The 55,639-nt window shown below is 70.6% G+C and carries 54 protein-coding genes (1 of these 54 cut by a window edge); 20 read left to right on the plus strand and 34 right to left on the minus strand.

Annotation, left to right across the window (positions count from 1 at the left end):
• The first annotated feature begins 142 nt into the window (after positions 1–142).
• Positions 143–1,351: a 4-hydroxybenzoate 3-monooxygenase gene (locus tag CHF16_RS32775; RefSeq protein WP_089330050.1), complete on the plus strand. Its 1,209-nt coding sequence runs from the start codon at positions 143–145 to the stop codon at positions 1,349–1,351.
• Positions 1,352–1,410: 59 nt separating this feature from the next.
• Here CHF16_RS32775 and CHF16_RS32780 read toward each other — a convergent pair whose 3' ends face one another.
• Positions 1,411–2,397, minus strand: coding sequence for an ABC transporter substrate-binding protein (locus CHF16_RS32780; protein ID WP_218826959.1), 987 nt, complete (start codon positions 2,395–2,397; stop codon positions 1,411–1,413).
• Positions 2,398–2,516: 119 nt separating this feature from the next.
• Here CHF16_RS32780 and CHF16_RS32785 point away from each other — a divergent pair, with 119 nt between their 5' ends.
• A complete protein-coding gene (locus CHF16_RS32785) occupies positions 2,517–4,139 on the plus strand; it encodes an amidohydrolase (protein WP_089330051.1) in 1,623 nt (540 codons plus the stop codon).
• Positions 4,140–4,228: 89 nt separating this feature from the next.
• On the opposite strand, the gene CHF16_RS32790 is transcribed toward CHF16_RS32785, so the two are convergent.
• Positions 4,229–4,933 carry a FadR/GntR family transcriptional regulator gene (locus CHF16_RS32790; protein WP_089330052.1) on the minus strand — a complete coding sequence of 235 codons (705 nt, stop codon included), beginning with the start codon at positions 4,931–4,933 and terminating at the stop codon, positions 4,229–4,231.
• 253 nt (positions 4,934–5,186) lie between these two features.
• On the opposite strand from CHF16_RS32790, the gene CHF16_RS32795 reads away from it, so the two are divergent.
• The 3 genes from CHF16_RS32795 to CHF16_RS32805 are packed head-to-tail and all read left to right on the plus strand — an operon-like array spanning position 5,187 to position 7,605.
• Entirely contained in the window at positions 5,187–6,026 is an 840-nt protein-coding gene (locus CHF16_RS32795) for an ABC transporter permease (protein WP_245869642.1), read from the plus strand.
• Positions 6,023–6,793 carry an ABC transporter permease gene (locus CHF16_RS32800; RefSeq protein WP_089330053.1) on the plus strand — a complete coding sequence of 257 codons (771 nt, stop codon included), beginning with the start codon at positions 6,023–6,025 and terminating at the stop codon, positions 6,791–6,793. The genes CHF16_RS32795 and CHF16_RS32800 overlap by 4 nt, the downstream gene beginning before the upstream one ends.
• Complete coding sequence (locus CHF16_RS32805; RefSeq protein WP_245869643.1) at positions 6,793–7,605, plus strand: ABC transporter ATP-binding protein; 813 nt, start codon at positions 6,793–6,795, stop codon at positions 7,603–7,605. The genes CHF16_RS32800 and CHF16_RS32805 overlap by 1 nt, the downstream gene beginning before the upstream one ends.
• A 36-nt stretch (positions 7,606–7,641) precedes the next feature.
• Here the strand turns inward: CHF16_RS32805 and CHF16_RS32810 are convergent, their stop codons facing one another.
• The 4 genes from CHF16_RS32810 to CHF16_RS32825 are packed head-to-tail and all read right to left on the minus strand — an operon-like array spanning position 7,642 to position 12,633.
• Positions 7,642–8,841 (minus strand): hypothetical protein, encoded by a 1,200-nt coding sequence (locus CHF16_RS32810; protein WP_089330054.1) that lies wholly within the window; start codon positions 8,839–8,841, stop codon positions 7,642–7,644.
• Positions 8,838–11,126 (minus strand): xanthine dehydrogenase family protein molybdopterin-binding subunit, encoded by a 2,289-nt coding sequence (locus tag CHF16_RS32815; RefSeq protein ID WP_089330055.1) that lies wholly within the window; start codon positions 11,124–11,126, stop codon positions 8,838–8,840. Before CHF16_RS32815 ends, CHF16_RS32810 begins: the two co-directional genes overlap by 4 nt.
• Positions 11,123–12,115, minus strand: coding sequence for an FAD binding domain-containing protein (locus tag CHF16_RS32820; RefSeq protein WP_089330056.1), 993 nt, complete (start codon positions 12,113–12,115; stop codon positions 11,123–11,125). Before CHF16_RS32820 ends, CHF16_RS32815 begins: the two co-directional genes overlap by 4 nt.
• Complete coding sequence (locus CHF16_RS32825; protein WP_089330057.1) at positions 12,112–12,633, minus strand: (2Fe-2S)-binding protein; 522 nt, start codon at positions 12,631–12,633, stop codon at positions 12,112–12,114. Before CHF16_RS32825 ends, CHF16_RS32820 begins: the two co-directional genes overlap by 4 nt.
• A 119-nt stretch (positions 12,634–12,752) precedes the next feature.
• Here CHF16_RS32825 and CHF16_RS32830 point away from each other — a divergent pair, with 119 nt between their 5' ends.
• The 3 genes from CHF16_RS32830 (at position 12,753) to CHF16_RS32840 (ending at position 16,086) form a co-directional block, all read left to right on the plus strand.
• Positions 12,753–14,804, plus strand: coding sequence for a SpoIIE family protein phosphatase (locus CHF16_RS32830; RefSeq protein ID WP_089330058.1), 2,052 nt, complete (start codon positions 12,753–12,755; stop codon positions 14,802–14,804).
• An 80-nt stretch (positions 14,805–14,884) separates the two neighbouring features.
• Positions 14,885–15,739, plus strand: a complete 855-nt coding sequence (locus CHF16_RS32835) for a sigma-70 family RNA polymerase sigma factor (protein WP_089330059.1) — start codon at positions 14,885–14,887, stop codon at positions 15,737–15,739.
• Positions 15,736–16,086: a DoxX family protein gene (locus CHF16_RS32840; protein ID WP_089330060.1), complete on the plus strand. Its 351-nt coding sequence runs from the start codon at positions 15,736–15,738 to the stop codon at positions 16,084–16,086. Before CHF16_RS32835 ends, CHF16_RS32840 begins: the two co-directional genes overlap by 4 nt.
• Here CHF16_RS32840 and CHF16_RS32845 read toward each other — a convergent pair.
• The 3 genes from CHF16_RS32845 to CHF16_RS32855 form a co-directional block, all read right to left on the minus strand.
• Entirely contained in the window at positions 16,060–17,061 is a 1,002-nt protein-coding gene (locus CHF16_RS32845) for an NAD(P)-dependent alcohol dehydrogenase (protein WP_089330061.1), read from the minus strand. The two genes, CHF16_RS32840 and CHF16_RS32845, sit on opposite strands and share 27 nt — an antisense overlap.
• 142 nt (positions 17,062–17,203) lie before the next feature.
• The gene (locus tag CHF16_RS32850) at positions 17,204–17,899 is read right to left on the minus strand and encodes a TetR/AcrR family transcriptional regulator C-terminal domain-containing protein (RefSeq protein ID WP_089330062.1); all 696 of its coding nucleotides are present in this window, start codon (positions 17,897–17,899) and stop codon (positions 17,204–17,206) included.
• Positions 17,900–18,016: 117 nt separating this feature from the next.
• Entirely contained in the window at positions 18,017–18,298 is a 282-nt protein-coding gene (locus tag CHF16_RS32855; RefSeq protein WP_089330063.1) for a hypothetical protein, read from the minus strand.
• A gap of 213 nt (positions 18,299–18,511) precedes the next feature.
• Between CHF16_RS32855 and CHF16_RS40605 the strand changes: the two genes are divergently transcribed.
• Positions 18,512–22,384, plus strand: a complete 3,873-nt coding sequence (locus tag CHF16_RS40605) for an NACHT domain-containing protein (RefSeq protein ID WP_179271817.1) — start codon at positions 18,512–18,514, stop codon at positions 22,382–22,384.
• Between the two features lie 6 nt (positions 22,385–22,390).
• Here the strand turns inward: CHF16_RS40605 and CHF16_RS32865 are convergent, their stop codons facing one another.
• Entirely contained in the window at positions 22,391–23,287 is an 897-nt protein-coding gene (locus tag CHF16_RS32865; RefSeq protein ID WP_089330065.1) for a class I SAM-dependent methyltransferase, read from the minus strand.
• Positions 23,288–23,304: 17 nt separating this feature from the next.
• Positions 23,305–24,510 carry an MFS transporter gene (locus tag CHF16_RS32870; RefSeq protein ID WP_089330066.1) on the minus strand — a complete coding sequence of 402 codons (1,206 nt, stop codon included), beginning with the start codon at positions 24,508–24,510 and terminating at the stop codon, positions 23,305–23,307.
• 83 nt (positions 24,511–24,593) lie between these two features.
• Here CHF16_RS32870 and CHF16_RS32875 point away from each other — a divergent pair, with 83 nt between their 5' ends.
• Positions 24,594–25,070, plus strand: coding sequence for a winged helix-turn-helix transcriptional regulator (locus CHF16_RS32875; RefSeq protein ID WP_089330067.1), 477 nt, complete (start codon positions 24,594–24,596; stop codon positions 25,068–25,070).
• 10 nt (positions 25,071–25,080) lie between these two features.
• On the opposite strand, the gene sigJ is transcribed toward CHF16_RS32875, so the two are convergent.
• A complete protein-coding gene (gene sigJ, locus CHF16_RS32880) occupies positions 25,081–25,992 on the minus strand; it encodes an RNA polymerase sigma factor SigJ (RefSeq protein WP_089330068.1) in 912 nt (303 codons plus the stop codon).
• A gap of 160 nt (positions 25,993–26,152) precedes the next feature.
• Here sigJ and CHF16_RS32885 point away from each other — a divergent pair, with 160 nt between their 5' ends.
• Together CHF16_RS32885 and CHF16_RS32890 are read left to right on the plus strand one after the other, a co-directional pair.
• Positions 26,153–26,782 carry an LUD domain-containing protein gene (locus CHF16_RS32885; RefSeq protein ID WP_089330069.1) on the plus strand — a complete coding sequence of 210 codons (630 nt, stop codon included), beginning with the start codon at positions 26,153–26,155 and terminating at the stop codon, positions 26,780–26,782.
• A gap of 173 nt (positions 26,783–26,955) precedes the next feature.
• Positions 26,956–27,534, plus strand: coding sequence for a dihydrofolate reductase family protein (locus CHF16_RS32890; protein WP_089330070.1), 579 nt, complete (start codon positions 26,956–26,958; stop codon positions 27,532–27,534).
• On the opposite strand, the gene CHF16_RS32895 is transcribed toward CHF16_RS32890, so the two are convergent.
• From CHF16_RS32895 to CHF16_RS32930, 8 genes are all read right to left on the minus strand, one after another.
• Positions 27,516–28,226, minus strand: a complete 711-nt coding sequence (locus tag CHF16_RS32895; RefSeq protein ID WP_089330071.1) for a helix-turn-helix domain-containing protein — start codon at positions 28,224–28,226, stop codon at positions 27,516–27,518. The two genes, CHF16_RS32890 and CHF16_RS32895, sit on opposite strands and share 19 nt — an antisense overlap.
• Before the next feature lie 3 nt (positions 28,227–28,229).
• Complete coding sequence (locus CHF16_RS32900) at positions 28,230–28,700, minus strand: VOC family protein (RefSeq protein WP_089330072.1); 471 nt, start codon at positions 28,698–28,700, stop codon at positions 28,230–28,232.
• Positions 28,701–28,758: 58 nt separating this feature from the next.
• Positions 28,759–29,352 carry an ASCH domain-containing protein gene (locus tag CHF16_RS32905; protein ID WP_089330073.1) on the minus strand — a complete coding sequence of 198 codons (594 nt, stop codon included), beginning with the start codon at positions 29,350–29,352 and terminating at the stop codon, positions 28,759–28,761.
• A gap of 35 nt (positions 29,353–29,387) precedes the next feature.
• Entirely contained in the window at positions 29,388–30,029 is a 642-nt protein-coding gene (locus CHF16_RS32910) for an SIMPL domain-containing protein (protein ID WP_089330074.1), read from the minus strand.
• 70 nt (positions 30,030–30,099) lie between these two features.
• Entirely contained in the window at positions 30,100–32,208 is a 2,109-nt protein-coding gene (locus tag CHF16_RS32915; protein WP_089330075.1) for a hypothetical protein, read from the minus strand.
• 162 nt (positions 32,209–32,370) lie between these two features.
• Entirely contained in the window at positions 32,371–33,066 is a 696-nt protein-coding gene (locus tag CHF16_RS32920; protein ID WP_218826960.1) for a YqeB family protein, read from the minus strand.
• Between the two features lie 2 nt (positions 33,067–33,068).
• The gene (locus CHF16_RS32925; RefSeq protein WP_143228208.1) at positions 33,069–34,100 is read right to left on the minus strand and encodes a hypothetical protein; all 1,032 of its coding nucleotides are present in this window, start codon (positions 34,098–34,100) and stop codon (positions 33,069–33,071) included.
• 188 nt (positions 34,101–34,288) lie between these two features.
• Positions 34,289–35,716: an endo-1,4-beta-xylanase gene (locus CHF16_RS32930; protein WP_089330077.1), complete on the minus strand. Its 1,428-nt coding sequence runs from the start codon at positions 35,714–35,716 to the stop codon at positions 34,289–34,291.
• Positions 35,717–36,126: 410 nt separating this feature from the next.
• Here CHF16_RS32930 and CHF16_RS32935 point away from each other — a divergent pair, with 410 nt between their 5' ends.
• Positions 36,127–37,527: a non-reducing end alpha-L-arabinofuranosidase family hydrolase gene (locus CHF16_RS32935; RefSeq protein WP_245869651.1), complete on the plus strand. Its 1,401-nt coding sequence runs from the start codon at positions 36,127–36,129 to the stop codon at positions 37,525–37,527.
• A gap of 138 nt (positions 37,528–37,665) precedes the next feature.
• Here CHF16_RS32935 and CHF16_RS32940 read toward each other — a convergent pair whose 3' ends face one another.
• From CHF16_RS32940 to CHF16_RS32950, 3 genes are all read right to left on the minus strand, one after another.
• Positions 37,666–38,313 carry a class I SAM-dependent DNA methyltransferase gene (locus CHF16_RS32940; protein ID WP_089330079.1) on the minus strand — a complete coding sequence of 216 codons (648 nt, stop codon included), beginning with the start codon at positions 38,311–38,313 and terminating at the stop codon, positions 37,666–37,668.
• Between the two features lie 36 nt (positions 38,314–38,349).
• On the minus strand, positions 38,350–40,716 hold the full coding sequence (locus tag CHF16_RS32945) for a protein kinase domain-containing protein (protein ID WP_089330080.1): 2,367 nt from the start codon (positions 40,714–40,716) through the stop codon (positions 38,350–38,352).
• A 96-nt stretch (positions 40,717–40,812) separates the two neighbouring features.
• Positions 40,813–41,382 carry a TetR/AcrR family transcriptional regulator gene (locus tag CHF16_RS32950; RefSeq protein WP_089330081.1) on the minus strand — a complete coding sequence of 190 codons (570 nt, stop codon included), beginning with the start codon at positions 41,380–41,382 and terminating at the stop codon, positions 40,813–40,815.
• A gap of 105 nt (positions 41,383–41,487) precedes the next feature.
• Here CHF16_RS32950 and CHF16_RS32955 point away from each other — a divergent pair, with 105 nt between their 5' ends.
• Positions 41,488–42,084, plus strand: a complete 597-nt coding sequence (locus CHF16_RS32955) for a dihydrofolate reductase family protein (RefSeq protein ID WP_089330082.1) — start codon at positions 41,488–41,490, stop codon at positions 42,082–42,084.
• A 227-nt stretch (positions 42,085–42,311) separates the two neighbouring features.
• On the opposite strand, the gene CHF16_RS32960 is transcribed toward CHF16_RS32955, so the two are convergent.
• The 3 genes from CHF16_RS32960 to CHF16_RS32970 form a co-directional block, all read right to left on the minus strand.
• Positions 42,312–43,202 carry a methyltransferase domain-containing protein gene (locus tag CHF16_RS32960; protein ID WP_245869645.1) on the minus strand — a complete coding sequence of 297 codons (891 nt, stop codon included), beginning with the start codon at positions 43,200–43,202 and terminating at the stop codon, positions 42,312–42,314.
• 131 nt (positions 43,203–43,333) lie between these two features.
• Positions 43,334–43,558 (minus strand): helix-turn-helix domain-containing protein, encoded by a 225-nt coding sequence (locus CHF16_RS32965; protein ID WP_089330083.1) that lies wholly within the window; start codon positions 43,556–43,558, stop codon positions 43,334–43,336.
• On the minus strand, positions 43,558–44,172 hold the full coding sequence (locus CHF16_RS32970) for a DUF2975 domain-containing protein (protein WP_218826961.1): 615 nt from the start codon (positions 44,170–44,172) through the stop codon (positions 43,558–43,560). Before CHF16_RS32970 ends, CHF16_RS32965 begins: the two co-directional genes overlap by 1 nt.
• Before the next feature lie 148 nt (positions 44,173–44,320).
• On the opposite strand from CHF16_RS32970, the gene CHF16_RS32975 reads away from it, so the two are divergent.
• Positions 44,321–45,583: an SMI1/KNR4 family protein gene (locus CHF16_RS32975; protein ID WP_143228209.1), complete on the plus strand. Its 1,263-nt coding sequence runs from the start codon at positions 44,321–44,323 to the stop codon at positions 45,581–45,583.
• An 86-nt stretch (positions 45,584–45,669) separates the two neighbouring features.
• Here the strand turns inward: CHF16_RS32975 and thiL are convergent, their stop codons facing one another.
• Positions 45,670–46,734, minus strand: coding sequence for a thiamine-phosphate kinase (thiL, locus tag CHF16_RS32980; protein WP_089330119.1), 1,065 nt, complete (start codon positions 46,732–46,734; stop codon positions 45,670–45,672).
• 41 nt (positions 46,735–46,775) lie between these two features.
• Positions 46,776–47,447, minus strand: coding sequence for an HIT family protein (locus CHF16_RS39820; RefSeq protein WP_143228210.1), 672 nt, complete (start codon positions 47,445–47,447; stop codon positions 46,776–46,778).
• A 157-nt stretch (positions 47,448–47,604) separates the two neighbouring features.
• On the opposite strand from CHF16_RS39820, the gene CHF16_RS32990 reads away from it, so the two are divergent.
• Together CHF16_RS32990 and CHF16_RS32995 are read left to right on the plus strand one after the other, a co-directional pair.
• The gene (locus CHF16_RS32990) at positions 47,605–48,372 is read left to right on the plus strand and encodes a hypothetical protein (protein ID WP_089330087.1); all 768 of its coding nucleotides are present in this window, start codon (positions 47,605–47,607) and stop codon (positions 48,370–48,372) included.
• Positions 48,365–48,994: a class I SAM-dependent methyltransferase gene (locus CHF16_RS32995; RefSeq protein ID WP_179271818.1), complete on the plus strand. Its 630-nt coding sequence runs from the start codon at positions 48,365–48,367 to the stop codon at positions 48,992–48,994. The genes CHF16_RS32990 and CHF16_RS32995 overlap by 8 nt, the downstream gene beginning before the upstream one ends.
• A 6-nt stretch (positions 48,995–49,000) precedes the next feature.
• Here CHF16_RS32995 and CHF16_RS33000 read toward each other — a convergent pair whose 3' ends face one another.
• From CHF16_RS33000 to CHF16_RS33015, 4 genes are all read right to left on the minus strand, one after another.
• Positions 49,001–49,510, minus strand: coding sequence for an HIT family protein (locus CHF16_RS33000; protein WP_089330089.1), 510 nt, complete (start codon positions 49,508–49,510; stop codon positions 49,001–49,003).
• 742 nt (positions 49,511–50,252) lie between these two features.
• The gene (locus tag CHF16_RS33005; protein WP_089330090.1) at positions 50,253–50,441 is read right to left on the minus strand and encodes a DUF397 domain-containing protein; all 189 of its coding nucleotides are present in this window, start codon (positions 50,439–50,441) and stop codon (positions 50,253–50,255) included.
• Positions 50,442–50,567: 126 nt separating this feature from the next.
• Positions 50,568–50,762: a DUF397 domain-containing protein gene (locus tag CHF16_RS33010; protein ID WP_089330091.1), complete on the minus strand. Its 195-nt coding sequence runs from the start codon at positions 50,760–50,762 to the stop codon at positions 50,568–50,570.
• Positions 50,753–51,553 (minus strand): helix-turn-helix domain-containing protein, encoded by an 801-nt coding sequence (locus tag CHF16_RS33015; protein WP_089330092.1) that lies wholly within the window; start codon positions 51,551–51,553, stop codon positions 50,753–50,755. The genes CHF16_RS33010 and CHF16_RS33015 overlap by 10 nt, the downstream gene beginning before the upstream one ends.
• Positions 51,554–51,688: 135 nt before the next feature.
• On the opposite strand from CHF16_RS33015, the gene CHF16_RS33020 reads away from it, so the two are divergent.
• From CHF16_RS33020 to CHF16_RS33030, 3 genes are all read left to right on the plus strand, one after another.
• Positions 51,689–52,087 carry an ATP-binding protein gene (locus CHF16_RS33020; RefSeq protein ID WP_089330093.1) on the plus strand — a complete coding sequence of 133 codons (399 nt, stop codon included), beginning with the start codon at positions 51,689–51,691 and terminating at the stop codon, positions 52,085–52,087.
• Positions 52,088–52,854: 767 nt separating this feature from the next.
• Complete coding sequence (locus tag CHF16_RS33025; protein WP_143228211.1) at positions 52,855–53,340, plus strand: hypothetical protein; 486 nt, start codon at positions 52,855–52,857, stop codon at positions 53,338–53,340.
• 281 nt (positions 53,341–53,621) lie between these two features.
• A complete protein-coding gene (locus CHF16_RS33030) occupies positions 53,622–54,245 on the plus strand; it encodes a class F sortase (RefSeq protein ID WP_245869648.1) in 624 nt (207 codons plus the stop codon).
• 152 nt (positions 54,246–54,397) lie between these two features.
• Here the strand turns inward: CHF16_RS33030 and CHF16_RS33035 are convergent, their stop codons facing one another.
• Together CHF16_RS33035 and CHF16_RS33040 are read right to left on the minus strand one after the other, a co-directional pair.
• Complete coding sequence (locus tag CHF16_RS33035; RefSeq protein ID WP_089330096.1) at positions 54,398–55,279, minus strand: alpha/beta hydrolase; 882 nt, start codon at positions 55,277–55,279, stop codon at positions 54,398–54,400.
• A 26-nt stretch (positions 55,280–55,305) separates the two neighbouring features.
• A protein-coding gene (locus CHF16_RS33040; protein ID WP_089330097.1) for an MBL fold metallo-hydrolase crosses the window boundary here: on the minus strand, positions 55,306–55,639 show its 3' end. It continues 488 nt past the right edge of the window; only the last 334 of its 822 coding nucleotides appear in the window; its start codon lies beyond the right edge, outside the window — the gene reads right to left on this strand; the stop codon is at positions 55,306–55,308.

Genomic DNA, 55,639 nt, shown 5'->3' on the forward strand with positions numbered 1-55,639 from the left:
CCACCGACCCGGTCGGCGAGGCCTACCAGCGCTTCTTCGACGACGTGGAGGCCCGCACCTGCAAGAGCTGCGGCGAAGTGCTCCAGCCCTACTGAACCCCCCATCGGTTACCGAAGGTGACCGGCCGCAGAGAGAGTCCACCATGGAACGAACACAGGTCGCCATCATCGGAGCCGGCCCGGCCGGCCTCCTCCTCGGGCGGATGCTGGAACTCGCCGGGGTCGACGCGGTGATCCTGGAGCACCGGACCCGCGCCTACGTCGAGGGCCGGATCCGGGCGGGCATGCTGGAGCACCGCACCGCGCTGCTCCTGGACGAGCTGGGCCTGGCGGAGCGCATGCACCGGGAGGCCGCCGTCCACCACCGGTTCGAGATGCGCTTCGACCGGCAGCGGTACCAGATCCCGATGGCCGAGCTGACCGGCGGCTGCACCGCCGTCATGTACAGCCAGCAGGAGATCGTCCGTGACGCGATCGAGGCGCGCGTCGCCTCGGGCCTCCCGCTGGAGTTCGACGTCGACGACGTCCGGCTCGAAGGCGTCGACACCGCCGAGCCGAAGGTCCGCTACCGCGCGGCCGACGGCAGCGAGCACGTGCTGGCCTGCGACTACATCGCGGGCTGCGACGGCTTCCACGGGGTGTCCCGCGCGTCGGTCCCGGAGGGCGTGCTGACCTCCTACGAGCACGTCTACCCGTTCGCCTGGCTCGGCGTGCTGGCGGACGTCCCGCCGTCCACCTTCGAGCTGATCTACGCCTGCCACGAGCGCGGCTTCGCGCTGCACAGCATGCGGTCGAGCGAGATCAGCCGCTTCTACCTCCAGGTGAAGCCGGACGAGGACCTCGCCGCCTGGCCCGAGGAGCGGATCTGGAGCGAGCTGCGGACCCGGCTCGGCACCGACGACGGCTGGACGCTGTCGGAGGGCGCCGTCACGAAGAAGGGCATCACCGCGATGCGCAGCTTCGTGGTGGAGCCGATGCAGTACGGGCGGCTGTTCCTGGCCGGGGACGCCGCGCACATCGTCCCGCCGACCGCTGCGAAGGGCCTCAACCTCGCCGCGGCGGACGTCCGGCTGCTCGCCGACGCGCTGTGCACCTGGTACGAGTCCGGTGACCGCGCGGCGCTCGACCGCTACTCCGACGACGCGCTCCGCGGGGTGTGGCGCGCGCAGCAGTTCTCCCGCTCCATGACGTCGCTGCTGCACCACGACCCGAGCAGCCCGATGGAGTGGCGGCTCCAGCACGCCGAGCTGAAGCACGTCTGCACGTCCGAGTCGGCGATGAGGAACTTCTGCGAGAACTACGTGGGGTACCCGGCGGTCGGACGGATCCACCGGCTCGACCCCGCCCGCTGAAGCTCCCCAAAGGAAGGTGGGCCGGATCCGACGGATCCGGCCCACCTTGTTCGCTTCGGTCAGGACTTCGGTTCCTGGATGAGGTCGTCCAGAGTGACGGGCTTCTGGATGAGCTTGTACTTCTCGGTGAGGCGGACCAGCTCCTCCAGCGAGTCGCGCTGGAAGGAGGCCGGCCAGTCGACCATGTTGATCTTCCCCGCCTGGTCCGCGGGGATCTTCGCGTAGGTCGTGATGACCTTGCGCGCCTCGTCGGGGTGCGCGTTGGCGTACTCCAGGGACTGGCGCACCGCCGCGTCGAACCGCCGCACCACGTCCGGGTTGCTCTTGGCGTAGGCGGTCGACGTGAAGTACGAGGCCACCGCCAGGTTCGGGTGGGTCTCGGCGTAGTTGTTCAGGACGGGCCGGGCGCCGCGCTCCAGCAGCGAGGTCACGAACGGCTCGCACTCCCAGGCCGCGTCGATGCGGCCCGACTCGACCGCGGTGACCATGTCGGGGAAGCCGAGCTCGGTGAACTTCACCGAGCCCGGGTCGACGCCCTTCTTCTCCAGCGCCGCGCGGACCGTCACGTCGCCGATGTTGTTGAGCGTGTTGACCGCGAGGGTCTTGCCGGCCAGGCCCTTGGCGTCCCGGATCGGGCTCTTCGCCGGGACCAGCACCTGGCACGCCTCGTTCTTGCCCGGGGCGATGCCGACGCCCGGCGTGATCGCCTGCAGCGGCACGCCCTTGCTCTTGGCGATGATCAGCGACACGTTGTTCGAGAAGCCGAACTGGTTGCTGTTGCTGACGACGGCCGGGACGATCGCCGCCCCGCCCGCGGCGAGCTGCGGCTCGACCTTGAGCTTCTGCGCGCTGAAGAAGCCCTTCTGCACGCCGAGGTACAGCGGCGCGACGTCCGTGATCGGGATCAGGCCCACCTTCACCGTGGTCACGCCGTCGGCGTCGCTCTCGCCCGCCGAGGTGCCCCCCGAGCCGCACCCGGCGGCCAAGCCCGCCGCGAGCGCCGCGGAGACCACCAGGAGCCCGTGCCGTCGGATCTTTCTCATCATGGCTCACTCCTTGAGTGGAGCGGCGTCTGCCGCCACTTAAACCCGAACGATTATCATCAATATGCTCCGTGGGTCAACGGTGTCTGCCGAGGCCGACCGCCTGATAACGTACAATCGTTATGAGGAATCTTGAGGGTGACTACATCGTCCGGGCCCGCGGGGTGCTCACCATGGACGCGGCCCGGCCGCGCGGTGAGGCGCTCGCGGTCCGCGGCGCGCGCGTCGTCGCCGCGGGCTCCTTCGACGAGGCGCGCGCGGCCCTCGGTGAGCACGCGCCGGTCCTGGACCTGGGCGACGCGACCGTCCTGCCGGGGCTGATCGACACGCACATGCACCTGCTGTGGACGGGCATGGCGGACGTCCTGCTCGACCTGGAGGGCGAGCGCAGCATCGAGGGCATCCTGCGCGCGACGCGCGCCTGGGCCGACGCCCACCCCGGCGCGCCGTGGGTCGTCTCGGCCGACGGCTGGGAGGTCGAGGACGTCGCCGAGCGGCGCCTGCCGACCCGCGACGAGCTGGACCGCGCCTGCCCCGACCGCCCGGTGCTGATCCTGCGCTGCGGCCACCAGGGCGCGGCGAACTCGGCCGCGCTGGCCGCGGCCGGCCTCACCGACGGCACCCCCGACCCGCCCGGCGGCCGCCTCGGCCGGGACGCCGGCGGGCGGCTCACCGGCGAGCTGGTCGAGCCGCCGGCGATCGAGCTGGTCCGGCGGCACGTGCCGGCGCAGGACGACCGGTCCCGCCGCGCCGCGGTCGCCGCCGCGGCGGAGCGCGCCCTGGCCGCCGGGCTGACCTCGGTGATCGAGCCGGGGCTGCGCCCCGAGGAACTCGCCACCTACCAGGGGATGCGCGCGGACGGCGAGCTGCCGCTGCGGGTGACCGCGATGCCGCTCCAGCTTGCCGGCGCCTCCGTCGAGGACGAGGTCGCGCGGCTGTCCGGCCTCGGGGTGGGTTCAGGCTTCGGCGACGACATGCTGCGCCTCGGCCCGGTGAAGGTGTTCCTGGACGGCGGCGGCTCGCTCGGCACGGCCTACCTGCGGGAGCCCTGGCCGGGCCGGTGCGGCGACCACGGGCAGCTCCTGCTCGACCCCGGCTCGATGCGGGAGCTGGCGTCCGGGCTGGTGGCGCACGGCTGGGCCCTGGGCGTGCACGCCGTCGGCGGCGGGGCGCTCGACCTGCTGTTCGACGTGCTCGACCACGCCGACCGGGTGGCGCCGGTGAAGCCGCTGCGCTGCCAGGCCATCCACGCCTACCTGACGCCGTCGGAGCGCAACATGGCCGACGCCCGCCGCCTCGGCGTGGTCGTCGCGACCCAGCCGACGATGCAGGAGCAGTTCGCCGACCGCCTCATCGCCCAGCTCGGCGCCGACGCCGCGGCGGCGGCCACCCCGCTGGCCACCTGGCAGCGGGCGGGCGTCCGGCTGGCCGGCGGCTCGGACTCGCCGGTCACCCCGTTCCAGCCGCTGCGCGGGATCTGGCAGGCGGTGACCCGCCACCACCCGCCGACCGGCGGGCCTCTCGGCCCGGACGAGCGGCTCGACGTGGCGGCGGCCCTGCGGATGTACACGGCCGACGCCGCCTACGCCGCGTTCAACGACCACGCGGTGGGCGTGCTGCGTCCCGGCATGCGCGCCGACTGGGTCGCGCTGGGCGCCGACCCCACCGAGTGCCCGCCCGGCGATCTGCGCGACATCCCGGTCCTGGCCACGGCGGTCGACGGCCGGATCCGCCACCGGGCCTAGTGGAGTCCCATCACTTGCGGCGTGTCGCCCCTATGGCCGCGTCCGAAGGGGCGACATGCCGCAAGCGGACGCGGCCGGGCCGCCGCGGGTCAGCTGACGACCGAGGTCGGCGGGCTGTGGCGGCGCACCGCGCGGCGCACCCGCGCGGGGTCCTGCGACTCGACGGCGTCGACGAGGGCGACGTGGGTGCGGAAGGTCCTGCCGGCGGTGAACAGGTCGTCGGAGCTGACGTGCTCGATCTCATTCTCGATCATGTCGAGCATCGTGGTGTAGATGACGCGCAGCACCAGGTTGGGGGTGATCTCGGCGATCCGCCGGTGCACGGCCCAGTTGGCGCGCAGGAACGCGGCGGCGTCGGTGCGCTGCTCGTCCATGCGGGCCAGCAGCTCGCGGAGGTCGGCGAGGTCCTCCTCGGTGCGGTGGGCGGCGGCGTCCATGAGGATCGGCTCCTCCAGCGCGTCGCGCACCGCCAGGCAGTTCGCGCTGGTGTCGCCGTTCTCGCGCAGCTCCAGGATCAGGTGGTTGATGCGCACGTGGCTCGGCGTGCGCAGGGTGAACAGGCCGCCTCCGGGCCCCGGCTTCGCCGACACGACCCCGCGCGTCTCCAGCAGCCGGACGGCCTCGTTGACGGTCCCGACCGCGACGCCGTACTCCTGGCGCACGTCCTCCTTGGTGCCGAGCCTGCTGCCGTCGGGCAGCGCGGAATCGATGATCTTGCGCTCGATCTCCCGCGCGATGGCCTCGGCGCGCGACAGTCGCCACTCGGTGCGGTCGGTGTGGTCGGGACGACTCATCGGGTTGCTCTCCAGATCGTCGGTCGGATAGCGGCCGGTCAGCGGGATGGCGGGGCGGGAACGGCCCTACCTTGACAGATAATCATCATGCTTAATACCGTCATTATAGGGCTGAAGGAAGCCCCGTGGTGGCCACCCCCCGCCACCCGATCGTTCGCGGTGTCCCGACGTGCCCGACGTCCCCCGCGTGTGGCCAGGGTCGGCCGTTCCGCCGGTGCGGACGCGGCAAGGCCGTATCCGGAAGGAGCTTCCGTTGACCTCGACCACGTCGGAGTCAGTCGTTCCCGGCAGGAGGCGGCGGCGGTTCGCCCGCTCGCCGAGGTTCACCGACGGGCTGCTCGGCGCGGCGGGGCTCGCCGCGACGCTGGCCGTCCTCGAACTGTCCACGATCGCCGGGCTGCTGCCGGAACGGACGTTCCCGCGCATCACCAGCGACCTCGGTGAACTCGCCGGCCTGGCCGGCGGCTCCGAGCTGTGGACCGCGATCGGCCGCACCCTGCAGGGGTGGGCGATCAGCTTCGCGATCGCCGTGGTGGTCGCGGTGCTGCTCGGCGTCGCCATCGGCTCCAGCAGCCTGCTGCGGGCGGCGACCAACGCGGTCATCGAGTTCCTGCGCCCGATCCCGTCGGTCGCGCTGATCCCGCTCGTCGTCCTCGTCCTCGGCACCGGCCTGCAGAGCAAGGTCTTCCTGGCCGCGTTCGCCGCGGCCTGGCCGGTCCTCATCGCCACCATCTACGGCATGCGGGACGTCGAGCCGGTCGCCCTGGAGACGGCCCGGGCGTTCCGGGCCCGCCCGCACGACCGGCTGCTGTCGGTGGTGCTGCCGAGCGCGGTGCCCTACATCGCCACCGGGCTGCGCGTGGCGTCGACCACCGCGCTGATCCTCTGCGTCACCGCCGAGCTGGTGATCGGGTCGCCCGGCCTGGGCCAGTCGATCACCGTGGCGCAGGCGGGCGGCCAGTACAGGCTGATGTACGCGCTGATCATCGCGACGGGGCTGCTCGGGGTCCTGCTCAATCTCGTGTTCGTCGCGCTGGAGAGGCGGCTGCTGCGGTGGCACCCGTCGCAGCGCGCCAAGGAGGTCGTCCAGTGAGCCGCCGCGCAGTGCTCCTCGGCGTGCAGATCGCCGCGCCCGTCCTCGTGCTGCTCGGCTGGGCGGTGTGGTCGGCCGGCAGCGCCAACATCTTCTACCCGCCCCTGACCACGATCCTCTCGGTGTTCCGCGAGACGTGGCTGTTCGACCGGGTCGGCTCCGACGTCGTCCCGAGCCTGACCAACATGTTCTCCGGGTTCGCGCTGTCGATCGTCATCGGCGTGCCGCTCGGCGTCCTCATCGGGCTCGTGCGCAAGCTCGGCACCGCGCTGGCGCCGGTCGTCGAGTTCGTCCGGGCGATCCCGCCGCCCGCGCTGATCCCGTTCGGCATCGTCGTGCTCGGTGTCGGGACGTCGATGAAGGTGTTCATCATCCTGATGGTCAGCCTGTTTCCGATCCTGATGCACACCATCGACGGGGTGCGCGGGGTCGACCCCGGTCTGCTGGACAGCGCGCGCGCCTACCGCGTCCCCCGCCGCGACCGGCTGCTGCGGGTGGTGCTGCCGGCCGCGGCGCCGCAGATCTTCGCCGGGGCACGGGTCGCGCTGTCGCTCTCCCTGATCCTCATGGTGATCAGCGAGATGGTCGCGAGCACCCGCGGGATCGGCTACTTCATCCTCGAGGCCCAGCGCACCTTCGCCATCCCCGAGATGTGGTCCGGGATGGTGCTGCTCGGGATCCTCGGCTACCTGTTCAATCTCGCCTTCGGCGTCATCGAGCGCCGCGCGCTGCGCTGGCACCACGGGGCACGAAAAGGAGCGTCTTGATGAGCAACGAAGCGCCGATGCTCGAGGTCGAGGGCCTCGGCAAGGTCTACGGCGGCGGCGACCAGGCGGTGCACGCGATCGACGAGATCAGCTTCACCGTCGCGCGCAGCGAGTTCGTGTGCGTCGTCGGCCCGTCCGGCTGCGGCAAGACGACGCTGCTGCGCTGCCTGTCCGGGCTGATGCCCGCCACGACCGGCGTGGTGCGGGTCGAGGGCGAGCCGATCGACCGCACCCCGGAGGACATGGCGATCGTCTTCCAGGACTACAGCAGGTCGCTGTTCCCGTGGATGTCGGTGGAGGAGAACGTCGCCTTCCCGCTGCGGCGCAAGCGGCTGGACCGCAAGAAGCGGCAGACGCTGATCAGCGAGTCGCTCGCGGCCGTCGGCCTGGCCGACGCCGGCCGCCGGTACCCGTGGCAGCTGTCGGGCGGCATGCAGCAGCGCGTGGCGATCGCGCGCGCCCTGGCGTACGAGCCGCAGATCCTGCTGATGGACGAGCCGTTCGCCTCGCTGGACGCGCAGACCCGCGCCGACCTGGAGGACCTCACCCTCAAGCTCCGCCACGAGTACGGCGTGACCGTGGTGTTCGTGACGCACGACATCGACGAGGCGGTCTACCTGGCCGACCGGGTCATCGCGCTGACCCCGCGTCCCACCCGGGTCCGGGGGATCGTCGACGTCGACCTGCCGCGTCCGCGCGACCAGCTCAGCACGAAGGAGCTGCCGGAGTTCGCGCGGCTGCGCGGGCGCGTCTACCGGGAGGTGCGCCAGCTCGGCGACCCGGAGACCGCGGCCGCCGCCCCCAACGCCTAGGACGGTGTCCGAGGGGGGCGGCGGGGGCGGTGCCCTTCACTCCTCGGGGTCGCCCGCCGGGGTGAAGGGCCAGCGCCGGCCGATGCCGACGTGCAAGATGACGCCGACGCTGAGGAAGCTCAGCGCGGCGGTGGTGACCCAGTCGTCCGCGGTGGCCCGCGTCCAGGCGACGGTCCCGGCGTAGGCGTACAGCGCGCGGTCGATGGCGAACGCGACCAGGGCGCTGAGCACGAGGGTGAGGACGCGTCCCGGCACGGTCGGCAGCCGGGACGCGGGCCAGCCGTCGAACAGCATGGCGGTGATCAGCACGCCGGTGATCACGCAGCCGCAGGCGGCGCCGATCGCCGCGGGCCGCCAGCCGGCCGCTTCGCGCAGCAGCACGTAGGTGACCGCACCGAGCGCGATGACCAGGACGTTCCCGGCGAGCAGGCGCGGTGCCCGGCGGGCGATGGCGTGGACGGGCCAGCCGCGCAGCCCGATGAACACCACCGTCTGCCAGACCCCCACCGCGACGAGCGCCGCGCCGAAGTCGGGCGCGGGGACCGGGCCGCCGGGGTCGCGCAATCCGGCGGCGGACCGTTCGGCGGCGGGCACGGCCTCGTGGTTCACCAGCAGGAAGTAGGCGGCGGCCCCGATCGCCCAGGACAGCGCGAGCGCCGCGAGGCCCGAGGGCAGCCGGCTCAGCCGGTTCAGCGGCCACCGCTCGGAGACCAGCGTCAGCTGGAGCGTGGCGGTGAAGACCGCGGCGGCCAGCGGAAGCGTCGCCGGGAACGTGGCCGGCGCCCCGCCGCCCGGGTCGGCCTGGAAGACCCCGCGGAGGTCGGAGCGTTCGACCACGGCCTGCCCGGCGATCGTCAGCACCACCGCGAACGCGGCGACCAGGACGGTGTCGATCACGCCGGTCCAGGGGGTGGGCAGCCGCGAGCCGGGCCAGTCATTCCACCAGAACGCCACCATCGCGACGGCGGGCAGCGCGAACAGGGCCAGCGGGCCGAGGACCAGCAGCGACGTCCGGGTGTCGCCGGTTCCGAACGCCAGGACCGCGAACGCGGCCACGGTCAGCACGGTCCCGCCGAGCCCCGCCCAGGGCTGCGCGCTGAACCGCCCGCGCCGCGCCTCCACCGGCGGCGCGGCGCGGAGGCGGGGCGGCGTCGTCAGCGTCGGCCGGTCGGGGAGCGGTTCCGTGCTGCAGCAGACCAGCTCGGCCGCCCGCGCCCGGCCGGGGCGCGCCGTCATGCCGGGTGCGGGGCGACCGCCAGGCCGTTGAGGAGGTGCTCTGCGGTGATCGGACGCTCCCGGACGCGGACGCCGGTCGCGTGGAAGACGGCGTTGGCGACCGCGGCACCCGAGCCGACCTGGCCGATCTCGCCGACCCCCTTGACGCCGAGCGGGCCGGTGACCGGGTCGTCCACCTCGATCAGCGCGATGTCGACGTCGGGCGCGTCGGCGTTGACCGGCACCAGGTAGTCGCCGAGGCTCGCGTTGGCCCACCGGCCGAGTCCGGTGTCCATGTGGGTGCCTTCGAGCAGGGCCTGGCTCATCCCCCAGAGCATCCCGCCCATGAGCTGGCTGCGCGCCGTCAGCGGGTTGAGGACGCGGCCCGGCGCGAACGCGGCGGTCATGCGCCGCACCCGGACCAGCCCGAAGTCGGCGTCGACCGCCACCTCGGCGAACTGGGCGCCGAACGTCAGCAGCCCGTACGGGGTGTCCAGCGGCGGCGGGTCCCAGCTTCCGATGGCCTCGGCGTCGTTCATGAGGTGCCGGCCCATGAGGTCCTGGTACGTCTCGGAGGCACGGTAGGTCTCGGAGGCACGGTACGTCTCGGAGGCGCCGTCCGCGGACATGCGCCCGTCCTCGACGGTGACCGTGCCGGGGTTCACGCCGTGCAGCGGCGAGTCCGGGTCGGAGACAGCCGCGGCGATCATCTTGTCGCGGACGGCGACGGCGGCGTTGTGCACGGCGGCGCTGACCATCATCGCGCCGTTGGAGCCCACCGGCGACCCGGCGGTCGGCATGTCGGTGTCGCCGTACTCCAGCCGCACGTCCCCGAGGCCGATCCCGAGCCCGTCGGCGGCGACCTGGGTCAGGACGGTCGTCATCCCGGTGCCGAACTCCTGCGCGGCGGTCGACACCACGGCGGTGCCGTCGGAGTACAGGCGGGCGCGGGCGCGCTGGGTGCGCATGAAGAACGCCACCGGGTACGCGGCGGTGGCCATGCCGGTACCGATCAGCCACTCGCCCTCGCGGCGGACGCCGGGCGCCGGGTCGCGATCGCCCCAGCCGAACCGCTCCGCACCGCGCCGCAGGCAGGCGGCCAGCCCGCCGCTGGACCACGGGTTGCCGGTGTTCGGGTCGACCTCGGAGGCGTTGCGCAGCCGCAGCTCGACCGGGTCGATCCCGAGCTCGTAGGCGAGCTCGTCCAGCGCGCATTCGAGGCTGAACATCCCGGCGGACTCGCCGGGCCCGCGGGTGAAGGTCGGCGTCATCGTGTTGCCGCGCACCAGCCGGTGGACGCCCTCGAACGCGGGGCTGGCGTACACCTGGGACGACGCGCCGAACGCGGGCTCGGCCCAGTCGTCGAACGGCGAGGTGACGGAGACCTTGTGGTGCCGGATCGCGGTGAGCGTCCCGTCGCGGCGCGCGCCGAGCACGATGCGCTGCTCCTGGTCCTCCCGGTGCCCGCAGGAGGTGAACATCTGCTCGCGCGTGACCGTGAGCCGGACCGGCCGCCGGACGTGCCGGGCGGCCAGCGCGGCGAGGGTCACGTGCGGCCAGACCATCGCCTTGGACCCGAACGCGCCGCCCACGAACCGGGTCAGCACCCGGATCTTCGACGGCGACATGCCGAGCAGCGCGGCGACGGTGAGCTGCACCGCCTTGATCCCCTGGCACGAGTCGTACAGGGTCAGCCGGTCGTCCTCCCAGACCGCGGTGGTGGTCAGGGGCTCCAGCGCGTTGTGGTGGTTGGCGGCGAAGCGGTACACCGTGTCGACCTGGACCTCCGCCGCCGCGAGCGCCTCCTCGACGTCGCCGCGCCGCAGTTGCGCCGGCATGAAGCCGCCGAAGATCTTCTCGGGTTCGTAGGCGTCGTCGCGGCCCTGCTCGATGACGGTGACGGACGGAGCCTCCTCGTACTCGACCCCTACCAGGGACGCCGCGTACTGCGCCTGCTCCCACTCGTCCGCCACGACGATCGCGACCGGCTGGCCCGCGTAGTGGACGGTGTCGTCCTGCATGGGGAAGAACGTCTCGCCGGGCGCCGGGCCGCCCATCAGGGACGGCACGAGCGGCACATGGGCGACCTTCGGCATGTCGTGCCTGGTCAGCACGGCGACGACCCCGGGGGCCCGCTCCGCCTCCGCCGTGTCGACCGCGGTGACCCGCCCGGCGGCCACCCCCGCGCCGACGATCCGCGCGTGCGCGAGGCCGGGCAGCGCGACCTCCCCCGAGTAGCGGGCCGCGCCGGTGACCTTCTCCCGGCCGTCGACCCGGGGGACCTCCCGTCCGATGGCTCCGCTCATCGGCCCTCCCCGTCCACGAGTCCCGTCAGCGCCCGGACGATCGTCCGGCGCACCAGTTCGACCTTGAAGGCGTTCTGCGGCCGCGGCCGCGCGGCCGCCAGCTCCCGCGCGGCGGCCTCGGCGAACGCGTCCGGCGTCGCCGGGCCGCCGAGCAGGCTCCGTTCGGCGGCCCGCGCCCGCCACGGCTTGGTCGCGACCCCGCCGAGCGCCAGCCGCACCTCGGCGACGGCGCCGTCCCGGACGTCCAGCGCCGCCGCGACCGAGGCCAGCGCGAACTCGTAGGACGCCCGGTCGCGGACCTTCAGGTACACCGACCGCCGGGCCGCCGGGACCGCGGGCACCTCGATCGCCGTGATCAGCTCCCCGTGCTCCAGCGGCCGCTCGCGATGCGGGGTGTCGCCGGGGAGCAGGAAGAAGTCGTCGATCGGGATGCCCCGCTCGCCGCCCGGCCCCCGCGTGCGGACGACCGCGTCGAGGGCGACGAGCGCCACCGCGACGTCGGACGGGTGCGTGGCGATGCACATGTCGCTGGTGCCGAGCACCGCGTGCCCGCGATGGAAGCCGTCGATGGCCGAGCATCCGGTGCCGGGCTCCCGCTTGTTGCAGGGCGAGACCGCGTCGCGGTAGTAGCCGCACCGCACCCGCTGGCACAGGTTGCCGCCCATCGAGGCCATGTTCCGCAGCTGCGCGGACGCGCCCAGGAGAAGCGCCTGCGCGACGAGCGGGAACCTGTCCACGACCCCGGCCGCTCGGGCGACGTCGCTCATGCGCGCGAGCGCGCCGATGCGCAGACCGCCGTCGGGAAGGTCCTCCACCCCGTTCAGGGGCAGGTCGTTGATGTCGACGAGGAGGTCCGGCTGCAAGACGTTCTGGCGCACGAGGTCGATCTCGGTGGTGCCGCCCGCGAGGAAGGCGCCGCTCGGATGGGAGCCGACGACCGCGATCGCCGCTTCGACGCCGTCCACCCGCGCGTAGTCGAACGCCCTCACCGTCCCGCCCCGCCCGTCGCGTCGCGGACGTCGCGGATCGCGGCCCGGATGTTCGGGTAGGCGGTGCACCGGCAGATGTTGCCGCTCATCCACTCGGCGATCTCGTCGTCGTCGGAGGCGTGGCCCTCCTCCAGCAGCGCGACCGCCGACATGATCTGCCCCGGCGTGCAGTAGCCGCACTGGAAGGCGTCGCGGGCGATGAACGCCTCCTGCATCGGGTGCAACCGGTCGCCGTCCGCCAGGCCCTCGATGGTGGTGACCTCGCGTCCCTCGCAAGAGACCGCGAGCGTGAGGCAGGCCAGCACGCGGCGTCCGTCCACCCACACCGTGCAGGCGCCGCACGTGCCCTGGTCGCACCCCTTCTTCGAGCCGGTCAGCCCGAGATGCTCGCGCAGCGCGTCCAGCAGGCTCACCCGGGGTTCGATCCGCACGCGCCTCTCCCGGCCGTTGACGGCCAGGACGACCTCGCGCGCCTCCGGGGCGCGTTCCAGCGGCCGGGCCTCGACGTCCATCGCCATCGGAACTCCTTGAAGATCAGATGTCGCTCACTCTCCGTATCGGGGCACTGCCCACAAAGGGACGGTTCTTCACCTCCCATGAGGATCCGACCTGCGCGAAGGACGAACGGGGGCACACGATGACCACGACCGGCGGCACTGACGGTGAGGGGCGGGGGAGCGAGCGACCGGCGGCGGTCGTCATGCTCGCCGCCGACGGGACGGTGACCGGCTGGACGAGCGCCGCGCGGGAACTGCTCGGCCACGGCGCGGCCGACCTCGGCCGCGGCGAGGTGCGCCTGCTCCCGCCGCACGGCCCGGACACCGGACCGCCGGGCTGGCCGGACGGTGCGCGGCGGCAGTCGTCGGGACTGCTGGAGGTGCGGCGCGGCGACGGCGGCACGCTCGTCGTGCACGCCTCCACGGTGCGGCTGGACGGCGCGGGGGACGGCGCGGGGGACGGCGCGGGGGACGAGCCGTCCTGGCTGGTCTGGATGAGGTCGACGGCGGAGGGGGTCGACCACATGCCCTCGATGCTCGAACCGCTCATGCGCACGCCGATCGCCCTGCTGATCTGGGACCGCGACCTGCGGTGCGTCTGGGCGAACACGGCCGCCGAGCGGCTGCAGCCCGCCTTCCCGCACTACCGGGTCGGCCGCCGGCTCACCGACCCGCCGCCCGGCATCGACACGCGGGCGGCGGCGGACACGATCCGCAGGGTGCTCGCCGACGGCGTCCCGCTGTTCGACCAGGAGGTGCACCGGACCTCGCCCGACGGCCGCGAGGACATCACCCTGTCGATCTCCCATTTCCGGCTCGACGCCCTGGACGGCCGGCCGCTCGGCGTGTGCTCGGTCGCGCTGGACATCAGCCGCAGCCGGGCGCGCCGGCGCCTCGCCGTGCTGCGCGAGGCCAGCATCCGCATCGGCACGACCCTCGACGTGCAGCGGACCGCGCAGGAGATGGCGGACCTGGCCGTGCCGGACCTCGCCGACTACGTGACCGTCGACCTGGCCGAGTCCGTGCTACCGGGCACCGAGCCGCTGGAGCGCCTGGACGCGTCGGAGACCAGCATCCCGGTGTTCCGCCGGGCGGGCGTGGCGTCGATCCACGAAGGCGTCCCCGAGTCGATGTGGCCGATCGGTGAGCCGGTGTACGTGCCGCCGTCCTCGCCGTTCACCCGCGTCCTGGAGACGGGCCGCTCCCATTTCGAACCGGTGCTGGACACCTCGCCCGGCGGCTGGCTCGACGTCGACCCGGACCGCGCACGGGTCATCGCCGAGACCGCGATGCACACGCTGATCGTGGTCCCGCTGAAGGCGCGCGGCGACATCCTGGGCGTCTCGGTGTTCGTCCGCACCGACAACCGGACGCCGTTCACCCGCGACGACCTGGTCCTCGCCGAGGAACTGGCCGCGCGGGCCGCGCTGAGCCTGGACAACGCGCGCCAGTATACCCGCGAGCACACCGCCGCCCTCGCGCTGCAGCGCAGCCTGCTGCCGCGCGGCCTGACCGGCGGCGGCGCCGTCGACGTCGCCTCCCGCTACCTGCCGTCGGACGCGCACGCCGGCGTCGGCGGCGACTGGTTCGACGCGATCCCGCTGGACGGCGGGCGGGTGGCCCTGGTCGTCGGGGACGTGACCGGCCACGGCATCAACGCGGCGGCGACGATGGGGCGGCTGCGCACCGCCGTCCGCACCCTTGCCTACCTGGACCTCGCGCCCCACCGGGTGCTCACCCAGCTGGACCGGCTGGTCGTCCGGCAGGCCGAGGAGGAGCGCACACCCTACGACCCGGCGGGCGCCACCTGCGTCTACGCCGTGTACGACCCTGCCTCGGGGTACTGCACCTTCGCCGCCGCCGGGCACCCGCCGCCCGCGATCCTCCATCCGGACGGCGAAATCGCCTTCCCGCGCGCGCCCAGCGGCCTGCCGATCGGGCTGGGGGTCGGCGGCTACGAGCCGCTCACCCTCGACCTCACCGAAGGCAGCCTCATCGCCCTCTACACCGACGGCCTGATCGAGACCCGCGACGCCGACATCGAGTCGGGCATCGACCGGCTGGGCGCGGCGCTGTCCGAGGCGCGGCCGCCCCTGGACGACTTCTGCACCACCGTCATCCGGCTCATGACCAGGGGCAGGCGGACCGAGGACGACATCGCCCTCCTCGTCGCGCGGACCCGCCGCACGTAGCCGGGGTGAGTCACCTTCGGGGCCGCTGCCGCGTCTGGTGTGTAGAGACGAAGGGTGTGCAGAGACGAAGGGGAGCGGGCGTGAGCACCGACCAGGCAGCGGCCTTCGACCGCGAACGACCGCATCTGCTCGCGGTGGCGTTCCGCATCCTCGGGTCGGACGCCGACGCCCAGGACGTCGTGCAGGACGCATGGACGAGATACGTCCGCGCCGATCCCGCCGAGATCCGGAACACGCAGGCGTGGCTGACCACCGTGGTGACCCGCCTGTGCCTGGACGTCCTGCGCCGCTCCCGCGAGACCCCCCGATCCCCCGAGGAACTCCCGGCCGGGGCCGCCGGCGAGGACCCGGAGGACGTCGCGCTGCTCGCCGCCGAGCTGACCGCCGCCTTCACGGTGGTGGTGGAGGAGCTGACGCCTCCGCAGCGCGTCGCGCTCATCCTCCACGACGTGTTCGGCGCGCCCTTCGAGGAGATCGCCCACATCCTGGACACGACTCCGGGCTCGGCGAAGAAGCTCGCCAGCCGCGCCCGGGGACGCGTCCGCCGCACCGGATGGCCGGACGCGGAGTCCCGCGAGGCCGACCGCGTGGTCACCGCCTTCATGAAGGCGGCCCGGCAGGGCGACATCGACGGGCTGGTCGAGGTCCTGCACCCCGACGTGGTCAGGACGGCCGACCCGCAGGTGCTGCGCCCCGGCGCCCCGCAGCGGGTGGAGGGGATCACGGCCGTGGTCGAGGAGACCCGCCTGATGCGTCCCGCCGCACTGCGCGCGCGCCTCGCACGCATCGACGGGCGTCCCGGCATCGCCGTCGGCCCGGGGGACCCGCGCGCCGTCCTCGTCTTCCACATCGCCGGCGGCCTCATCGTCCGCTACGACGTCGTCGCCGACCCCCGGCGGCTGGCGCTGCTCCACATCGAGGAAGACCGACCATGACCACCGTCTACATCACCGTCACGCTCATCACCGCCGCGATCAACGCCGCGATCGCCGTCGCCGACCTGGCGAAGGCACGGTTCGTCCTCGCCAACTCGGCCGAGGTCGGGGTGCCGCACTCGATGCTGCCCCTCCTCGCCGCGCTCAAGGGCGCCGGTGCCGCCGGGCTCGTCCTCGGCCTGCTCGGCCTGCACGTCATCGGCGTCGCCGCGGCCACCGGCCTCGTCGCGTTCTTCGTCATCGCGGTCGCGGCGCACGTCCGGGCGAAGGTCTTCTACAACATCGCCTTCCCCGGCGCCTTCCTGGCGCTGGCCGCCGCCTCACTGACCCTGGCGGTCGCCGACTGAGACGGCGACCTTCCCCCGGGCGTGGCCGCGCTCGATGTACCGCAGCGCCTCGGGGACCTCGGCGAACGGATAGGTCCGGTCGATGACGGGCGCGACCTTCCCGTCCTCGATGAGCCCCGCCAGGAACTCCAGGTCGGCCGAGTTGGGCTTCCAGGTGACGTTGGCGATGCGCTGGCCGACGAAGGGCGAGAGCAGGGTGCCTCGGAGCCCGAGCGCGGCGGGGCCGAGCAGCCTGCCGCGCGCCGAGGCGATGCCACCCACGATCACCAGCGTGCCGCCCGGGACCAGCGGACGCCGGAGCCGCGCCAGTGACAGGTTCCCGACGATGTCCATGACCAGGTCGTACCGCCCCGCCCGTTCGGTGAAGTCCTCGCGGGTGTAGTCGATGGCGTCGTCCGCGCCGAGGGACCGGACCATCTCGACGTTGCGCGTGCTGCACACGCCGGTGACCTCGGCACCGAACGCCTTGGCGAGCTGGACGGCGAAGTGGCCGATCCCGCCGGACGCCCCGTTCACCAGAACCCGCTGACCTGCGGAGATCCGGCCGTAGTCGCGCAGCCCTTGCAGCGCCGTGTGCGCGGCCATCGACACCGACGCCGCCTGCTCGAAGGTGAGCCGGGCGGGCTTGGCGGCCAGCCTGTCCTGCGGGACGGCGACCGCCTCGGCGAACGAGCCCAGCTTGACCTCCCCGAACACCGCGTCGCCGGGCCGGAACCGGGTCACTCCCGCACCGACCCGCTCGACGACTCCGGCGAGGTCGGCTCCGAGGATCAGCCCCGGCCTGGGCCGCCGCAGCCCGACGCTGAGCCGCGCCAGCTTCGGGTCGGCCATCGCGTGGCGCCAGTCGTAGGGGTTGGCGGACGCGGCCCGCACCCGCACGAGCACGTCGTCCCGGCCGACGCCGGGCTCGTCGGCGTCCACGAGCGTGAGGACTTCGGACGGCGGGCCGTAGCGGTTCCAGCTCCACGCCTTCATGGCGGGCTCCCTTCGGGGGCTGCGCAGCCCGTAATCGTCGTACGACGTAAGGCTGTCATATCGCGTAAGGTATTCGTACGCCGTAAGACAGTCAAGGGCCCGTCAGGTGAAGGGTCCCCCGATGGCCGTCATCGGGCCGGGGTCAGGAACCTGCGGTGCGGCGGCGCTCCAGGCCGTCCAGGATCAGGTCGAGCGCGAACTCGAACTCGAACTGGTCGTCGCAGAAGCCCAGCGTGCCGTCCGGATCGTCGTGGACGGCGTCCGCCAGCATTCCGACGATGTTCGGGAACCGGTCGCCCATCTCCGCCATGGCGGCCCCGGCGTCCACGCCCTGGGCCGCGTCGGGCTGGAACAGCTCCTGCGTGAAGCCGAGGGCGCGGCTGCCCAGCACGTGCAGCGCGCGATGCGCCAGATCGAAGGAGAACCCGCCCGCCCGCAGGATGCCGACGACCTGGTCGAAGTACGCGATCACCAGCGGGTTCGTGCGGCTCACGAGCAGTTGCGGAGCCCACCGGTGCCGCAGCAGCACCTCCCGGGCCGCCAGCGCCCGCGCCCGCAGCGCGGCGCGCCAGTCCTCCGCCGGGTCGGGCGCCTCGACCTTCCCCACGGCGTCGATGACCTCTTCGAGGACCATCTCCGCCAGGCCGTCGAACACGGCCTCCTTGTTGGCGACGTGGTGGTAGAGCGACATCGCCTCCGCGCCGACCTCCTGCGCGAGCTTGCGCATGGTGAGCGAGTCGACGCCGTCCCGGTCGGCCAGCCGCACCGCGCCGCGCAGCACCCGCCTCCGGCTCAGCGGAATGCGCGGCAGATCGTCGGTATCGGTCGGTGGGGTCATGGCTCGTCCTCCCGCCGAACCCTACCCGTACACGGTAAGTCTCCCAGCCCCGAGCAGACCGGGACGGCCGGCCGCTGCGAGGAGCGGCCGGCCGTCGGGTTGCCCCGGCCCGGGAGGTTACGGACGCTGCCGCCCGTGCCAGAGCGCATAGAACGCCAAGGCCAGACTGGTCACCGCGATCCCGGCCCCGATCGGCGGCCATGCCGCGGGGACGAGGAGGGCCACCACCCCGGCGGCGCCGCCGAGGCCGAGGCTGACCGCGGTGACGATCACGTGCGGGGGAACGGAGGCGCCGCACCCGCCCGGACGCGCCCGGAAAGCCGCGTACGCGCGGTGCAGCCACCAGCCGAGGACGGAGAACGCCGACGCCGTCACGGCGAGTGGAATGAGAATGGACACGGTCTTGGGCTCCCTTCTTGGAGAAGGGGGTGCGCACCCGATTAACGTGCCTTCACAGTAGGAAAATCCGCGTCCGGAATAGGGGGTTGCCGCTCGGGTTGGCGATCCGATAAATGGTCTGAGGGAGCGGTAACCAGAGCGGTAACCAGGTCGCCGCTCACGGGTCGCCCGCAAGACGATGTCGCCTGTGCTCGCCCCGTGCATAATGTAGCCGTGGTGGATGAGGGCGAGGTGGACCTCGCGGCGCTGACGGATGAACTCGGACGGTTGTCCGAGCGAGGTCTGCCGCGTGCGTTCAAGCGTCTGGACAAGCGAAGTGATCCGCTCGAACTACCGCGGCTTCAGGCCATCGCGGAACGGGATGTGCCGGGCCAGTGGCGGGACGACCGGGTAGCGGCACTCGAAGCACTTCTGCGCCACGGTATTGAACGCCTGGACGGCACGGTCGGGACGACCGATGTCAGCCGGCAGCGAGCAGCAGCCATACTCTTCAATCTCTCGTTCCAGGATGTGCGGCCCCTCGATATGGAGGGTCGTCGGTGGAGTTCTGAGATCAAAAAGCGTCTTGTCGATGAGTTCCAGGCGCAGGATTCGACGGTGCGCCGCTATTCCAGGCAGATTCGCAAAGTCCTGGCGCGGATTCTCATCGACTCGCCCATGGCGCCGCAGCGGGCCGACGGGGGCACGCGCGAGGCAAGTGAAGTGGTTCGGGACTTTGTGCAGAACGCGCCCGCGCTGAAGGATTCCCGGAGGGTGCGCGAACTCGTCGCCGTTTCCGCCGCCTACGTCCGGGACGTTCGCATCGACAAGGCACTGTACGTGCCGCGGACCATCGAGGGTGACCTGTTCGAGAAGCTGAGCGACACGGCCCACTCCTGGCCGCGGGCGGTCATCGGCGAGGCCGGCGCGGGCAAGAGCACCCTGCTCTGGTCCCTGTACCGGGAGTTGGCCGCTAAGCCGCACATGGTGCCGATGCTCCTGCCGGCGACCTGGCTGCTCGGCGACACCCGTGGCGAGCCCGTCGAGAAGCTGCTCGGCGCGCTCCAGGACCTGGCGCAGGCCGGCAGGTCACCGGTGCTGCTGCTCGACACCGCCGACCTGATGCTCCACGACGAAGAGGCCCGGCAGATGCTGCTGCGGCTCGTCGACACCGTCCACACGGCGGGCTTCACGGGCGTGTACTCCACCAGGCCCCAGGAGGCCGCGCTCCTCGCGCATGACGAGTTGCGTCCCCACCATCTCCTGCCCTACGACGATGCCGAGATCGATCGCGCCGTGGCCGCCCTGGTGGACCGCTACTGTCCGGCGGCATCGCGCGCGGACGTGACCGAACGGGTCCAGCGGGCGACGGCTCGCGGGCTGCCGGTCGCGGACGTCTGCCGCAGCCCGCTGCTGCTGCGCATGCTGTTCGATCTCTCCGCGCCCGACGAGCCGGAACTCGACGACGTGGACGTCACCCGGCTCTTCGACGCGTACTGGCAGCGGCGAGTGATCCGCGACGCCCGTACGGACACCGAGACCGGCCTTCGCGCCCGCGCCGCCGACAACCTGAGCATTCTCGCCGGCCACACCGCCGTCGGGTTGCTCGCCTCGGGACTGCCCGAGCTACCCGGTGCCACGTTGCGCGACACGACCGGCATGGCGGCGGGGCCGCAGCACGATCCCGCGGTGCTCGAAGAAGGGCTCGACGTCCTCACCGAACGCGGCGTCCTCGTCCACAGCGGGGATCAGGTCGGCTTCTTCCACCAGACCATGTTCGAGTTCGCCGCCGCGAAGGGGCTGCTCGCCAGGTCGGACCCGGCGGTGATCAGCACGCTGACGACCCGGACGACCGGTCACGGCGGTGATCTGTTCGTCGGCGCCGTCCTCGAGCAGGTCCTGATCCTCGCGGGGACCAACCCCCTTCTCCAGGACGCGCTCCGGGACGCCGTGCGGTCACTGGTCACCTCCGGCGGTGAGGCCGTCCAGGCGATCGGGCTCGTGGCGTGGGCCCACTACCCGGCGCTCCTCGACGACTCCCCCGGCACCCTGCGGAAGACCGGGGCCTCGGCGCTGGAACGCGCGACGAGGATCCTGCCCACGATCGCGGCCAAACCGACCGGACAGACCATCAGCCAGCTCATGCTGGTCTGGGAGGCCACGAAGGAGCCGCGAGTACGCACGGCGGTGCTGGACGCGTTCGCCAGACTCGCTTTGCGTGTTCCGCGCGACGTGGCCGACGCGCTGGAGCACCTGAATCCGCTCCAAGTCTTCACGGGCACCACCGCCACCGAGGGCATGCGGCGCAGCCTCCTCGGCGTCCTGCACACGGTCTCCTCTAAGGCGCGCCTCCTCGTGCGGTCCACTCTCGTCGCAATGCTCATGAGGCCCGACGACCGGGGCTCCATCGAACTGGACTACCTGGCCGACCAGTGGCATGACATCGGCGACGACAATCTGCTCGCCGAAGTCGTCCGGGCACTCGACGCGTACGCGCGGCCGAGCCACGCGGTCGCGGCGGAACTGGGCCGGCTCATCGCCGCGGAATGGCGTCGGACGGGCATCTGGGACGAGCCCGAGGCGTGGACGGACTTCCTCGCGGACTCCCTCGGTGCAGAGGGCGAGGGCGTCACACCGGAGGCCGAGGCGGCCATCCGGGCCATTGGCGCCTTCACCGTCGCACTGAACGATGAGGACCGCATCCGGCTCGCCGTCGAGGCCCTCCTGGACGCGCAGAACCCACACGTGCGCGACCTTGTCCAGCAGACCGTGCTGCGCGACATCCTGTCGTCCGGGTCGAAGGCCGCCGCGATCCTGGAGGAGGTCGCGGGAACCTCACTGGCGACGATCGGCGACGCCGCGCAGCGAGGCATGATCGACGACCGGCAGCGGCTCCTGCTGGATCTGCTCGCCCAATCACAGGTAACCGAGGGAGCCGTCGCCCGGCTCATCCCCCGCCAGCTCGTCACCCGGGATTGGACGAGCGACGCCCGGCTGCTGCGGCTCGTCCCGGCCGCGGCCGACCAGGGGCATGCTGCCGCCCGGCAATTCCTGAAACGGGTGCGCCACGGCCCACCTCTTCTCTCGCCCGCCGGGCTCGACACGCTGTTCTCCACCCGCGCCGCACGAGACCCGAGAAGCGACGACGTCTTCGATGCCCTCCTGTCGATCGCCGTCCAGGCAGGCCGGACAGCGGACCTGGAGCAGATCGTCCGCGCCGCGGACTCCCGCGGCGGACGCATCGACGCGTACGGCCCGGTGCTTCTGAGGCACGCCCGCGACCTGCTGACGGGCGGCGACGACGAGGCGAAGCGGCGGGGCGGGGAGTTCCTGGCCGAGCTCATGGGCAAGATCGACATAGGGATGGCGTGGCCGGAACTCCGCGCCGTCTTCGATGACGTCGGCGACCAGGCCGTTCTCGTCCGGCTCATCGAGCATCTGTGGAACCAGACCCCGGTCGACGATGTCTCCGCCCAGCTCGAGTACCTCGGCCAGTTCATCGTGATCGAGCCTGATGCCGGGAAGCCGGTGGCGCGCCCCGGTGGGCGTCCGGTGAACATCTCGGTCGCGGTCGCATCGGCATGGGCCGTGCTCTACCTTCTGGGCCGCAGCCGTGACGCCGACGCCGACGACTGGCCGACGATTCGGACCCTGGGGCTTTACGAGGTCGAGCAGGATGCGGTCTTCGTCGAGACCAGGAGACTGCTCATCGTCAGCGATTACCTCGCCCGCCTCGGCAGGAAGAACCCGCGGCAGGCGGGAGAGAACCTGATCGAATACCTGGAGAAGGTCGCGGCGGGCGAATTCCGCGACAACTTCCCCAAGGCGTGGCGGCGTGAACTGCGCAACGCGGTCCAGCACGCCTGCGCCCACGGTGACCAGCGGATCATCACCGGGCTCGTCGCCACCTGCCGGACCGTCGACTTCAGCATCGCGGAGGAGGTCCTGACCGCCATCGCGGAACGGCACTACGCAGATGCCCGGCAGCATCTCCAAGCGCTCGGACGCGCCGACATATCGGCCACCCTGCGCGGCTTCGTCATCGACCTCGTGCGTGCGCACGACCGCAGTTTCGGGACGCGGGCCTTCCCCGAGATCCTCGCGTGAGTTCTGCTAGCTCCGCATGCTCGACACGGTGACTCGGCCGGTGCGCAGGGAGCGGCTGTGCGTGGCGGGCGAGCCGAGTTGCCCGGCGAGTTGCAGCAGGTCGATGTCGCGCTCGACGGTGAAGCCGCGCTCGGCCAGGAGTTCGGCCATCTCGGCGGGCTTCCACGCCGAGCGCCACGGCTCGTCCGACGTCGCGGACTCGACCCGGCTTGCGCGGGCGACCAGGCTGAGCACGCCCCGGCCGAGCGTGGCCGTCAGCGAAGGCGCCTGGTAGTTCACCACCAGGACGCTGCCGGGCGCCGAACGTTGCGCCACCGCGGTCGCCGTCGCGGCGACATCGGCCTTGCGCAGGTAGGGGACGACTCCCTCCCAGACCCAGACGGTCGGTGCCTCCCGGTCATGCCCGGCGGCCTCCAGGGCGGCGTCCAGCGGTTCGGTGGTCAGGTCGACCGGGGCGAACACCAGCCGTCCCGCCACCGGAGTCAGCCCGTCGGCGCGCTCGCGGGCGTCGGCCTGGGTGGCGGGGTGATCGACGCAGAACACCGTCGCCCCCTTAAGGGCGGGCAGGCGCCACGGCCTGCCGTCCAGCCCGGCACCGAGCAGGACAACCTGCATGCCGTCCTGGCCCTTGACGGCGGCGGTCACCGCCTCGTCGATCAGCACCGTGCGGGGCACCACGACCTCGGCGCAGGCGCGGACGGACTCCACCGCCCACCGCTCCCGGCCCCCGGCCCGCCCGGCGGCGGTCTCGTCCCGCGCCGCGTCGACCGGCTCCAGCTCCTCCGGCCGCAGTAACCGCCTGGCCACCGGATCGCTGAACCGTCCTTCGGCGACCCGGCCGTCCGCCACCGCCCGCCCCTGGCACACGAAGACCGCCGTCCGACTGGCTCCACCCGACTTCATCGCGAACCTCCTCTCCGCTACCGTCGCACCTCCGCGCCCGCACGGGCAACGCGCGGCTCCCGCGCCTCGGCGGTCACCTGGGGACGCCTCCCGGACGCCCAGACGGCCAGAGCGCATGCGGCGAATCCGGCTCCGAGCAGGCTGGATCCCGTCCAGCCGTGGGCGGAGAAGGCGGCGGTCGTCGCGGCCGCGCCGAGGGCGGAGCCGAGCGAGTAGAAGACCATGTAGCCGCCGATGGCGCCGCTCGTGCGATCCGGATGCGCGGCGGTCAGCACGTGCTGGTTGCTCACGTGGACGGCCTGCACCGCGAAGTCGAGGACCACGATCCCGGCGACGAGGAGCCACAGCGACCACGGCAGCCGCCCGATCGCCGCCCACGAGACGATGAGCAGGACGAGCGCCAGACCCGTGACCGGCGCGGCCCGCCCGGCGTCCGCCCAGCGGCCCGCGCGCGCCGCGCCGAGCGCCCCGGCGAGCCCGGCCACGCCGAACAGGCCGATCTGGAATTCGCTCAGGCGCCATGGCTCGCCCGCCAAGGGCAGGGACAGGCCGCTCCACAGCGTCCCGAACGAGGCGAACAGGAAGAACGCGATGAGCCCGCGCGTGAGGAAGACGCGATCCCCGAACAACCGGCCGAGCGAGACGACGGCCCTCCCGTACCCCGTCCGTTCGCGGGCCTCCTCCGCCGGCAGGACGGCGAGGACGAGGCCCGCGAGCCCGAGCGACAGCACCGCGAGCACGGCATAGACGCTCCGCCAGTTCCACACGTCGGCGAGCAGGCCGGTGACGACCCGCGCGCCCAGGATGCCGACCACGACGCCCGAGGTGACGACGCCGATGTTCCGTCCGCGCTCGCCGGGCGGCGACACGGACGCGGCATAGGCCACCGTCGTCTGCACCACGACGGCGAACACCCCGGCCACCGCGAGCCCCACGAGCGCCGCCCACGCGGCCGACGCCGCGGCCGTGACGATCAGGCCGACCGCCGTGAGCGCCAGATGCACGGCGATGAGGCGGCGCCTGTCGACCACATCGCCGAGCGGCACCAGCAGCACCAGCCCGGCCAGGTAGCCGACCTGGCCGACCGCGACGATCCACCCGGTCAGCTCGGCCGGGACGCCCAGATCGCGTCCCATCGGCTCCAGCACCGGCTGCGCGGCGTAGATGCTCGCCACCGCGACCCCGCACACCATCGCGAGCAGCGACCGCCGCCACACGCCCATCACGCCTCCCGATCAGTAGCAAATTGCAACTGATCGGACCGTACGGCATGATGGTTTCAATCCGCAACTGATCGGGAGGTGCCATGCCGAGCGCCCGGGACGCCGTCCCGACCGGCCCCGTCCCGACCGGCCCCACCTGGACCGACCCCGCCTGTCCCGTCGCCCGCACGCTCGACCTCGTCGGCGACAAGTGGAGCCTGCTCATCGTCCGCGACGCGATGGACGGGGCACGGTCGTTCACCGAGTTCCAGCGGCGCACCGGCATCGCCCGCAACATCCTCACGGACCGCCTGCGCAAGCTGACCGCCCACGGCCTGCTCGACCGGCGCACCGCCGCGTCCGGCCGCCGCCGGGAGTACGTGCTGACCGACGCCGGACGCGACCTCTTCCCCGTCGTCCTCACCTTGCGGCAGTGGGGGGAGCGCCACGCCTTCGCCCCCGGCGAGGCCCACTCGACCCTCGTGGACGAGCACGGCGCCCCGGTACCGGACTTCACCCCGACCGGCGCCGACGGCACCGTCCTCGACCCCGACACCACCCGCGTGCAGAAGATCCGCTAGCCGGACGCCCTCAGCCCCACAGGCGGAGCTTCTCGGGGTTGCGCACCACCCAGATGTGCCTGATGAGGTCGCCGACGACGTCGAACGCGAACACCGTCACGGTGACGCCGTCCTGCTGGGCCACCAGGCCCGGCTGGCCGTTGACCGTGCGCTCCAGGAGCGCCATGTTGCCGGGCCTCCGTTCGGCCAGCTCGACCCAAGCGCGCGCGATCTGCTCGCTGCCCTCGATGGGGTCCAGGAAGGTGACGGCGAGGCCGCCGCCGTCGGCGATCGCCGTGGCGTCGGGGTCGAGCAGGCCGATGAGGGCCTCGATGTCCTTGGCCTCCCACGCCCGCTTGAAGTCCCTGACGACGTCGGCTCGCCGGACGGGCGTCCCCGCGGGCGCCCGCGATCCCCGGATGCGGCGGCGCGCGGAGGACGCGAGCTGGCGGCAGGCCGCCGGGGAGCGGCCGACGATCTCGGCGACCTCGGCGAAGGAGTGGCAGAAGACGTCGTGCAGGATGAACGCGACGCGCTCCGCCGGGGTCATCGATTCGAGCACGACGAGGAAGGCCAGGTTGACCGACTCGTCCAGGGTGATCCGGTCGGCCGGGTCGGCGGGCGCGCCGCCGGTCCACTCCGCGCGCTCGGGCAGCGGCTCGGGGATCCACTCGCCCACGTAGGTCTCGCGGCGCGCCCGGGCCGAGCCGAGCAGGTTGAGGCAGATGCGGCCGGCGACCGTCGTCAGCCAGGCGCCCGGCGACTCGATGGCGTCCCGCTCCCGCTGCGACATCGCGTACCAGCGGGCGTAGGTCTCCTGGACGGCGTCCTCGGCCTCGGCGATCGAGCCCAGCATCCGGTACGCGAGATTGATGAGCCGGCGCCGCTCCCGCATGATCGCGTCCAGCCCCGGATCGGGCCGGTCCTGCCCTCGGCTGGTCATGGTTCCGGCGGCTCCCTCGGTCGCTTCGGTCCTCACCGGTTCCGACAAGACGGCCCGCCGGAATGTGAGGCGGCGGACCGGCCTCACATTCCGGACGGCTGCGCTGTCGGACCACCGAGAACAGCACATCACCGATCGACCAGGGAGTGCGGGGACCACCATGACCACTTCGATTCCGGAAGCACCGTTCACCGCCCCGGCGTCCGACGAGCGCCTGGGACGCGCCGCCGCCGCGCTGAGCGCGCACGGTTTCACCGTCGAGATCCTCGAGGACGCCGCGGCCGCGCGCCGCCGCGTCCGGGAGCTGATCCCCGAAGGCGCCGACGTGTTCACCGGGGCCAGCGAGACCCTCCGCCTGTCGGGGATCGACGACGACATCAACGGCAGCGGGCGGTACAGGTCCGTCAAGGCGCGCAGCAGGACGATGGACCGCGCCACCCAGCAGGCCGAGATGTGGAAGATGGCCGCCTGCGCCGAGGTCATCGTGGGCAGCGTCGCCGCCGTCACCGAGACCGGCTCCCTCGTGGCCGCCTCCGCCAGCGGAAGCCAGCTCGCCGGGTACGCGGGCGCCGCGCCCCGCGCGATCTGGATCGTCGGGGCGCAGAAGGTGGTCCCCGACCTGGACACGGCGCTGCGCCGCGTCGAGGAGCACTGCCTCCCGCTGGAGAGCGAGCGCGCCATGGGCGCCTACGGGCAGCCCAGCGCGGTCAACCGCCTCCTCGTCCTCAACGCGGAACCCGAGCCCGGCCGCGGCACCGTCCTCCTGCTCCGCGAAGCCATCGGCTTCTGACCCGCGACCACCCGCCGAAAGCCGGCCCCTCCGCCCGCCGCAGGGAGGCCGGCTTCGGTCGGCCCGCCCGGACGGGATGCGTCGGGCCGGTGTCGTTTCCGTCCAAGACGTTGGGGTGGCCGCGGCCTAGGGTGAGTCCGCCAGTTCGCCCCCGATCGTGAGGAGGACGCGCCATGCGTCGCCTGGTCTACACCGGTTTCATGTCGCTGGACGGCGTCGTCGACTCCCCCGGTGGAGGGCCGGGGGAGGAGCACCGCAGCGGCGGCTGGGTGTTCAAGGATCTCGAGTTCGTCCCGGAGGCCTGGTCGCTGAAGGGCGAGGAGCTCGCCGAGACCTCGGCGCTGATGTTCGGCCGCCGCAGCTACGAGGTGTTCGCGCCGGTCTGGCCCGGTTCGGCGGACCACGCCGACTACAAGGAGCTGCCCAAGTACGTGGTGTCGGAGACGCTGTCCGAGGACGCCCTGGTCGACGACTGGGGCCCGATCACGATCCTGCGCTCGACCGAGGACGTCGCCGCGCTCCGGGAGGGCGACGGCGGCGCGATCTTCATCCACGGGAGCGCGGAGCTGGCCCGGCGGCTGGCGGACGCCGACCTGATCGACCAGTACAACCTGCTCGTCTTCCCCGTCCTGCTCGGCGCCGGGAAGAGCCTGTTCGGACGGGCCGACCGCGCCAAGCAGATGCTGAAGCTCCGGGAGTCGGAGAGCTACTCGAACGGGATCCTGAAGCTCGTCTACGACGTCCGGCGCTGACCGAGGTCGAGGCCGAGCGCGCCGCCCGCGCCCTCGCGCAGCTGCCCCGCCGTCCGCCCGACGTAGGTGCGCAGCGCGCGGGCCAGGTGCGGTTCGTCGAAGTAGTCGAGCTTCGCGACGACGGAGGCGGCCGGGTCACCGGCCGCCAGCAGCCCCGCCGCCGTGCGGGCCCGCTCGATCTGCCGGACGGCGCCCCTGGTCAGCCCGGTCGCGGCGCGGAACCGGCGCTCGACCGTGCGGTCCGAGACGGCGGGCCGGTGACCGCGCAGCACCGCCGCCACGAGCGGGTCGCGGACCACGATCCCGGCCCGGACGAGACGGTCGACCAGCGCCTCGGCGTCGTCGGGGCCGGGCGTCTCCCAGCGCGTGCCGTCCAGCCGGAACGTCCGGCGCGTGGTGTCGGGGAGCACGATGCCCGCGTTCACCAGCGACGGCGTGGGCATGGCCCGCAGGGAGGTGCCCACCGCGAAGTCGATGCCCGTGAAGGTCGCGCCCTCCGGCACCGGCGCCGTGCCCGTCCGGGTCTCGGGGCCGGTGACGGTCGTGTACGCCCGGCCGTCCTGAGTCCAGAACACCAGGCCCCAGCGCGCCCCGGCCACCGACGTCATCTCCGTGACCCGCTCGCTCGTGCAGGTCCAGACGGCGTCGACCCACGGCGAGTCGGACTGGCGCGTCCCGAAACGCAGGTCCACCGGTCACCCGATCTGCTCGGCCAGCGCGACGGTGATGCCAGCGGGCCCGCGCAGGTAGCAGAGGCGGTAGCTGTCCCCGTACCGCACCACCTCGCCGATCAGTTCGGCCCCGTGCGGCCGCAGGCGGTCGAGGACGCCGTCGAGGTCGTCGACGGCGAACATGATCCGGTGCGCGCCCAGCGTGTTCACCGGGGCGCGCGGGTCGCCGGCCGGGCTCGCCGGGGACCGGTACTTGGTCAGTTCGAGCCGCCCGTGGCCGTCCGGGGTGCGCATCATCGCGAGCTCCGACCGGACGCCCTCCAGGTCGATCAGGCGGTCGACCTCGCGGCCCTCGGTCGTCGCCTCGCCTTCCAGTTCCAGCCCGAGCGCGGTGAAGAACGCCACGGCCGCCGCGAGGTCGTCCACGACGACGGCGATGTTGTCCAACCGCCGGACCGTCCCGCGCTCGGCGCCGCGCCGGTCGGTGTCGTTCATGATGATCTCCTTCGGGTTTCGCGGCCGGCCTCGCCCGCGCGGTACCGGCCCGGACGGATCACTCGGGCAGGGACCGCAGGTAGGCCATGAGGGCCTCGCCGCGCGGGGAGAGCCGGTAGCCGGTCTCCAGGCTTTCGGTGAGTCCGAGGGCCTTCAGGCGGCGGACGTCCGCCTTGAAGGGGAGCCTGTCGCGGCCCAGGTGCTCGGCCAGGTCGAGGGCGCGCAGGCCGGGGCGTTCCTCGATGAGGCGGAGGACCTCGCGGGTCCACGGTTCGCGGCGGCTTCGGGCGTCGACGGCGTCCAGGGCGGCCTTGAGGTCGGCCAGTTCCCGGTCGGTCAGGTCGGCGTTCGCGGCCAGCTCCGCGCGCGGATCGGGACCGCCGAGATGGAGCATGACGCGGTGGTAGCCGCCTTCCTTGCGGCTCTTCGACAGGGCGGTGAGCAGCGCGGTGCGGTCGGCGAAACCGGAACGGAGGGCGTCCTCCTCGGTGATCTCCTCGGGGGTGACGGCCGTGACGGAGTCGATGACGATGATCCCCGCCCAGGTGCGCTGCGTACTCCCCGCGCGGACCGGCGGCCTGCCCCACACGCGGAACACCCGGTCGATCCGCCCGCCCGCGATCCCCTCAAGGACCTCACGCCTGAACAGCATCGTCCCTCCCCGGCGGGCACATTACCGGCCCCGCTTCAGCCGTGGTCGATGGAGAAACCCAGGATGACGGCGGCGGACACCACGACATGCCCGGGTGCCAGATCCTGCGCGAACGCCTCGCCGCCCGAGCCGTGCCCGCGGTACCGCTCCGGTCCGACCTGGTCCGGGTCGACGTCGTCGATGTGCACGACGGCCCCCAGCCGCACCCCCGCGGCCTCGGCGAACAGCTCGGCCTTGCGCCGGGCCGCGCCGACCGCCTGCCGGCGGGCCTCCGCGCGCATCTCCCCTTTGGCGGTGACGTCGAAGTGGACGCTCTCTATCTCGTTCGCGCCCGCCGCGACCAGATCGACGAGCATGGGCTGCACGTCGTCGAGAGCGGTCGACTCGACGGCGAACGATGCCTGGCACTCGTACCCGATCAGCTTGCGTTCCGAGTTGCGGAAGCTCCACGAACTCTTCAGGTCGAGCCTTGAGCGTTGAACGGCCGCGTCCTGTATTCCATGACGCCGCAGTGCCCGGCGCACCTCCTGGACGGCGTCGCTGGCGGCGGAGAAAGCCCGGGAGGGCGTCTGCTCGATCCGCGTCACCTTGAAACGGACCCGCACGAGGTCGGGCATCGCCTTGACGCTCGACGCACCGTAGGCGGTCACGCCCCAGGGCCGTTCGATCATCTGCATGCCGATGATTGAAGCAGCGCGCCCCGCGATCCGTAACCCGGACGAAGAATTGGCGACAAAGCCGCCCTATCTATCGCGCTGAAGCGGACGGAGGGACGTCGTGCATCTCTTTCAGTGACCAGGTGCCGTTGCCGCCGCCGGTGACCTGGAGAAGTGTGTACGAACGGAGGCGGATTTCCGTGTCGCCGTCAGGGTGAGCGAGTGTGCGAACGGGGGTCAGAGTGTCGTCCAGTTGCAGGAGGCCGAATGCGTCTCCGCTGCGGAACAGCACGGGACCGGGCGGGCCCAGGTAGCGCACCACCGTGGTTCGGTCGCCCGCCAGCGAATGCTCGAACGGCCGGACGCGGGCGGCGGGCGCGCCCATGTCGGCCTGTTCCAGGGGCGTCACGTCGATCCGCCATTCCGCCCCGGCGGTTCTCACCTGGATCACCGCCTGTGCCGGGACGGCGAACGTGCTCCGGCTCGGCAGGGGCTCGTTCTCCTGGGACGAGTTGGAAGCGGCGGCGGACGCCACGGGTTCGCAGCCGGGTAGCGCCGCCAGATCCGGTGCGTGCAGGTAGACCTGGTGGGGTTCTCCAGCCGGGCATGTCACGACCGCGATTCCGGCCGGCCCCTGGTAGCTGAGCACTTCGGGCCCGCTGCCCGCGGCGGAGCCGGTGAACGCGCGTGCGCGTTCCGGTCCGCTGATGGTGACGGTCCAGCGGCCCTCGGACTCGACGGACAGGTACCTCTTCGTGAGCGCCTTGCCGGATACCAGCCGGTCGTCCAGGACGATGGTGGCGGGCGAAGTTTCCGGGCCGCATGCGATGACCGGCGTCCCCTGGCCGAACTCGGTGCGTCGAAGCCAGGCCCGCAGCCTTCCGGGCCCTTCGTTCGTGAATTCGGCCAGCACCGGACGGGGGAGCTGCCCCTTGATTTTGATGCGCATCCTGCCGGTGCCGCGATGTGTGCGCACCGTGCCGTCGGGAGCGGGTTCGACCGGCGTCCGCGGCGGGGGCGCCTCGCCTTCCGCAAGCCAGCGGTCGAGTTCGGCGGCCACCCTGCGCGGATCCTTCACCCGAATGCACAACCAGCGGAACAAGCGCCCCCGCTGAGGCATGGCCGCCCGCGGATCGAGACCGCGCAGGGCCAACATGACCCAGAACCAATTCCCCCATCGCAGCCGTCGCGCGGGAAGGGAAATGCCGTCCCGTACCCGCAGGGCGAGGTTGAGGTCTTCCCGGAACGGCGTCAGCCTTGCCACGTTCTCTTCGACCTGGCGCCGCTGCGACTCGTCGCCGTAGTGGACGGCCGCGATCTCGCTGCGCGGGATTCGCAATGCCTTCCACAGCAGCAGACCGTCCCAGATGACGAGTTCATTGCCGCTCACCCACAGCCGGGGCCGTCCGAGAACCAGCCGAAGCATCTGGAACGTGACGCCCAGCAGGACGATCGCGAGGACAGGCGCCCACGCGCCCGCGACCACCTCGGCCCAGGTGGTCTCCTTGTTGAAGGCGGCCCAGCCCAGCGCGAACAGCACCAGCGACGCGATGAGGACGAACAGGGCCGCCACTGCCGCCAGGGTGCGGTCCGTAGATCTGACGATCTTCGCGGCGATCGTGGACGAACCGGGCTTCGCCGACCAGCCCCACCGGTCGTGGTCGGCGAGGTCGCGCAGCGCGAATCGTCCGCGTTCCCTCGCCTGCCGCTTACGCGACGCGGGAGAGGCGCGCGTCCAGTAGACGTCCCACAGCACCATGCCGTTCAGCAAGGCCGCGATGCCTCCGGCAAAGGCGGCAAGGAACACGGTGGCGAGCGCCGGCCCCCATTCCGGTTTCCCGCCCTCCAGATGGACGAAATCGCCTGAGCCCACGTCCAGGGCGGTAACCGACTCCCCGGCGTGAAGGGAACGGTCGTCGTCCCCTCTCAGCTCGACTCCCTCACGGGTGAACTGGAAGATTCCGCCGGTCGTGTACGTGCCGTACCACCGGCATCCGCCTCGCCCGCACGCCTCTGATCCCGCCGTGAACGTGCCCGGGACCCCTTCGCCCCGCGCGGCGTGCCTGGTGGCCGTGGCCTCGTCCACCATGGCGCCGAAGACGAAGGTCCAGATCATCAGGAGCCCGGCGCCCGCCAGCAGCCGGGCGACCGGGAACTGCCCGAGCCTGGCGAGTGAGTACCTCTTCGCGGCCCGGTCCACCTCGCGTCTTCGGCTCATTCCCGTCCCGTCCAGACCGCCGTCGAGGCCCAGCCGGACGGCACCATCGCGGAACCAAGGATCACATGGCGGGACGGGAAGATCGAACGTGCGGGCGGCGCCGTTCCGCGTCGGCCGGGACCGCTCAGCGCCGGCCGGGACCGCTCAGCGCCGGCCGGGACCGCGCCAGTACTGCTGCTTGCCCTTGTCGCGGACGACGATGCCGACCCGCGCCAGCTCGCGCCGCAGCTCCTTGACGGAGTCGCCCGAATCCGAGGACTTCAGGGCCTCCGCGCGGGCCCTGAGCAGCGCGTTCGCCAGTTCGGGCAGTTCCGGGGTCTTCGGGACCCAGAGCTTGAACTCGTCCTCGTACGGGTCGCCGTCCACCCAGGCGTAGCCGTGCGCGGTGAAGGCCGCGGCCAGCCGCCGGACGCCGAGATCGCACTTCTCCCGGGCGAGCTCCTCGCCGTTGGGACCGAGCAGCACCAGCCGGTCCTTCTCCTGGAACACGTGGCCGACCCGTTCCCGGGCGATCTCCTGCTCGTAACCCGTCCGCTTGAGCACCACCCGCTCGCCGGACACGGTGACCGAGACCTGCTCCAGCGCGTCGACGAAGATCACGACGACGCCCGCGAGCGCCCCCAGGACGACCAGTCCGACGCTGAGCCACGGCTCGGGAATGGAGGTGAGCAGCTCAGCGGGGCCCCGCATCGGTGCCCACTTCAGCCCGACCAGCCAGTGCGCGAGCAGATCGAGGAGCCAGCCGGCCCCGGCCAGCAGTGTCGCCGCCGCCACGTACAGCGTCCCCTGGGCCCAGGCAGGCCGGGCCAGCGTCGTGGACGTGTCCAGATGCGATCCCACTTTCAGATCCTCCCCGCAGGCGCGACGGTTTCCTTGGAACGGCGTAGCCGAAGGTCGATGAGGGCCAGGAGGAGCAGCACGCCCAGCAGCAGGACGGCGTTCACGGTGTACTTGACCGGATACGACGTCTCGCCGAGCGGCTCGACCACGAAGGCCAGCGCCGAGTTGACCACGAGCGCGGCGCCACTGGCCGCCAGGATGTGCCGGTGGTTCCAGCCGCGGCGGCGGGAGTACCGCAGCAGGCCGGCGGCCGCGAGCACGAGGGCGAGGGCATCCAGCACCACCCCCGTCCAGGACGCCGGTGCGAACTGGTGGGTGCCCCACAGCACGACGCCGCCGCACCCCACCAGCCATGGCGGCGGAACCCTGCCCGGCGCGGCCGCGGGCGCGGGCGCGGGACGCCGGGGGAGGACGAACGCGGCGACGACCAGCAGCACGGCGATCGCCGCGGTGGTGCCGAGCTGCGCCGGGCTCGCCATGAAGTCCCTGGTGTGCTCCCTGAAGATGATCGCCGCGGCGAGCCCGTACAGGACGACCATGGTCGCGATGCCGGTCCGTCCGAGCCAGGGCCGGGCCGCGTAGCGCGGCGCGCAGGCCTCGATGACCGCGATGGGCGCGCCGAAACTCCAGATGACGTGGCCCGCGACGAAGACCAGCAGGTACTTGGCGCTCAGGCCCAGCTCCGGGATGTGGGTCGGCAGCCGGTCGCGGTCCCAGGACGGCTCGTCCACGAAGTCCGGATTGAACAGGCTCTGGTCGATCAGTCCCGCCTGGACGAGCCCGAACGCCGCGCTCAGCAGCACGATCGCCGGCCAGCCCCGTCCGGTCCGCCGGACGGCCTCGCGGATCAGCACCGCGACGGTCCCGTACAGCGGGGCGAGGATGAGCAGCCCGCCGAGCAGCTCCAGCGGCCGCCCGATGATCTGGTCGTAGCCGATGAGGTACTCGGCGCAGACCGGTGACAGCAGGAGCAGCCCCACCACCAGCGCCATCCGGCGCCGGAGCGGGGGCATGCCGGGGTCTTCCACATCCATGATCTTGAAGTTAGAAGCCGGGCCCCCGCCCCGGCAGCCGTCCAAAGGCGACCGTCGGCTGCTCCAAAGTCGCTACCGCGCGACCCATTGGTCGCCCGACGACACGCCGAGAGCGGAGCCAGGGCTTCCCGGCTCCGCTCCGGGCGTGCGTGCGGTGATCGACCTGAGGTCAGCCGATCGTGCTCAGGTCAGCCGACGGTCCAGCGCTGGTTGCTGCCGTTCCAGCAGGAGTAGAGCTGGATCGGGGTGCCGTTGCCGCTGCCGGCGGCGTCCAGGCAGAGGCCCGACTGCACGCCGACGATGGACCCGTCGGAGTTCACGCGCCACTTCTGGTTGTCGCCGCCCCAGCAGCTGTAGATCTGGACCCTGGCGCCGTTGCCGGTCCCGGCGGCGTCCAGGCACTTGTTGCCGTAGACCCGGAGTTCACCGGCGTCGGTGGCGGTCCACTGCTGGTTGGTCCCGCCGTGGCAGTCCCACAGCTGGACCTGGGTGCCGTCGCTGGTGCTGGCGTTGGGCACGTCCAGGCAGCGGCCCGAACCGACGCCCTTGATCGTCCCCTCGCCGCCGGTGGGCGGCGGCTCCGAGGTGCCGCCGTTGAGGGCGTTCAGCACCGCGCTGTAGGCCGACTTCTTGTTGCCGTTGCCGTCGAACAGCAGCGGTGTCTGCTCCGAGCGCCACGAGTCGGTGTCGCGGACGCCCCAGACGGTGATGCCGAGGCACCGCGAGACGGCCAGGCAGTCGTTGGTCACGGCGGCGTAGGTCGTGGGCGACGCGCCCTGGATGTCGAGCTCGGTGATGGCCACGTCGACGCCGAGGGCGGCGAAGTTCTGCAGGGTGGTGCGGAAGTTGCTGTCGTACGGGCTGCCGCTGTTGAAGTGGGACTGGAAGCCGACGCAGTCGATGGGCACGCCGCGCTGCTTGAAGTCGCGGACCATGGCGTACACGCCCTGGGTCTTGGCCCAGTTCCAGTTCTCGATGTTGTAGTCGTTGTAGCAGAGCTTGGCGGACGGGTCGGCGGCGCGCGCGGTCTGGAAGGCGACCTCGATCCAGTCGTTGCCGGTGCGCTGCAGGTTGGAGTCGCGGCGGCCGCCGGAGTTGCCGTCGGCGAAGGCCTCGTTCACGACGTCCCACTGGACGATCTTGCCCCGGTAGTGGGCCATGACGCCGTTGATGTGGTCGATCATCGCCTGGCGGAGGTTGCCGCCGCTGAGGCTCTGCATCCAGCCGGGCTGCTGGGAGTGCCAGGCCAGGGTGTGGCCGCGTACCTGCTTGCCGTTCTGGACGGCCCAGTTGTAGATGCGGTCGGCGGAGGAGAAGTTGAACTGGCCGCGCTGGGGCTCGGTGGCGTCGATCTTCATCTCGTTCTCGGCGGTCACCATGTTGAACTCGCGGTTCGCGATGGTGGTGTACGTCGAGTCGTTGAGCCGGCCCGAGGCGATGGCGGTGCCGAAGTAGCGGCCGCTCTGCGCCGCCGCGGCGCCCAGGGTGCTCTCCGCGGCGGACGCCGGAGCCGGTGCCACCAGAGCCGCAGCCGCGGTGAGCACTCCCAGGGCGCCCGCCAGGACGGCCCGCTTGCGGACCCCGGGCCTGGACCCGGGCATGGCGTTGTTACGCACGTCTGTTCCTCCATTGAATGAACGATGGCTGGAAGCACGGGACAAGGCCGTGCGGCAGACGCCGCGTTCCAGCTCGGGAACGCACACACCACCGGGGCGTCGCGGACTCAGTGTGCGAGCCGGCGCAGATCCCGTCAACAGTTTCAAAGAACTTTCATAGCGATGATCTTGATCTTGGTTTGTGCGCGCTTTCTAGCAGCGTGTTTGTACTCGAAACTTTTCGAAGGCCCGGAGTCCTTGACGGCGGCGTTCGCCTCGTATTTACTCCGGGCCACCACCACCGCCCCCGATCCCCCCGATGAGAAGAGGTCCCGCCCGAAGCGAAATGTTAGCGCTACCATTCACGTGAACGAAGGGAAGAGTTCATGTTGAGGACCGGTGCGGCAGTGCTGGCATCGCTCCTGCTGTCGATGTTCCTGACCGTGGTGAACACGCAGACGGCCCAGGCCGCGACAGTGGATGTGAACAAGTGGTACGTCCTGGTCAACCGCAACAGCGGCAAGGCCCTGGACGTCTACAACCTGGCGACGAACGACGGCGCCCGCATCACCCAGTGGACCAGGAACGACCAGTACCAGCAGCAGTGGCAGTTCGTCGACTCCGGTGACGGCTACTACCGCATCAGGTCCCGCCACTCCGGCAAGGTGCTGGACGTCTACAACTGGTCCACGGCCAACGGCGGCTCGATCGTCCAGTGGTCCGACCTGAACGGCACCAACCAGCAGTGGCGGCTGGCCGACAGCTCCGGAGGCTATGTCAGGTTCATCTCGCGCCACAGCAACAAGGCCCTCGAAGTGCAGGGCGCCTCCACCGCCGATGGCGCGAACATCGTCCAGTACGACGACTGGGGCGGGGCCAACCAGCAATGGCAGCTCGTCGAGGTGGGAAGTGGCTCCAACCCGGGGTGCGGCCTCCCGTCGTCCTACCGTTGGACGTCGACGGGCCCGCTCGCCCAGCCCAGGTCGGGATGGGTCTCGCTCAAGGACTTCACCGTCGCCCCCTACAACGGCAGGCATCTCGTCTACGCCACGACCCACGACACGGGGACGAGGTGGGGTTCGATGAACTTCAGCCTGTTCTCGAACTGGTCGGAGATGGCCTCGGCCAGCCAGAACGCGATGTCGAACGCCACCGTCGCACCCACGCTCTTCTATTTCGCGCCCAGGAACATCTGGGTGCTTGCCTACCAGTGGGGCGCGACCGCCTTCTCCTACCGGACGTCCAACGACCCCACCAACCCCAATGGCTGGTCGTCACCGCAGACGCTCTTCTCCGGGAGCATCTCGGGCTCCGGGACGGGACCCATCGACCAGACCGTCATCGGCGACGACACGAACATGTACCTGTTCTTCGCCGGCGACAACGGCAAGATCTACCGGGCCAGCATGCCGATCGGGAACTTCCCGGGCAGCTTCGGGTCCAACTCGACCGTGATCATGAGCGACTCGACCAACAACCTGTTCGAGGCCGTCCAGGTCTACAAGCTCAAGGACCAGAACCGCTACCTCATGCTCGTCGAGGCGATCGGTTCCCAGGGGCGGTACTTCCGCTCGTTCACGGCCACCAGCCTCAACGGCTCGTGGACGCCGCAGGCCGCGAGCGAGGGCAACCCCTTCGCCGGCAAGGCCAACAGCGGTGCCACCTGGACCAACGACATCAGCCACGGCGAGCTGATCCGCACCAGTGCGGACCAGACCTTCACCGTCGATCCCTGCAACCTGCAACTGCTGTACCAGGGGCGCAGCCCCAACTCCGGCGGCGACTACGGCCTCCTGCCCTACCGGCCGGGCCTGCTGACGCTGCAGCGCTGACGGCATGAGACGGGTCCCGCCTCGGGCGCGGACCCGGCACGGCGGGCCCGGTCCCCGCCGCCGAGCCCACCCCGCTCGGCGGCAGGACCGGGCCCGTCCGCCGCCGGCTTGCACTCCGCGCTCGGTGAACCCGGCGGGTCAGTGAGGCGATGCCTCGGGCCGCCGGGCGAACACGATCGCACCCGGCTTGGGCCCGTCCGGATCCAGCAGGTGCTGCGCCTCCACGGTGAAGCCCGCCTCGCGGACCCAGCCGGTCACGCGGCCGGGTGGACGGTGGTGCACGTACGTTTCCACGCGCTCAGCACCGTCACCGGTCGTTTCGAGCTTGGACTCGTCGCCGACATGGAACCCCACGGCCAGCACCCCACCGGGCCGCAGGACCCGGCGGAACTGCCCGAGCACGTCCGGCACGGCCTCGTCCGGGATGTAGATCAGCGACCACCATGCGAGCACACCGGCGAGAGAGCCGTCGGCGACCTCCAGATCGGTCATCGACCCGACCTCGAACCGCGCCCCGGGATGCTCGCGGCGCGCGATCTCGATCATCGCGGGTGACAGGTCGATGCCGGACGCGTCCGCGCCCAGTTCCCGCAGCAGCGCGGTGGTGTGCCCCGGCCCGCAGCCCACGTCGAGGACGGGCCCGCCGCCGATCGCGCGGACCAGCTCGGCGAACAGCACGACCCCCGCCCGGACATGGAGCAGCCTGTCGAGCAGGTCGCGCGTCTCCTCGGCGTAGTCGGCCGCGACGGCGTCGTAGGAGTCGCGCGTATCGCTCAACCAGCTCACCAATGGACCGTAACCCGTCCGCTCCCCTGACGGGGGTCAGGGGCCGTCGCCGGTGTTGGCGTCGATCGCTTCCATCGTGTCGCCGTTGAGGACGTAGAGGATGCCGGCCGCGATGACGATCGGGGCCTTCACCGTGGCATCGCGTTTCCAGCGCTGCCGGCCAGTGCGCGTGTCGAAGGCGATGAGGGTCTTCTCGTCCGGCCGGAACGAGCGTTTCCGGTAGGAGGCGACGTAGACCAAGCGCCCCTCGGCCGCGGCGACATCCGCGTCCGAGTTGATGCGCTTCTGCCAGAGGCGCCGACCGGTGGCGAGGTCGAACGCCGCCAGCGAGGTCCGCTCGACGGTACGGAACCAATTGCTGCCATTGTCCTCCCACTCGACATAGGCCGTCCCGCCCGCGACGGAGAGGCGCCCGGAGATGTCTTCCGGGAGGGAGGACTTCCAGAGCCGGCGCCCGTCCGACGCTTGCAAGGCGTAGAGCGTTTCGTCTTCGAGCACGTACAGGGTCGAGCCCTCGACGACCATTTCGGGGTCGGCCGAACTTGTGGCGGCGAGCGGGACGTCCCAGCGCCGGCGGCCCGTGTCCGCGGCGTACGCGCGAATCCGGTACCCGCTCTTGGCCTTGGTAGCCGTGTAGACATTCGAGCCCGCGGCCGCGAAGGTCCGCACCTCTTCGGTCGTGGCACGCCAGCTTTCGCCGGATGCGCTCGTCAAGGAGACCAGGACATTCTCCTTGTCGTTCTTGCCGGACGTGACCACGGCGATGCCTTCTCCGGTGACCCGCACATCGGATGTGCAGGAATCGGCGTCGAGCGTCTTGCTCCAGACGCGAGCGCCGGTGGCGGGCTCCACGGCCGAGACGCGCATCTGGTCGGGGCTGCCCTGGCGTTCGACCTCGTCCATCAGCATGACGCGGCCCAGCGCGCCGGGGCGGGTCGTGCAGCCTTCCCCGTTCGTCGGGATCTGCCAGAGCCGCTTCCCCGATCGGGAGTCGAGGGCGCTCAGCCGCGTCTCGCTCCAGACGATGAGCACGGAGCCGGCGCGGCCGGCCACCATCTCCTTCTCGCCCGCCTTGGACTCCCAGCGCCGCCGGCCCGTCTTCGCGTCATGAGCGGCGGTCCCGTCCTTCTTGCCGATGTAGGCCACCCCGTCGGCGACGACGGCGGCTCTGAACGCGCCATCGACGGACCAGGGCCGGAACCCGTCCTCCCGACTCGAACCTCCCGGATCGAGCACGACGTAGATGATCACGCCCGCCAGCGCGAGGAGCGCCAGCACGGCCCCCCAACCACGTCGCCGGGACCCTGTGGACGTGGGAGGCGCCGCCTCCGGAGGACGGGGTCGTGGGGTGGACGCCTCCGGCTCCGGTCTCGGCCGGGGCACCGACTCGATCGGGGTGAACAGCTCGGCTCTCCGGCTCGGGATGGAGCCCCATTTCGGTTCGGGTTTCCGCCTGGTGCGCGGCTCTGTCTCCGGCTCCGGATCGGGCTGCGGTACCGGCCGCGGGCCGGGTTCCGGTGCGGGGTCGGCGTACGACGAGACCAGGGTGGCGTACTCGTCGATCAGCGAACTCTGCGGTCCCTCCGTCCAGTCGACCGGGCCGTCCGCGATCGAGCCGGCCAGTTCCGCGAGGATCTCGTCCGGCGTCGGGCGCATGGACGGTTCCTTGGCCAGGCAGCGTCGGATGAGGTCGCGCTGCTCCGCCGGGACGCGCGCCAGGTCGGGCTCCTGCGTCAACACCCGGTGCAGGACGGCAGGGAGTTCTCCGCTCCCGAAGGGCGGGCTGCCGGTGGACGCGAAGTACAGGACGCCGCCCAGGGAGAACACGTCGGTCTCGGGGCCGATGTCCCCACCGCGAGTCTGTTCCGGCGACATGTAGCTGGGGGTGCCGACGAGCCCGCCGGTCGTCTCGGTGCCGTCCGCCGCATGGACGATCCCGAAGTCGATCACCCGCGGCCCGTCCTCGGCGAGCAGGATGTTGGACGGTTTGAGGTCCCGGTGGATCAGCCCGGCGGTGTGGACGGCCTTGAGCGCCTCGGCGAGCGCCGCCGCGAGCGCGGTGACCGTCCGCGGAGGCAGCGGTCCGCGGTCGCGGACGACGGCGCCGAGGGCGGGGCCCGCGACATGCGCGGTCGCGAGCCAGGCGGGACGGCTCTCGGTGTCGGCGTCGATGACGGGGGCCGTATAGAAGCCGCTGACCGACCTGGCGGCCTCGACCTCGCGCCGGAAGCGCCGCAGGAAGCCGGGGGCATCGGTGAGGTGGGTGTGGATGACCTTGACCGCGACGAGCCGTCCCCCGGGAGAGCGCGCCAGGTAGACGAGGCCCATACCGCCCGCCCCGAGCCGCGCCAGCAACTCGTACGAGGCGATGCGGGCGGGATCCGACGGCGTTAACGGCTCCATTCAATGGAGCTTTCTGTACACATGCGTGAGACGCAACCTGTTAGCCGGTAGTCGTGGTTTTCGGTCGTCTCCGCATTCCCGGGGGGTTCTGAACGATCAGGGGAGGAGGCGCCTCACCATCTGCTGGATGAGGTCGTCGGTCGAGTAGGGCTCCAGGAGCGCGGGGACGGTCAGGTCGTCCACGATCAGCCCGGCCATGGCGAAGTAGAGCAGGGCGACACCGATGCGGTCGCCCGGCAGGCCCGCGTGCAGGTGGTAGTCGACGACCTCCCGGTGCTCCTCGGTGAGGAACCCGCTGAGCTCGGCGTTCAGGTCGGCGCGGCGGGTGGCCTCCAGGCGCAGCTCCAGCATGGCGAGGTTGCCGGCGCGGTCGCCCCGCATCCGGGCCAGCAACTGGCGCATCAGCTCGGCGACCAGCTCGTGCGACGGCGCCTGCCGCATGGTCTCGGCGAGCGCCTCGGGATCGGGGGTGAGGCGCTCGCGCGTCCGGCGCATCACCTGGGCGAGCAGCTCGTCCCGGTTGGCGAAGTAGTTGGAGGCGGTGCCGGTGGGCACGCCCGCTTCCTTGTCGATCGCGCGCAGCGTCAGGCCGCGCGAGCCCTCCCGGGCCAGGACTTCGATGGCGGCGTCGAGAAGCGCGGTGCGCCGGGCCGGGTTCTTCCGCACGGGGGCCTCCCACCAAGGGACGTTGACACCACTGCAAGTGCAGTACTAAGGTTCAAACCACTTCAAGCACAGTACTACGAACGCAGTGATTGAGAGGGCGTCTCCATGCGAAAGCTCGTCTACTACATCGCCACCACCCTCGACGGCTTCATCGCCGGCCCGGACGGCGCCGACCCCACCGGCCCGGAGGGCTTCTGGCCCATCCCCGCCGACTACCTCGAGCACCTCGTCGCCAACTACCCCGAGACCCTCCCCGGGCCGGCGCGTGCGGCCCTCTCGGTCACCGCCGAGGGCACCCACTTCGACACCGTCCTCGAAGGACGCCGCAGCTTCGAGATCGGCCTGAAGGCCGGGATCCCCGACGCGTACCCGCACCTGCGGCACCTGGTCTTCTCCCGGACCCTCACCGAGAGCCCCGACTCAGCCGTCGAACTCGTCGCCACCGACCCCGCGGAGAAGGTCCGGGAGCTCAAGCGCCAGGACGGCAAGGACATCTGGCTGCTCGGCGGCGGCGAACTCGCCGGCGCCCTGTACGGCGAGATCGACCGCCTCATCCTCAAGGTGGGCCCGCTGACCATCGGCACCGGCATCCCGCTCTTCTCCCGCACGGCCACCTTCGACCCGCGCAACTGGGACCTGACCGACCACACCGTCCTCGCCAGCGGCGCCGCCTTCCTCACCTACGACCGCCCCAGCGAGTAGACCCGGGCGAAGTGGGGTCAGACGACGTCGCCGGGACGGTCCAGCCAGACATGGTCACCGGCGGGTGACACGGTCAGCCCGAAGCGGTCGCGTCCGGGGCTGCGATGAGCGACCCAGTCGAAGTAGGCCGACACCGCCAGATCCCACAGGTGCCGGTCTCCGCCCTGTACGACGTCGAAGGAATCGCGGCCTGGCTCGTAGTGAGCTTCGGCCCACGCGCCCGCGCTTCACAGGCGCAGCGTGTAGGCGCGGCCGTCGTGTGCACCCCTGGCGCACACACCCGGAAGCGCAGCCCCCATCGCCAGGTCGGCACCCGCCGGGGCGTAGCCGATGGTCCGGGGGTCAATATCGGTCGTAGACGGGTCCCCGTGCCGGTCAGAGGCATCCCACTCGGGGTGACGCTGAGACCGCATCAACATGTAGGAGGCGTAGCCGGTGAACCGGCCCACGGCGGTACCGTCCGGCATCACCACGAGCCGCAGTTCGTGGCTGGACCCGAACCCCGGTGCGTAGGGCGTCACGATCACCCCGCCGGGACGGGTTTGCTCCACCCACGCGTACGGCACACGGGCGACCGCGCACGTGGCGTGCACCCGGTCGTAGGGTGCTCCCGGCGCCCAACCGTGCGCGCCGTCCCCCACGATGAGCCGAGGTGCAAGGTCGGCCCGCTTGAGGTTGGCGGAGGCCCGCGCCGAGACGGCCGGATCGACCTCCACGCTGGTGACGTTCGCCGAGCCGACCAGACATGACAGCAGCGCCGCCGTCCAGCCGGTACCGGTGCCCACGTCCAGCACGCGGTGCCCCGGCTCGACGTCCAGCAACTCCAGAAGGGACACGACGGTGCTCGACGCGGACAGCGACGAGGTGAAGCGACCCGCGCCGGTGGCGAGATCGGTCGTGCCGTCGTCGAGCTGGGTGATGATCGCGTCGTCGCCGTAGACCAGATCAAGCCAGCCTTCGGGGTCGGACTCCTTGCTCACCCGGTCGCCGTCGCCCGTCCAGGCCACCGGTGGCGCGAACAGGTGTCGAGGGACGTCATGCAGCGCCGCCCTGACGCGATCCTGCGTCAGCCACCCAGCGGCGGCCAGCCGTCCGACCAACGCCTCGACGCGCTGCATGACGCCTCCCATCAGCCGATCACTTCCCCCGCTTACCGTCGCCCTTGTCGCCCCTTGTCGACCTTGTTCGGCGCGGCCCCGACTCGGTGGCGCGAACAGCTTAGGAAGTCATCGTCCTCGGCCGACGCCTCTTACTGCTTGTCGAAGGTGAGGATGTCGCCGGGCTGGCAGTCGAGTTCGCGGCAGATGGCGCTGAGGGTGGTGAAACGGATGGCCTTGGCGCGCTCGTTCTTGAGGATGGAGAGGTTGACGACGGTCACACCGACGCGCTCGGCGAGTTCGGCCAGGGTGAGGTTCCGTTCGGCCAGGAGGCGGTCGAGGTGGACGCGGATGTGGTGCGGTTCTTCGGGTGGCATCAGACCAGCCCTTGCGTGTCCGCGCGCAGCCGACTGCCCTGGCGGAACGCCTCAGCGGCGGCGGCCGTGAGGAATCCAAGGAGCAGGTAGGAGCCGGAGAGTTCGAAGGTGGTCGGGACCTCGGAGGCAAGTGCGGTGCCTCTGACCAGAAGATGAGTGGTGACGGTGTCGACGAGCGGAACGACGATGGCCATGGACAGGATGGCCACTGCGATCACCGCCAGCCGCCGGGTGTTCTGCGTGACGAAGAGGTCGCCGTCCCGCAGGGTGCGCATCATCCGGAAGAGGAGTCCCAGGATCACCAGCAGCAGAGCCGTCTGAGCGAGTCCGGGAAGGACGAGCAGCAGGCGTTCGGCGAGGTCAGGGTGGGGCAGGCTCAGTTCGGCGGTGTGCGTGCCGCGTAGTCTCACACCGTCTGCGGATGCTGCCTCGGGTACCTGCGTGAGGTCCTCGATGTGGACTTGGCGGGTGTCGGTGGGCGATAGCAGTCCGGTCACGCCCAGGATCGGCACGAGCCCATCGAACAGGCCCACCAGCAGCCAGGCCACACCTACGACCGCTTCCAGGATGCGGCTATCTCCCTTGCTCCACGTCCACCAGCTCGTGTCGCTCACGCCCCCTGGTACCTCACTCATCCCACCTCGTTGCATATCGAATGTCGATAATAACGAGAAACGATATGCCGTCAAGCGGTGGCCGCGACGGCTCGTCGCCGGCCTCGGCTGGAGCGGGGGCACGCCTGCCCCTAGGCTGCGCGGGGTGATGGCCGATTCGGACGACGCACTGCCAGAGCCGCTTTCTGACCGGGAACATCGCGTTATCAGCGAAGCCGGCTTGGCGCTGTTCGCCGGACGCCTGATCCTGGAGGCGCAGCCGCCGATCGACGACGAAGTACTCGGCGCGGTGGCCGAGCACTGCGCAGGGCCGCTCCCCGAGCCGCTCATCGCGCTGTGGCGCACTGCCTTTGGCGGACGCCTGGACTACGACCTGCGCACTGAGCTCGACGGCCAGGACGTCCCGCTGTCGTTCGCGGAGCTGTTCTATCCGGACAGCGACGGTTACCACGACCTGTGGGGCTGGATCGACCACGAATGCGAACTGGCCGAGGAACACCTGCCGGACTGGTCTGGCAGGCTCGTCCACCTGCCGATCGGTGGTTTCGAGTACCTCGAGCGCGTCTACGTGGACACCGCGGCCGGCCCGGACCACGGCACCGTCGTCTGCTGGCGGCAGGGACTGCCAGCCGGATGGGAACTGTCCACCGGTGACCGCACCGGGAGGATCGCGGACGACCTGAGCGCGCTGTTCAGCCGACTCGTCCTGGATCAGGACCCCTGGGAGGCGGAAGTCGACTCGGGCGCAGAGATGCGCGACGCCATCGACGAACTGGAAGACAGCGGCGATGCGGATGCCCGCTCGGCCGCGGCGAAGGTGCGCCGCCTCGTCCAGGCGACCGTGCTCGACTGGCGGGGTGCGCTGGAGGAGGGCACGCTCGCCGGGCAGCGCCGGCTCCGGCGGCTGGCCGTGGAACGGGCGGCGGCCGACGACGATGTGGCGCTGCTCGCGCGCCTGGTGGCGATGGGCTGCGATCCGGCGGAGGAGATCAACAGCGGGCTGAGCCCGCTTGAGGTGGCCCTTCGCCATCGGGCCTTCGAGGTCACCGCGTGGCTGCTCGAACAGAATGTTCCGGTCGAGAACTCCTTGCGGGTCGGCGCGCACGCCGTCGACGTGGACCTTGCCCGGACTCTCCTCGACCGCGGCGCGCCGGTCGACGCGAGCAGCCTGACGCAGGTGTTGCACAACGAGGACCCGGAGGTCGTGCACCTGCTGTCCCGCGCCGTGCGGCCGGACGAGAGGCTCGCCCAGCTCGGCCCGCGGCTGCGGATGCTGGCCGTTCAGGCCGCGCTCGCCGGCGACCGGCTATCGGCCCAATCCGACACGACGGCCGCCGAGCGTGAGCAGCGCCGGTCTTCGGTACTGACAGAACTCGCCGACCGAATCGACACCGACCTCCGCCACACCTGACCGCCCAACCGCGCTGGTGAACATTTGCCACATGGTCGAAAGCTCGCCTGGCTATGCCCGTCGACGTGGCCCGCACCGCGGTCGGCTCAGGTGGCGTGGCGCCAGGGAACGCCGGGAAGCTCTTCCTCCCGGCCGTCCGCGCGCCGCAGCCGTACCTGGCGTTCCTCGGTGGCGTAGCCGATGTCGCAGAAGCCGAGACCGGCGTCCGCGAAGATCTTGGCGAGCTGCGACGCTCCGTCTTCCGCGACGGTGAACACCAGTTGGAAGTCCACCGAGTCGCCCAGGACGACCGAGGTGAGATCACCGTTGGTCAGCCGTGCGACCTCCGCCACGATGTCGGCCACGGGGAGTGCGTTCTCCTCGACCACGAAGCCGACGCCACCGGCGGCAGCCAGCGACTGGACGCCGGCCTTCAAGCCGTCGGAGGTGTCCTGGCAGCTTGTCACCACACCGCTCGTGCTCAGGCAGCGCCCTTCCCGTACGAGCGCTCGGGGACGTCGCCATGCGGATATCAGCGCTTCCTCCTCGGCCGGCGGGAGCTTCGCCGAGCCGCGGTCGAGACCGCCGAAATAGCGCTGTGCGGACGCCGCAATCCCTGTCGGCCCTGTGACGCAGAGGCGGTCCCCCGGGCGGGCACCGGTCCGCAGCAGTGATCCGCCTCGCTCGACGATGCCCAGGGCGGACGCGGACAGGATGATCCTCTCCGCGCTGCCGATATCGCCTCCGACGTTGGGCGTGCCCACCTGCCGACAGGCGTCGCGAATCCCTTCCATGAGAGCCGTGAAGTCGTCGTCCGGCAGTGAGCGCGGGTAACGGACGACCGTCAGAAGCGCGATCGGCAGCGCGCCCATGGCGGCGATATCGCTGAGATTGGCCATCGCCAGGTAGTAGCCGATGTCGTAGTTCGACAGATGACCGAGTTCGTACAGTTGGAATTTCGGCCCGCGAACGTAGTCCGATCCGACGACGATCTCCATGGGGCCGTCGATTTCGAAGACCGCGCAATCGTCTTGGGCGTCGGCTCCCGCGATGAGTTCGGCCTGGACTCCGTCCTGCAGCCGCTGCGACCATCCTGACTGCCCTCCGAACATGGGCGCGACGATGTCGGCCAGTCGCGTCGGCTCGTCGGAGGCGGTGCCGGTGCTCTGCATGGAACCCATCCCATCCTCAACTTCTCGCGGGGTGTCAATGGCTAGGGCAGCGAAAGCCTCCAGCGCGCGGTCTCCTTCATCGTCGCCATTAGGACGTCTTTTCGGACGACGACTGCGTAGTCCCACTCCGGGTCCGGGATGCCCAGAATTCTCCCTGCAACTGATCGCAGATATTGGCGGGGCCTCGCCTGTATCGCAGCGTACACCTGGTGTTCGGCCGTGTCCCCGCAATAGAAGTATGGACGATCGTCATATCCAAACTGTTCTAGATCGGCAAGGCCCCCCAGGGTGGTCGGCGCCAGACCATCCCCCGCCATCAGCGCGTTGACCTCCCTGAACGGAAGGGGGAGCAGGTGAATATGGGCGTGGGTGACGCATGCGGAGCCTTCCATTCCCATTGTTGAGCCATGCTCAAGGAAGACTGGATTGCCGAAACTTGCCGCGTATAGTGGGACAATCCGCTTAAGTGCCGTTGCCACGTCCTCGGCGTGATCGCACATCACGGCACCAAAGCTGACATAGTGAGCGGTCGGTATCAGTAGCAGGTGTCCCCAGGTCAGTGGTGACATATCCGCGAGCAGCGCAAGGGCGCTGCCGCGTCCGATGATCCTCCCCGGCGGGGATCCGCTGTAGATGCGGCGGAAGGTGACGTCCTCGGCCCCGGCGAGCTCTTGACAGAAATCGGACCCGGCACAAGAGTCTCGTTCGGTCACGGATCACCTCGACCGCAATTCGGGCTGACCTATTTGTTTTATCTGACTGACCAAAATATGGCCCCGCGAAGCTGATAGCCATATTGTTACTCGTCCCGGGTATGGTCTGGCAAGGGCGCGGCGGGATTGCAGTGTGCCGAACGGGGATGAGCGGCAGATGAAGATGGCGGCAGCGCGTACCGTAGATCGCTCAATCGTGCTGGCGGCAACGGTGCTGCTCGCCGGCAAGCAGTACGGCTTCCCTTCGGCCGAGCTGTGGAAAGATGTCGAGCGGGAATACTCGTACATCTTGATCGTCTTGATCTTGACCGCCGGGTTCTTCGGTGTCGTCTCCCCTTGCGAGTCATGGTCTCAACGTCTCCGCGTCGAGCGCCGGCTGGTCATGCGCAGGCATGTCCTCACCGCCTTCGGGCAACTGGTCGAAGTTTGCAGGTCGGTGACGCCCGAGATCGCGGTGAGCGATCCAGGGCTGCACATCTGGCAACGGAAACGCAATCACCGGCATCCGCTTCGCGGTGAGCTTACGCGCGTGGCCACTTACCGCCTTGGCGCGTCACCCGCGACTCGCAGGATTCGTCCGACACCGGGTGTCGGCGTTGTGGGACTATGTTGGAAGCTCGATCAGGAAGTAAGCGTTGATGTGGCGAGGCTCGCCCGAGACCTGGTCGACGAGGCCACATTTTCCTCATATCGGGCACAGGAAGGCGCGGATTCCGTCATGGGGTTCGGCTGGGAGGAGTTTCAGCGCTACCGTCATCGCGGTGCGGTCTTCGCCACGCCGATCAGAAACGGTCGTTCCGGGTTCGCGGGCTGCGTCAGCTTCGATGTATCGCATGGTCATGATGCCCTCGATGAGCAGCGCATCTGGCATATCCTCAACGCATTGAGCTTCGTGGTCGGGGAGGATGGGTTCGAAAATGTCTGAGGTGGACGAAATCACTCGTCAGACCTGCGGCTGCTACGACGCCAACGCGAGCTCCTATGGTGAAGCCTCCGAGGACTACGCCAGGTTTCCCGGACTACGCACGGAGGTCGCCGACTTCGCGCGGCTCGCTCCTCATCACATGCCCGTCCTCGACCTTGGATGCGGCGGTGGCCGAGACACCCGGCTGCTGGCATCGCTCGGCCGTACGGTCATCGCCGGTGACTACGCCCCGGCCATGCTCGAATGGGCTCGTAGCCGATCCCGTGAGGAGGGGCGAACGCTCGGCTACCTGCGGTTGAACGCCTTGGCGCTCCCACTCCGGGACGGGTCGGTGGCCGGGGTGTGGGCGTCGGGAAGCCTGCTCCACATCCCATCCGCCGGGATGGAACGCGCGCTGGCGGAGGTTCACCGCGTACTTGTCCCGAGCGGTATCGCGGCGATAAGCATGCGCGCCGGCGACGGGGAGGGCTGGAAGGAGGGCGGATCGCTGGACGGGCGGCGGTGGTTCACGTTCGTCGATCCGGACGCGTTCGCGGGCCGCCTGGAGGCGGCGGGATTCACCGACGTCCGAATCCGCTTCGCCGGCCGTGCCGGCTGGTTCATCGCGGTCGGGACACGATAGCCCGCATCATTGCCAGGCGTCCGGGTCGGAGTTGGGCGCGGCCCGGCGAATGCCTCCGCGAGGATCATCGACATCGCCATGGTGTCGGGGGATCAGGTGGATGTGCAAATGGTCGATGCTCCGCCCCGCCGCCTTGCCGTCGTTGATACCGATCGTGTACGCCTCGGGGAAGTACTTCTTGTCGATGAGGTCCCGTGCCGCGCGCATCAGGCTGTAGGCGCTGAGGATTTCTTGGCCGTCTAGTTCGAAGAACGAGACGACATGCCTTCTTGGCACTATTTCGACGTGTCCGGGATTGGCGGGAAAGTTGTCGAAGCGCGCATAGAATAAATCATTTTCGCAGAGGATCCTGTTGAGTGATGGGTCATCCGGTTGACAGAAGAGGCAGTCGGTCGCGACCTCGAGAGGTCGGGGTCGGGGTTTGGTCTCCTCAAGTTCACGGCGTCCTATGAGGAGGTCGATCAGGCGTCGAAGTCCTCTGCCCGGCTCTTCTCCCGACGTATGCCCGATGAGCATGGTGCTTCGGTTCTCCCCTGTCGCCGAAAATGTATGGGTATGCGCAAGGCCGGTGATCAAATGCTTGGCGGAGTACGCACGGTCAGACTTCGCAGATGTTAGCGGCTGGGATGGCCGCATGAAGGTGAATGGTCACAGGAGTCATCGGGGTCACGGTAGATCCTGACGTTGGACTATGTAACAAATGTCTTATCCGCCCACTAGAACACGTTACGACTCTGGTGTTTCGGACTGCAAGGTTTTCGCTGCGTGAAATAGCGGCCGTTTGAGTGTTCGGTCGGTGACGGCCGGTCGGTGCATCTGCGTCGTACGTGGTCAGAGATGCATACGTGCTCGTCTACGGTGGCAGCGCTTCGTGCTCGGGAGATCCCGAGTCTGGGGTCGGCCCAGTCAGAGTGTCGGCCCAGCCGCAGGGCGTCGTTGGCGTCCAGAGCGGAGGCCAAGCCTCTGCCGGACCGTGCGCCGGTCGGCCCTCGCCTGGTCAGCGGACGTCAGACGGAGGCCGCGCCAGGCGGTCGCCGCAGCTGGAGGCGCGGGCATGACTCCACGCATCGGCGTAGCACGGCAGCTAGCGGGCGCGGAGGCACAGGTGGCGGGTGGCGCCGGCTTGGCCCGGGTGCTGTCGAGACAGCGGACGGATGTAAACCGTGCCCAGGGAGAGGTGTGCGGCGGTCGTCCGCGCCAGGGGGACGGGACGACTCGCCGCTCGCTTGGGGTGGGTGGGGAGACTGGTGCCGAGGGTTCAGTGTGTGTGGGTGGCGGACTGGACGGCCGTCCGCAGGGCCGCGCGGGTCAGGAGGAGGACGGGGCCGTCCGGGTCCTTGCTATCCCGCACCGCCACCACGCCGGCCGCGTCCGCCAACTCGACGCAGTTGCCGCCGTTGGGGCCGCTGTGGCTGCTCTTGCGCCACTTTGCGTTTGTCAGGTCCATCTCTCCTCGATGACCTTTCGGATCAGTTACCTGGCATGTCCCATCTGGTACGGTCCGGCGGTTGTCCGCGCCAGGGGGACGGGACGACTCGCCGCTCGCTTGGGTGGGGAGACTGGTGCCGGAGGTTCAGTGTGTGTGGGTGGCGGACTGGACGGCCGTCCGCAGGGCCGCGCGGGTCAGGAGGAGGACGGGGCCGTCCGGGTTCTTGCTGTCCCGCACCGCCACCAGCGACGCACCGGCTACATCCGCCAGCTCGACGCACTCACCGCCGTTGTTCAGGCTCCGGGTCGCCTTCCGCCACTTGGCCTTGTTCAGGTCCATCGTTCTTCGGCCACCTTCCTAATGAGGTCGCGCGACATGTTGCCTGGAAGCGCCCTGTTGCGCAGATCAGCCAGGACGCGCGACGCCGCTGCCAGGTCTGCGGGGTCATCAGTCGTGAGCCCTCGTATAGCCGTTTCCACATAGGCTACCTGGCTCATGTCGGCCATCGTAGCGATCACGAAGCTGCTGCCGTTTCCTCCGTGCTCACCACTGCTGAGCACCACTTGAACTGTCACGTTGGGGTGCTCGCTCAGTGCGAGTAGGTGCTCCAGTTGCTCTCTCATCGTCTCGGAGGTACCGACCTGCCGGTGGAGCGCCTGCTCGTCGACCAGAAAGGTGATCGTTGGGGCGTTCTCCTTGTCGATGATCTTCTGTCGTTCGAGTCGGGCGGCAACCGCCTCTTCTTTGCCGTCCAGGATCGCGGTCGCGTAGGACGGGGACTGTGCCATACCGGCTATCACGCAGAGCTGGTAGTAGATCAGCTCGATCGCGTCACCCTCTATTTGGGGGAAGTCGAACCAGATGGGGACCGGGTGACCGTCCTTGTTCAGGTCCTCCCACAGGCTGATCAGTGCTCCGTCAGCCTCCAGGAAGTCATCTACGATCTCCACGAATGATCGACTTGCGCGTCTCTTGCCCGTCTCGATCCGGCTGACCTGTGCACCGCTCAGGTTCGTCAGTTTTGCGATGGTTTCCTGCTTGGCGCCCTTTGCCTCCCGCATCCGGCGCAGTTGGCGACCGAATGCGACGAGGGCGGGGGACTCTCGGGGCCGCTGACGACGTGGAGGCATGGCTCTTACCTCTCTTTGACATTTGCCCGCCTGGCCACCGTCTTGCCAACGTCAGCCAAGCTGAACGGGTAAGCAAATTTTAGCTGGGTTAGTGGCTCACTGTGTGCTGTACGCCACACACAGTGAGGAGAGGTCATGGGTCAGGGCGCGCCGGAGAACGAGATGGTGGTGAAGCGGGACCTGAAGGCGGTCGCGGAGGTGCGGCGCTTCGTGCGGCTCGTCACGGGCCAGTGGGGCATGGACGACTTCGTGCCGTGCCTGGTGGCCAGCGAACTGGTCACCAACGCCTTGCAGCACGCGGCATCCGAGACCGACGAGGACGTGATCCTGCGGTTGCACCGCACCGAGGACGACGCCCTGTGGATGGAGGTCCAGGACGCCGCACACGACCTTCCGCACATGCTGGCGGCCGACACGTCCAGCGAGACGGGCCGCGGCCTGTTCATCGTCGACCAGTACGCCCGCTGCTGGGGTATCCGCGCCCTGGCGGCCAACGCCGGCAAGGTCGTCTTCGCGGTCATTGACCGCACCTGAAGACCAGCGGAGGGGCGTTCCTCCCGTCCGCCCCTCCGCTATCTACTGGACGCCTTCCTTCCGGCACTCGTGCTCATGGGGTCGGGCGTGCGACCACTGGACATCGTGCGAGGCGACGTACGCGCACGCGCCTCTTCACGGGGGCCGAGGTTCGTCGGACGCGGCGGAGTCCGCGTCCACCTGCGGAGGGTTATGGGGACGTGGGGAGGCGGATGTTGAGCGCTTCCTCGTTTCGAAGAAGACTGAGTGAGCCCCCGCTCCCCGAATGCGCACCCTTCAATACGAGAGAGGGAGACGGTCGTGGTATAGGCCAATTCTTGGTTCGTCAGAGCCTCATGAATATGCGCGCATCCTCGGAGTCTTTTCCAGTACCAAGCCCGCTACGGCCGCGAGGTTTCAGCTCGCCTCATCGCCTCTCTCCACGCCGCCCGTCGCGTGCAGGGGGATCTCTCCACTGCCATAGCCGCCTCGGCGCGATCACCGCCGGGACGACTCCAACCTGGTCCTACACCGCGCGTTCGCATCACTGGGAAGTCCGAAATATCTAAGTGTGACCGAAAGAATAGAGATGTCGCTATTGCCCTACGTGATCAGTTTGCTTATTCGAGACCTACCAGAGGTGGGCCTTTCATGATGCCCACCGATGACTGTTCCCGTTATTTGCAACCAGAGTGACATGTGTCGCATCCCTCCGGGCAGCGTGATCGAGAAAAGCGATTGCCGGGCATCTCCGGCAAACGTCGAGATCACTGTTCGAGGGAGAAAGAATGAGGAGTAGTGCGCGTACCGGTCTGGCGGTCGCGGTGGCCGGGGCGGCGAGCGGCCTGACTCTGCTGGGCGGCGGTGCCGCCGCCGCGGCGGCGGTTTCCAGCGCATCGCCCGACAAGCCCACCGCCGGCGACCTCTGCCGTTACGAGGTCATCGCGCGGGACGGGCTCAGGGTTCGCGAGACGCCGCGGGGCAAGATAATCCCGCCGGCGCTGAAGTACGGCACGCGCGTCATCGCGGACTGCACGCCGACCCACGGCGGCTGGGTCGAGCTGCACGGGGGCGTGCCGGTGTCGCAGCGCCACGGCTCGGTCTTCGCGAAGTACCTGAAGCGGCTCGGGCCCGCCGGCGGCGTCTCGGCCGGTGGCGGTGGCACCTCCGTGGGGGCGAACTGGACGCTGGCAGGTGCCGGCATCGGCGCGCTCGTCCTCGGCGGGGGTGTCGTGATCTCCGCGCGGCGCCGCCAGGTGAGGAACCTCGCCTGAGGTGTGGAGCGAACCGTTCGGCGGTCGGCCCGGCCACCCAGGGTGGTGGCCGGCCGCCGAGCCGCGGTGCCGCCGGGCTCGGGGACGTCATCAGGCTGGGGGACGAATGAGAAGAGAACGTGCACCCGGCAGGGTGCTCGCGGTGGCGGGGGCCGCAAACGGGCTGACGCCGCGTCGCGCCGGACGGCGGGTTCGCTCCATTACGAAGGGTCTCGGCTGAGCTCATGAAGCATGCCAAGCCAAGAAGCCGATCGGTCCATCTGCGGTACTGGCTGGCCGCAGTGATCATCTCGACGGGCGTCGTCCTGTGCGTCGTCGGGTTCCGGCTGACCGGCCCGGACGCACCACCGCAACCGCCCGCGCCGGTCGCGGGCATGCCCGAGGTCCCGGCCCCGAGCCCGAAGCAGGCGCTTCCCCCATCCGTCCCGAAACGGATCAGGATCCCGTCCATCAAGGTCGACGCGCCGGTCATCCCGGTCGACGTCCAGCCGGACGGGTCGCTCGGGGTGCCGCCGCTGAGCCGCGTCGACGAGGTCGGCTGGTACAGGGCCGGACCGACGCCGGGCGAGAACGGCCGCAGCGTCCTGGTCGGACATGTCGACTCCAAGAAGGAGCCGGGTGTCTTCTACAGCCTCGGCGGGATTCGCCAGGGAAGCCGGATCGACGTCGTCCGCAAGGACGGCACGGCAGCGGCCTTCCGTGTCGACGGGATCAAGCGCGTCCCCAAGGACAGGTTCCCGACCGAGAGCGTCTACGGAGACCAAGGCGCGCCGGAACTGCGTCTCATCACCTGCGGCGGCACCTTCGACAGCAAGCGAGGCCACTATGAGGACAACATCATCGTCTACGCGTCCCTGATCCCCGACTCCCAGAACGCCGGGAAGGAACCAGGGCCGCTCGGCTGACGAACCCCCATCTCACCAAGGCGAGGCGGCGGACGCTCAGGTGACCGTGCGGCCCGGGAAAAGGGACGCGGCGGGCGGGCCGATGGCGTCCTCTCCGGGAGCGACCAGTGCCCGCCGCCGACTTCGAACGGGGTGCTCACCGTTTCCGGTCGTCAGGCGCTGAGGTTGCGGTGGAGGAAGTCGGCCGTTGCCTGGGCGGCCTGGCTGACGTGCGGTTCTCTGTCGTAGAGGTCGATGTGCTGATCGACGTCCATCCACAGGATCTCCTTGTCACCGGGCTTGCGCTCGTACAGCTCCCGAGCCAGCTCGGGCGAGCAGTAGGCGTCGGTCTTTCCGTGGACGAGCAGCAGCGGGGTGGCGGCAAGGAGGTCCGCCGCGCCGAGAGCGTCGAAGGTCATGAGGGAGTGGAGCGATCCCCTGGTGACTTCGTTGCGCCAGTACGGTGAGGCGGACCGGGCGGTGCCGTAGTAGGCGTATGGCTCATCGCCCGGCATTGCGGCCTCGCCGTCACCGGTGGCCACGGCGGGTATGTACTCGTCGTACCGGTCCAGGAAGCCGCCGAGTGCGGAGCGGTAGGCGTCGATGCCCATGCTCTGGGCGATCTGGGCCGGGCTGTTGTAGGCCCCCGCGATCCCTGCCACGGCCTTCACGCGGGAGTCGGTGGCGGCGGCCCGCACCGCGTAGCCGCCGCCGAGGCAGATACCGACCACTCCGATCCGGGCCGGATGCACCTCGGGCCGGCGGGCCAGCACGCCGACCGCGGCCCTCAGGTCGGCCAGTTTCCCTTGAACATCCTCGTGTTGACGGTGTCCGGCGCTTTCCCCGAAGCCCCGGTGGTCGAAAGCGAGCGTGACGAGTCCGGCCTGGGCGAGGAGCTCGGCGTAGGTGCCGAGGACTTGCTCTTTCACCCCGGTGAAGGGGCCGGTGAGCGCGACGGCGGGTCGCGGATCGTCGGTGTCCGGAAGCCGGAGCTCGCCTACCAGCTCGATGCCTTCGCTGCTGAAGGTGACTCGTTCGGCTTTGACGGCTGTCATGAGTTCTCCCGTGTGTTGATCCTCGATCAGGCGGCGAGTTCGGCGGCGACGGCGTCCGCGCCCAGGCCGACCAGCCAGTCCAGGGGCGCCTCCGGCAGGAAACGGGTCATGATCTGCGTCAGCTCCCGTTTCTGCGCCTCGCTCAGACTCGGCGCACCGGCCGCCAAACGTCCCACCGCCTCGCGGAACATCAGCAGGTACTGCCGCTGCCGGGTCAGCAGGCCGAGATCGCCGGGTGCGCCGTGTCCCGGATACAGCGGCACACCGGCCAGTTCGTCCACCAGCCGATCGAGCGTCCCCAGCCACGCACCGGAGTGCCCGTCCGCGGTGTAGGAGTGGACGCCGTCGAAGGCCAGGTCA

Source organism: Actinomadura meyerae, assembly GCF_900188445.1.
GTDB lineage: Bacteria > Actinomycetota > Actinomycetes > Streptosporangiales > Streptosporangiaceae > Spirillospora > Spirillospora meyerae.

Coding starts and splice junctions, on each gene's coding strand:
- CHF16_RS32775 (WP_089330050.1), top strand. CDS start 143: ATGGAACGAACACAGGTCGCCATCATCGGAGCCGGCCCGGCCGGCCTC.
- CHF16_RS32780 (WP_218826959.1), bottom strand. CDS start 2,397: ATGATGAGAAAGATCCGACGGCACGGGCTCCTGGTGGTCTCCGCGGCG.
- CHF16_RS32785 (WP_089330051.1), top strand. CDS start 2,517: ATGAGGAATCTTGAGGGTGACTACATCGTCCGGGCCCGCGGGGTGCTC.
- CHF16_RS32790 (WP_089330052.1), bottom strand. CDS start 4,933: ATGAGTCGTCCCGACCACACCGACCGCACCGAGTGGCGACTGTCGCGC.
- CHF16_RS32805 (WP_245869643.1), top strand. CDS start 6,793: ATGAGCAACGAAGCGCCGATGCTCGAGGTCGAGGGCCTCGGCAAGGTC.
- CHF16_RS32810 (WP_089330054.1), bottom strand. CDS start 8,841: ATGACGGCGCGCCCCGGCCGGGCGCGGGCGGCCGAGCTGGTCTGCTGC.
- CHF16_RS32815 (WP_089330055.1), bottom strand. CDS start 11,126: ATGAGCGGAGCCATCGGACGGGAGGTCCCCCGGGTCGACGGCCGGGAG.
- CHF16_RS32825 (WP_089330057.1), bottom strand. CDS start 12,633: ATGGCGATGGACGTCGAGGCCCGGCCGCTGGAACGCGCCCCGGAGGCG.
- CHF16_RS32830 (WP_089330058.1), top strand. CDS start 12,753: ATGACCACGACCGGCGGCACTGACGGTGAGGGGCGGGGGAGCGAGCGA.
- CHF16_RS32840 (WP_089330060.1), top strand. CDS start 15,736: ATGACCACCGTCTACATCACCGTCACGCTCATCACCGCCGCGATCAAC.
- CHF16_RS32845 (WP_089330061.1), bottom strand. CDS start 17,061: ATGAAGGCGTGGAGCTGGAACCGCTACGGCCCGCCGTCCGAAGTCCTC.
- CHF16_RS32850 (WP_089330062.1), bottom strand. CDS start 17,899: ATGACCCCACCGACCGATACCGACGATCTGCCGCGCATTCCGCTGAGC.
- CHF16_RS32865 (WP_089330065.1), bottom strand. CDS start 23,287: ATGAAGTCGGGTGGAGCCAGTCGGACGGCGGTCTTCGTGTGCCAGGGG.
- CHF16_RS32870 (WP_089330066.1), bottom strand. CDS start 24,510: ATGGGCGTGTGGCGGCGGTCGCTGCTCGCGATGGTGTGCGGGGTCGCG.
- CHF16_RS32875 (WP_089330067.1), top strand. CDS start 24,594: ATGCCGAGCGCCCGGGACGCCGTCCCGACCGGCCCCGTCCCGACCGGC.
- sigJ (WP_089330068.1), bottom strand. CDS start 25,992: ATGACCAGCCGAGGGCAGGACCGGCCCGATCCGGGGCTGGACGCGATC.
- CHF16_RS32885 (WP_089330069.1), top strand. CDS start 26,153: ATGACCACTTCGATTCCGGAAGCACCGTTCACCGCCCCGGCGTCCGAC.
- CHF16_RS32890 (WP_089330070.1), top strand. CDS start 26,956: ATGCGTCGCCTGGTCTACACCGGTTTCATGTCGCTGGACGGCGTCGTC.
- CHF16_RS32900 (WP_089330072.1), bottom strand. CDS start 28,700: ATGAACGACACCGACCGGCGCGGCGCCGAGCGCGGGACGGTCCGGCGG.
- CHF16_RS32905 (WP_089330073.1), bottom strand. CDS start 29,352: ATGCTGTTCAGGCGTGAGGTCCTTGAGGGGATCGCGGGCGGGCGGATC.
- CHF16_RS32910 (WP_089330074.1), bottom strand. CDS start 30,029: ATGCAGATGATCGAACGGCCCTGGGGCGTGACCGCCTACGGTGCGTCG.
- CHF16_RS32925 (WP_143228208.1), bottom strand. CDS start 34,100: ATGGATGTGGAAGACCCCGGCATGCCCCCGCTCCGGCGCCGGATGGCG.
- CHF16_RS32935 (WP_245869651.1), top strand. CDS start 36,127: ATGTTCCTGACCGTGGTGAACACGCAGACGGCCCAGGCCGCGACAGTG.
- CHF16_RS32945 (WP_089330080.1), bottom strand. CDS start 40,716: ATGGAGCCGTTAACGCCGTCGGATCCCGCCCGCATCGCCTCGTACGAG.
- CHF16_RS32955 (WP_089330082.1), top strand. CDS start 41,488: ATGCGAAAGCTCGTCTACTACATCGCCACCACCCTCGACGGCTTCATC.
- CHF16_RS32960 (WP_245869645.1), bottom strand. CDS start 43,202: ATGCAGCGCGTCGAGGCGTTGGTCGGACGGCTGGCCGCCGCTGGGTGG.
- CHF16_RS32965 (WP_089330083.1), bottom strand. CDS start 43,558: ATGCCACCCGAAGAACCGCACCACATCCGCGTCCACCTCGACCGCCTC.
- CHF16_RS32975 (WP_143228209.1), top strand. CDS start 44,321: ATGGCCGATTCGGACGACGCACTGCCAGAGCCGCTTTCTGACCGGGAA.
- thiL (WP_089330119.1), bottom strand. CDS start 46,734: ATGCAGAGCACCGGCACCGCCTCCGACGAGCCGACGCGACTGGCCGAC.
- CHF16_RS32990 (WP_089330087.1), top strand. CDS start 47,605: ATGAAGATGGCGGCAGCGCGTACCGTAGATCGCTCAATCGTGCTGGCG.
- CHF16_RS32995 (WP_179271818.1), top strand. CDS start 48,365: ATGTCTGAGGTGGACGAAATCACTCGTCAGACCTGCGGCTGCTACGAC.
- CHF16_RS33000 (WP_089330089.1), bottom strand. CDS start 49,510: ATGCTCATCGGGCATACGTCGGGAGAAGAGCCGGGCAGAGGACTTCGA.
- CHF16_RS33005 (WP_089330090.1), bottom strand. CDS start 50,441: ATGGACCTGACAAACGCAAAGTGGCGCAAGAGCAGCCACAGCGGCCCC.
- CHF16_RS33010 (WP_089330091.1), bottom strand. CDS start 50,762: ATGGACCTGAACAAGGCCAAGTGGCGGAAGGCGACCCGGAGCCTGAAC.
- CHF16_RS33015 (WP_089330092.1), bottom strand. CDS start 51,553: ATGCCTCCACGTCGTCAGCGGCCCCGAGAGTCCCCCGCCCTCGTCGCA.
- CHF16_RS33020 (WP_089330093.1), top strand. CDS start 51,689: ATGGGTCAGGGCGCGCCGGAGAACGAGATGGTGGTGAAGCGGGACCTG.
- CHF16_RS33025 (WP_143228211.1), top strand. CDS start 52,855: ATGAGGAGTAGTGCGCGTACCGGTCTGGCGGTCGCGGTGGCCGGGGCG.
- CHF16_RS33035 (WP_089330096.1), bottom strand. CDS start 55,279: ATGACAGCCGTCAAAGCCGAACGAGTCACCTTCAGCAGCGAAGGCATC.